The 57,671-nt window shown below is 44.2% G+C and carries 49 protein-coding genes and 1 rRNA gene (1 of these 50 running past the window's edge); 35 read left to right on the forward strand and 15 right to left on the reverse strand.

All coding sequences use genetic code 11. The features are described from left to right. From rrf to tsaD, 5 genes are all read left to right on the forward strand, one after another. Positions 1 to 101: ribosomal RNA gene (rrf, locus tag ACFOJ8_RS12040) — 5S ribosomal RNA — on the forward strand; the annotation flags it as partial. Positions 102 to 207: 106 nt separating this feature from the next. Then, positions 208 to 675 carry a tRNA (adenosine(37)-N6)-threonylcarbamoyltransferase complex ATPase subunit type 1 TsaE gene (gene tsaE, locus ACFOJ8_RS12045; protein WP_380652182.1) on the forward strand — a complete coding sequence of 156 codons (468 nt, stop codon included), beginning with the start codon at positions 208 to 210 and terminating at the stop codon, positions 673 to 675. Next, positions 656 to 1,312, forward strand: a complete 657-nt coding sequence (gene tsaB / locus ACFOJ8_RS12050) for a tRNA (adenosine(37)-N6)-threonylcarbamoyltransferase complex dimerization subunit type 1 TsaB (RefSeq protein WP_380652185.1) — start codon at positions 656 to 658, stop codon at positions 1,310 to 1,312. Before tsaE ends, tsaB begins: the two co-directional genes overlap by 20 nt. A gap of 5 nt (positions 1,313 to 1,317) precedes the next feature. Further along, positions 1,318 to 1,743 (forward strand): ribosomal protein S18-alanine N-acetyltransferase, encoded by a 426-nt coding sequence (rimI, locus tag ACFOJ8_RS12055; protein WP_380652188.1) that lies wholly within the window; start codon positions 1,318 to 1,320, stop codon positions 1,741 to 1,743. Continuing rightward, on the forward strand, positions 1,736 to 2,758 hold the full coding sequence (tsaD, locus tag ACFOJ8_RS12060; RefSeq protein WP_380652191.1) for a tRNA (adenosine(37)-N6)-threonylcarbamoyltransferase complex transferase subunit TsaD: 1,023 nt from the start codon (positions 1,736 to 1,738) through the stop codon (positions 2,756 to 2,758). The genes rimI and tsaD overlap by 8 nt, the downstream gene beginning before the upstream one ends. A gap of 260 nt (positions 2,759 to 3,018) precedes the next feature. Here the strand turns inward: tsaD and ACFOJ8_RS12065 are convergent, their stop codons facing one another. Beyond that, positions 3,019 to 4,932: an ABC transporter ATP-binding protein gene (locus tag ACFOJ8_RS12065; protein WP_380652195.1), complete on the reverse strand. Its 1,914-nt coding sequence runs from the start codon at positions 4,930 to 4,932 to the stop codon at positions 3,019 to 3,021. 137 nt (positions 4,933 to 5,069) lie between these two features. Here ACFOJ8_RS12065 and ACFOJ8_RS12070 point away from each other — a divergent pair, with 137 nt between their 5' ends. The 6 genes from ACFOJ8_RS12070 to ACFOJ8_RS12095 all read left to right on the forward strand — a co-directional run bounded on the left by ACFOJ8_RS12070 (position 5,070) and on the right by ACFOJ8_RS12095 (position 10,476). After that, positions 5,070 to 5,702 carry a redox-sensing transcriptional repressor Rex gene (locus ACFOJ8_RS12070; protein ID WP_380652198.1) on the forward strand — a complete coding sequence of 211 codons (633 nt, stop codon included), beginning with the start codon at positions 5,070 to 5,072 and terminating at the stop codon, positions 5,700 to 5,702. A 10-nt stretch (positions 5,703 to 5,712) separates the two neighbouring features. Further along, positions 5,713 to 5,979 (forward strand): twin-arginine translocase TatA/TatE family subunit, encoded by a 267-nt coding sequence (locus ACFOJ8_RS12075; RefSeq protein WP_449329072.1) that lies wholly within the window; start codon positions 5,713 to 5,715, stop codon positions 5,977 to 5,979. A 54-nt stretch (positions 5,980 to 6,033) separates the two neighbouring features. Beyond that, positions 6,034 to 6,795, forward strand: coding sequence for a twin-arginine translocase subunit TatC (gene tatC, locus ACFOJ8_RS12080; RefSeq protein ID WP_380652201.1), 762 nt, complete (start codon positions 6,034 to 6,036; stop codon positions 6,793 to 6,795). Positions 6,796 to 6,806: 11 nt separating this feature from the next. Further along, complete coding sequence (locus ACFOJ8_RS12085) at positions 6,807 to 8,276, forward strand: glycoside hydrolase family 32 protein (protein ID WP_380652204.1); 1,470 nt, start codon at positions 6,807 to 6,809, stop codon at positions 8,274 to 8,276. A 112-nt stretch (positions 8,277 to 8,388) separates the two neighbouring features. Then, complete coding sequence (locus ACFOJ8_RS12090; RefSeq protein WP_380652207.1) at positions 8,389 to 9,225, forward strand: MurR/RpiR family transcriptional regulator; 837 nt, start codon at positions 8,389 to 8,391, stop codon at positions 9,223 to 9,225. Between the two features lie 165 nt (positions 9,226 to 9,390). Continuing rightward, positions 9,391 to 10,476, forward strand: a complete 1,086-nt coding sequence (locus ACFOJ8_RS12095; RefSeq protein WP_380659936.1) for an LPXTG cell wall anchor domain-containing protein — start codon at positions 9,391 to 9,393, stop codon at positions 10,474 to 10,476. A gap of 36 nt (positions 10,477 to 10,512) precedes the next feature. Here the strand turns inward: ACFOJ8_RS12095 and ACFOJ8_RS12100 are convergent, their stop codons facing one another. After that, a complete protein-coding gene (locus ACFOJ8_RS12100; RefSeq protein ID WP_380652213.1) occupies positions 10,513 to 12,213 on the reverse strand; it encodes a M3 family oligoendopeptidase in 1,701 nt (566 codons plus the stop codon). A 135-nt stretch (positions 12,214 to 12,348) separates the two neighbouring features. Here ACFOJ8_RS12100 and ACFOJ8_RS12105 point away from each other — a divergent pair, with 135 nt between their 5' ends. Further along, a complete protein-coding gene (locus ACFOJ8_RS12105) occupies positions 12,349 to 13,779 on the forward strand; it encodes a phosphate--AMP phosphotransferase (RefSeq protein ID WP_380656988.1) in 1,431 nt (476 codons plus the stop codon). 252 nt (positions 13,780 to 14,031) lie between these two features. Then, positions 14,032 to 17,673, forward strand: a complete 3,642-nt coding sequence (locus ACFOJ8_RS12110; protein WP_380652216.1) for a S8 family serine peptidase — start codon at positions 14,032 to 14,034, stop codon at positions 17,671 to 17,673. Positions 17,674 to 17,722: 49 nt separating this feature from the next. Here ACFOJ8_RS12110 and ACFOJ8_RS12115 read toward each other — a convergent pair whose 3' ends face one another. Continuing rightward, the gene (locus ACFOJ8_RS12115; protein WP_380652219.1) at positions 17,723 to 18,475 is read right to left on the reverse strand and encodes a CPBP family intramembrane glutamic endopeptidase; all 753 of its coding nucleotides are present in this window, start codon (positions 18,473 to 18,475) and stop codon (positions 17,723 to 17,725) included. A gap of 173 nt (positions 18,476 to 18,648) precedes the next feature. On the opposite strand from ACFOJ8_RS12115, the gene groES reads away from it, so the two are divergent. From groES to ACFOJ8_RS12130, 3 genes are all read left to right on the forward strand, one after another. Further along, positions 18,649 to 18,933, forward strand: coding sequence for a co-chaperone GroES (gene groES / locus ACFOJ8_RS12120; RefSeq protein ID WP_380652222.1), 285 nt, complete (start codon positions 18,649 to 18,651; stop codon positions 18,931 to 18,933). Between the two features lie 64 nt (positions 18,934 to 18,997). After that, positions 18,998 to 20,626, forward strand: coding sequence for a chaperonin GroEL (gene groL / locus ACFOJ8_RS12125; RefSeq protein ID WP_380652224.1), 1,629 nt, complete (start codon positions 18,998 to 19,000; stop codon positions 20,624 to 20,626). Between the two features lie 404 nt (positions 20,627 to 21,030). Next, positions 21,031 to 21,996 carry a formylglycine-generating enzyme family protein gene (locus ACFOJ8_RS12130; protein ID WP_380652227.1) on the forward strand — a complete coding sequence of 322 codons (966 nt, stop codon included), beginning with the start codon at positions 21,031 to 21,033 and terminating at the stop codon, positions 21,994 to 21,996. A gap of 131 nt (positions 21,997 to 22,127) precedes the next feature. Here ACFOJ8_RS12130 and ACFOJ8_RS12135 read toward each other — a convergent pair whose 3' ends face one another. Continuing rightward, positions 22,128 to 23,270, reverse strand: coding sequence for a helix-turn-helix domain-containing protein (locus ACFOJ8_RS12135; RefSeq protein WP_380652230.1), 1,143 nt, complete (start codon positions 23,268 to 23,270; stop codon positions 22,128 to 22,130). 265 nt (positions 23,271 to 23,535) lie between these two features. Here ACFOJ8_RS12135 and ACFOJ8_RS12140 point away from each other — a divergent pair, with 265 nt between their 5' ends. The 3 genes from ACFOJ8_RS12140 to ACFOJ8_RS12150 all read left to right on the forward strand — a co-directional run bounded on the left by ACFOJ8_RS12140 (position 23,536) and on the right by ACFOJ8_RS12150 (position 28,856). Continuing rightward, entirely contained in the window at positions 23,536 to 24,900 is a 1,365-nt protein-coding gene (locus ACFOJ8_RS12140) for a glycoside-pentoside-hexuronide (GPH):cation symporter (RefSeq protein ID WP_380652233.1), read from the forward strand. Positions 24,901 to 24,972: 72 nt separating this feature from the next. Then, a complete protein-coding gene (locus ACFOJ8_RS12145; RefSeq protein ID WP_380652236.1) occupies positions 24,973 to 26,517 on the forward strand; it encodes a sulfatase family protein in 1,545 nt (514 codons plus the stop codon). A 59-nt stretch (positions 26,518 to 26,576) separates the two neighbouring features. Then, entirely contained in the window at positions 26,577 to 28,856 is a 2,280-nt protein-coding gene (locus ACFOJ8_RS12150) for a glycoside hydrolase family 3 C-terminal domain-containing protein (RefSeq protein ID WP_380652238.1), read from the forward strand. A gap of 526 nt (positions 28,857 to 29,382) precedes the next feature. Here ACFOJ8_RS12150 and ACFOJ8_RS12155 read toward each other — a convergent pair. Next, positions 29,383 to 29,622 carry an indolepyruvate ferredoxin oxidoreductase subunit alpha gene (locus ACFOJ8_RS12155; protein ID WP_380652241.1) on the reverse strand — a complete coding sequence of 80 codons (240 nt, stop codon included), beginning with the start codon at positions 29,620 to 29,622 and terminating at the stop codon, positions 29,383 to 29,385. A 175-nt stretch (positions 29,623 to 29,797) separates the two neighbouring features. Then, positions 29,798 to 30,565 carry an NRDE family protein gene (locus ACFOJ8_RS12160; RefSeq protein WP_380652244.1) on the reverse strand — a complete coding sequence of 256 codons (768 nt, stop codon included), beginning with the start codon at positions 30,563 to 30,565 and terminating at the stop codon, positions 29,798 to 29,800. A gap of 162 nt (positions 30,566 to 30,727) precedes the next feature. On the opposite strand from ACFOJ8_RS12160, the gene ACFOJ8_RS12165 reads away from it, so the two are divergent. The 3 genes from ACFOJ8_RS12165 (at position 30,728) to ACFOJ8_RS12175 (ending at position 35,002) form a co-directional block, all read left to right on the forward strand. Further along, on the forward strand, positions 30,728 to 32,728 hold the full coding sequence (locus ACFOJ8_RS12165; RefSeq protein ID WP_380652247.1) for a penicillin-binding transpeptidase domain-containing protein: 2,001 nt from the start codon (positions 30,728 to 30,730) through the stop codon (positions 32,726 to 32,728). Positions 32,729 to 32,894: 166 nt separating this feature from the next. Next, a complete protein-coding gene (gene proB, locus ACFOJ8_RS12170; protein WP_380652250.1) occupies positions 32,895 to 33,731 on the forward strand; it encodes a glutamate 5-kinase in 837 nt (278 codons plus the stop codon). Further along, positions 33,731 to 35,002, forward strand: coding sequence for a glutamate-5-semialdehyde dehydrogenase (locus ACFOJ8_RS12175; protein WP_380652253.1), 1,272 nt, complete (start codon positions 33,731 to 33,733; stop codon positions 35,000 to 35,002). The genes proB and ACFOJ8_RS12175 overlap by 1 nt, the downstream gene beginning before the upstream one ends. A 71-nt stretch (positions 35,003 to 35,073) precedes the next feature. Here the strand turns inward: ACFOJ8_RS12175 and ACFOJ8_RS12180 are convergent, their stop codons facing one another. Continuing rightward, a complete protein-coding gene (locus tag ACFOJ8_RS12180; protein WP_145288934.1) occupies positions 35,074 to 35,274 on the reverse strand; it encodes a cold-shock protein in 201 nt (66 codons plus the stop codon). 241 nt (positions 35,275 to 35,515) lie between these two features. After that, positions 35,516 to 36,406 carry a fructose bisphosphate aldolase gene (locus ACFOJ8_RS12185; RefSeq protein WP_380652256.1) on the reverse strand — a complete coding sequence of 297 codons (891 nt, stop codon included), beginning with the start codon at positions 36,404 to 36,406 and terminating at the stop codon, positions 35,516 to 35,518. A gap of 261 nt (positions 36,407 to 36,667) precedes the next feature. Here ACFOJ8_RS12185 and ACFOJ8_RS12190 point away from each other — a divergent pair, with 261 nt between their 5' ends. From ACFOJ8_RS12190 to ACFOJ8_RS12210, 5 genes are all read left to right on the forward strand, one after another. After that, positions 36,668 to 37,783, forward strand: a complete 1,116-nt coding sequence (locus ACFOJ8_RS12190; RefSeq protein WP_380652259.1) for an ABC transporter ATP-binding protein — start codon at positions 36,668 to 36,670, stop codon at positions 37,781 to 37,783. Between the two features lie 53 nt (positions 37,784 to 37,836). Then, on the forward strand, positions 37,837 to 38,724 hold the full coding sequence (locus tag ACFOJ8_RS12195) for a carbohydrate ABC transporter permease (RefSeq protein ID WP_380656991.1): 888 nt from the start codon (positions 37,837 to 37,839) through the stop codon (positions 38,722 to 38,724). Beyond that, positions 38,721 to 39,536, forward strand: coding sequence for a carbohydrate ABC transporter permease (locus ACFOJ8_RS12200; protein WP_380652262.1), 816 nt, complete (start codon positions 38,721 to 38,723; stop codon positions 39,534 to 39,536). The genes ACFOJ8_RS12195 and ACFOJ8_RS12200 overlap by 4 nt, the downstream gene beginning before the upstream one ends. Positions 39,537 to 39,590: 54 nt before the next feature. Further along, entirely contained in the window at positions 39,591 to 40,976 is a 1,386-nt protein-coding gene (locus tag ACFOJ8_RS12205) for an ABC transporter substrate-binding protein (protein WP_380652264.1), read from the forward strand. 288 nt (positions 40,977 to 41,264) lie between these two features. Continuing rightward, positions 41,265 to 42,032: a glycerophosphodiester phosphodiesterase gene (locus tag ACFOJ8_RS12210; RefSeq protein ID WP_380652266.1), complete on the forward strand. Its 768-nt coding sequence runs from the start codon at positions 41,265 to 41,267 to the stop codon at positions 42,030 to 42,032. 7 nt (positions 42,033 to 42,039) lie between these two features. On the opposite strand, the gene ACFOJ8_RS12215 is transcribed toward ACFOJ8_RS12210, so the two are convergent. Continuing rightward, positions 42,040 to 42,390, reverse strand: coding sequence for a DoxX family protein (locus tag ACFOJ8_RS12215; RefSeq protein WP_380652268.1), 351 nt, complete (start codon positions 42,388 to 42,390; stop codon positions 42,040 to 42,042). A 451-nt stretch (positions 42,391 to 42,841) separates the two neighbouring features. Continuing rightward, a complete protein-coding gene (locus ACFOJ8_RS12220) occupies positions 42,842 to 43,762 on the reverse strand; it encodes a DMT family transporter (RefSeq protein ID WP_380652269.1) in 921 nt (306 codons plus the stop codon). A 118-nt stretch (positions 43,763 to 43,880) separates the two neighbouring features. On the opposite strand from ACFOJ8_RS12220, the gene ACFOJ8_RS12225 reads away from it, so the two are divergent. The 3 genes from ACFOJ8_RS12225 (at position 43,881) to ACFOJ8_RS12235 (ending at position 47,878) form a co-directional block, all read left to right on the forward strand. Continuing rightward, on the forward strand, positions 43,881 to 44,459 hold the full coding sequence (locus ACFOJ8_RS12225) for a nitroreductase family protein (protein WP_380652271.1): 579 nt from the start codon (positions 43,881 to 43,883) through the stop codon (positions 44,457 to 44,459). A gap of 186 nt (positions 44,460 to 44,645) precedes the next feature. Next, on the forward strand, positions 44,646 to 44,801 hold the full coding sequence (locus ACFOJ8_RS12230; RefSeq protein WP_380652273.1) for a hypothetical protein: 156 nt from the start codon (positions 44,646 to 44,648) through the stop codon (positions 44,799 to 44,801). Positions 44,802 to 44,869: 68 nt separating this feature from the next. Further along, the gene (locus tag ACFOJ8_RS12235; protein ID WP_380652274.1) at positions 44,870 to 47,878 is read left to right on the forward strand and encodes an efflux RND transporter permease subunit; all 3,009 of its coding nucleotides are present in this window, start codon (positions 44,870 to 44,872) and stop codon (positions 47,876 to 47,878) included. Positions 47,879 to 47,916: 38 nt separating this feature from the next. Here ACFOJ8_RS12235 and ACFOJ8_RS12240 read toward each other — a convergent pair whose 3' ends face one another. Both ACFOJ8_RS12240 and ACFOJ8_RS12245 read right to left on the reverse strand, forming a co-directional pair. Continuing rightward, complete coding sequence (locus ACFOJ8_RS12240; RefSeq protein ID WP_380652276.1) at positions 47,917 to 48,810, reverse strand: cation diffusion facilitator family transporter; 894 nt, start codon at positions 48,808 to 48,810, stop codon at positions 47,917 to 47,919. 59 nt (positions 48,811 to 48,869) lie between these two features. Further along, positions 48,870 to 49,721 carry a prephenate dehydratase gene (locus tag ACFOJ8_RS12245; protein WP_380652278.1) on the reverse strand — a complete coding sequence of 284 codons (852 nt, stop codon included), beginning with the start codon at positions 49,719 to 49,721 and terminating at the stop codon, positions 48,870 to 48,872. A gap of 443 nt (positions 49,722 to 50,164) precedes the next feature. On the opposite strand from ACFOJ8_RS12245, the gene ddlA reads away from it, so the two are divergent. After that, the gene (gene ddlA, locus ACFOJ8_RS12250; protein WP_380652280.1) at positions 50,165 to 51,226 is read left to right on the forward strand and encodes a D-alanine--D-alanine ligase; all 1,062 of its coding nucleotides are present in this window, start codon (positions 50,165 to 50,167) and stop codon (positions 51,224 to 51,226) included. Positions 51,227 to 51,249: 23 nt separating this feature from the next. After that, on the forward strand, positions 51,250 to 51,759 hold the full coding sequence (locus ACFOJ8_RS12255; protein WP_380652282.1) for a GNAT family N-acetyltransferase: 510 nt from the start codon (positions 51,250 to 51,252) through the stop codon (positions 51,757 to 51,759). Positions 51,760 to 51,792: 33 nt separating this feature from the next. Here ACFOJ8_RS12255 and ACFOJ8_RS12260 read toward each other — a convergent pair whose 3' ends face one another. Next, positions 51,793 to 52,839 carry an LLM class flavin-dependent oxidoreductase gene (locus ACFOJ8_RS12260; protein WP_380652284.1) on the reverse strand — a complete coding sequence of 349 codons (1,047 nt, stop codon included), beginning with the start codon at positions 52,837 to 52,839 and terminating at the stop codon, positions 51,793 to 51,795. 113 nt (positions 52,840 to 52,952) lie between these two features. Here ACFOJ8_RS12260 and pepT point away from each other — a divergent pair, with 113 nt between their 5' ends. Both pepT and ACFOJ8_RS12270 read left to right on the forward strand, forming a co-directional pair. Beyond that, complete coding sequence (gene pepT / locus ACFOJ8_RS12265) at positions 52,953 to 54,173, forward strand: peptidase T (RefSeq protein WP_380652287.1); 1,221 nt, start codon at positions 52,953 to 52,955, stop codon at positions 54,171 to 54,173. 95 nt (positions 54,174 to 54,268) lie between these two features. After that, complete coding sequence (locus ACFOJ8_RS12270; RefSeq protein WP_380652290.1) at positions 54,269 to 55,666, forward strand: MDR family MFS transporter; 1,398 nt, start codon at positions 54,269 to 54,271, stop codon at positions 55,664 to 55,666. 46 nt (positions 55,667 to 55,712) lie between these two features. Here the strand turns inward: ACFOJ8_RS12270 and ACFOJ8_RS12275 are convergent, their stop codons facing one another. Together ACFOJ8_RS12275 and ACFOJ8_RS12280 are read right to left on the reverse strand one after the other, a co-directional pair. After that, complete coding sequence (locus ACFOJ8_RS12275) at positions 55,713 to 57,179, reverse strand: DHA2 family efflux MFS transporter permease subunit (RefSeq protein ID WP_380652293.1); 1,467 nt, start codon at positions 57,177 to 57,179, stop codon at positions 55,713 to 55,715. 77 nt (positions 57,180 to 57,256) lie between these two features. Then, complete coding sequence (locus tag ACFOJ8_RS12280) at positions 57,257 to 57,430, reverse strand: hypothetical protein (protein ID WP_380652296.1); 174 nt, start codon at positions 57,428 to 57,430, stop codon at positions 57,257 to 57,259. A gap of 147 nt (positions 57,431 to 57,577) precedes the next feature. Here ACFOJ8_RS12280 and ACFOJ8_RS12285 point away from each other — a divergent pair, with 147 nt between their 5' ends. Beyond that, positions 57,578 to 57,671, forward strand: partial view of a DinB family protein gene (locus tag ACFOJ8_RS12285; RefSeq protein WP_380652299.1) — the 5' end (the start) only. It continues 368 nt past the right edge of the window; 94 of the gene's 462 nt are visible here — the first part of the coding sequence; the start codon lies at positions 57,578 to 57,580; its stop codon lies beyond the right edge, outside the window.

Consider the following 57,671-nt stretch of genomic DNA (forward strand, 5'->3'; position numbering starts at 1 on the left):
CGGAGAGGCCCCACCTGTTCCCATGCCGAACACAGCAGTTAAGCTCTCCAGCGCCGATGGTAGTTGGACTGACGTCCCGTGAGAGTAGGACGCCGCCGGGCAGTACTTATACATAATTAAATTATGGATGCGATGAGCCGCATTGAGACCTTTACAGGTCTCTTTTTTTGTATAATCGGATTATATGACAGACGAGGGGGCATAAATATGGAGTGTAGTATTCAAATAAATAATATTGAAGAAACCGAAAGGCTTGCCGATACAATAGCCCAAAATATAATGCCGGGCAGTATAATTCTTCTATCCGGTGATCTGGGTGCTGGCAAGACAACATTCACACAATTTCTTGGTAGTTCTCTCGGAGTTAAAAGAAGAATGAGCTCTCCGACCTTTAATATTATCAAAACTTATCAGGGTAAATATACGATTCATCATATGGACTGTTACAGACTTGAGGATAGTGAAGAAGATTTGGGATTCGATGAATACTTCAATGATGATGATGTATCCATTGTAGAATGGCCTCAGTTTATTCAAGAATTTCTACCTGAGCAACGTTTGGAAATTCATATCGCTGTTGTTGAGCAAGTGAGACGCGTCTTTACCCTCTCTTCATTAGGTCCGGGATATACTAAAATAATGGAGGCATTAGCAAATGATTTCCCTTCTAATTGATACTTCCAACAGACCGTTATCTGTAGCTCTTAATAAGAACTGTATTTGTCTAGCGGAAATAAACACGACAGTAAAGAAGACACACTCGGCCACAGTGATGGTCTATATCAACCAATTGTTTAAGATGACAGGTTATAATAAAAAAAATATTGACCGAATTATAGTAGCCAGGGGGCCAGGATCATATACTGGTGTCCGCATCGGTGTTACTGTGGCAAAGACACTGGCATATGCCCTTCGTGTTCCTCTCTACTCGGTATCTTCATTGGCTGTCATCGCATCTTCAAGCAATAGAACAGGCATACTGGTTCCCATGTTTGATGGGAGAAGAGGAAATGTTTACAGTGCAGCTTATCAAGTGGATCAGTCTGAGATGAGCATACGAGTTACGGAAGGGTATAGGTCTCTTGATGCATTGAGTGAAAAACTTGAAGAATATCCAAAGCAACAATCTCTTTTGGATGGTGATGAGAAATTCAGTGAAAAAATTGAATCATATCTCCACACAGTCCCACGTATTAGCACGATTGAGAGGTACGTTACCATGATACGCGAGGAGGATGTTCACAGTATGGTTCCGGAATATCTAAAACTATCGGAGGCTGAGAAGAATTGGATGGAGCGTACACAGAAATAAGAAAAATGACAATCGAGGATCTGAAATCAGTATACGATATTGAATGTGCTTCTTTTCCTCACACTTCCTGGAATATGGAATCATTTTTAAGAGAGTTGACCGCTAACCAGTTTGCATACTATTTTGTGATAGAAAAGGAAGGCAATATCGTTGGCTATTGTGGTATGTGGCTGGTCATCGATCAGAGCCAGATAACAACCATAGCCGTCAGTGGTAAAGAGCAGGGCCAAGGCTACGGTCGGCAATTGATGCAGCATGCTAAAGCTTATGCATCAAATTCTGCTGATATACTATCATTAGAAGTAAGTATCGACAACGAAAAAGCAATAAAGTTATATGAAAAAGAAGGGTTCCTCTATGGGGGAATTCGTAAAGATTACTATGGACCTGGAAAGGATGCACATGTGATGTGGATGAAGCTCAATGAATGAAGATGTCGTTATACTAAGTATCGAGACGAGTTGTGATGAAACAGCATGTAGTATTGTTAGAAATGGAAATGATATTCTAGCCAATGTTGTAGTCAGTCAGATCGAAAGCCACAAACGTTTTGGCGGTGTCGTGCCAGAAGTAGCTTCAAGACATCATGTTGAGACGATAACAGTGGTTATTGAACAAGCACTTGAGACTTCGGGATTGATGCCAGAGAATCTATCTGCGGTAGCAGTGACGGAAGGGCCGGGTCTGATTGGTGCACTACTAGTCGGTATAAATGCAGCCAAAGCTTTTAGTTTTGCTCATGATCTGCCATTGATTCCGGTCCACCATATTGCAGGACACATATACGCCAATCAGTTGGAAGAGGAGATCAATTTTCCACTCATCTCCCTCATTGTTTCAGGCGGACATACAGAATTAATCTATATGAAGGATCATTTATCTTTTGAAGTTATCGGAGAGACAAGGGACGATGCGGTGGGTGAAGCTTACGATAAGGTCGCCAGAGTTATCGGACTGCCGTATCCGGGTGGTCCTCATATTGATCGCCTCAGCACAGAAGGTAAGGACAGTTTTAATTTTCCAAGAGCTTATCTTGAGCCTGGAAGTTATGATTTTAGTTTCAGTGGTTTAAAGTCGGCAGTCATTAACACATTGCACAACCATAGACAGAAAGATCTCGAAGTGAAAGATGAAGATGTAGCGAGGAGCTTTCAGGAGAGTGTCATTGATGTACTGACGAAAAAAACCATGCAAGCCGTAACGGAATACGACGTTGAAAACTTGATCATCGCTGGTGGTGTCGCAGCAAACAGAGGCCTCCGCACACGATTTGAAACACTTTGTCAGGATCAGAATATAAAATTGAGTGTTCCTGCTTTAAAATACTGCACAGACAACGCTGCAATGATTGGTGCGGTAGCTTATCATCTCTATAAACATAAAGCATTTGGTGATTTAGATCTTAACGGCAGAAACTATATTGATATTGAAGAATACAGTATATAAAAGGGCGGTCCTGTAACTCAGGACCGCCCTTTTATATAGAGTACAAAGTTTTATTTCCTAGCATCTGTGGATAAATTGTCGATAAAAAATAAAAATTTGAGGAAAGCCGACGATAACTGGGGATATATATGTGTACAAATCTGTGGATAAAAGGTGGACAATGTGGACCAATCGCAATGATCCCTGAGGTGAAAGGTTCGGTGCTGTGTATAACATCAGACAACTGATCCATCACTTTAAAAGAAGGGTATTTTCAGAGTTTATACTTCTTCAATCTGTGCCTCTGTTTCTTCCCACTCGAGCATCTTAGATTCCAATGCTTGTTGCTTCTCGATCAACTGCTGATTGTATTCCGATGCTTTCTCGTAGTCACCATATACTTCAGGCTCGGCTAGTTTCTCTTCTATACTCGAAATTTCTTCTTCCAGTTGGAGAATATTTTCTTCAATTCTCGAAGCAGCACGTTTCAGTTTCTGCATTTCATTACGCTTTTGCTTCTGCTGCTGATAATCGGAACCACTCTGCTCATCAGATCGGTTACTTTCTTCTTGGATGGCGAGCGAAGCCTGCTCATCCTTCTTGTGACGGTAATAGCTATAATCTCCATTGTAGATCTTTACATGCTGCTGATCCATTTCCACAATCTTGGTTGCAATGCGGTCAATGAAGTATCGGTCGTGAGAAACGAATAGGATTGTTCCGGGGAAGTTCTGAAGGGCTTTCTCAAGGACTTCCTTACTGTCGATATCCAAGTGGTTGGTTGGTTCATCGAGTATGAGTAGATTATTTTTTTCTAGCATCAACCGGGCCAACTGTATACGTGCTTTCTCGCCACCGCTTAAATCGTTGACACTTTTTAGTACTTCTTCCTGAGTAAAAAGGAAGCGGCCAAGGACTTTGCGAACATCGCTTTCATTCATTTCTGGATACTCGTGCCATAGTTCCTCTAATACGTTTCTGTTAGAGGTGAATTCTGCCTGTTTCTGATCATAATACCCGATGGAAACATTCGTCCCATATATGATCTCTCCCTCATGCCGCGGCAGCTCTTTGGCAATCGTCTTTACAAGAGTAGATTTGCCTATACCATTTGGACCGATGATGGCCAGCCGGTCGCCTTTATCGACATTCAGAGTGATGCCACTGTTTAGTGTCTGCTCATATCCAATGGAGAGGGAGTTGATTCTGAGAACATCGTTCCCGCTTTCCCTTCTTATATCAAAAGAAAAACGTGCACTTTTGCGGTCGATCATCGGTGTATCCATCCGATCCATCTGTTCCAGTTTCTTACGTCTGCTTTTGGCCATATTACTCGTCGATGCTCGCGCTATGTTTTTTTCAACGAATGTTTGGAGCTGTTTGATCTCCTTCTGCTGATGTTCATACGCCTTTACCTGCAGACTGAAGTTTTTTTCTTTCTCTTTCACATACTTCGTATAATTGCTGTGGTAGAGTGTTCCTCGATGCATCTCGACTTCGAATATCTTGTCTACGGTACGATCAAGGAAATAGCGATCGTGACTGATAATCGCAATTGCCCCGGTGAAGCTGTTCAGGTACTGTTCAAGCCATGTTACAGTCCCCATATCGAGATGATTGGTTGGCTCGTCGAGCAGTAGCAGATCGGGTTTTGACAAAAGCATCTGGCCGAGTGCAAGGCGTGTCTTCTGACCACCTGAGAAAGCATCGACATTACGATCAAGATCATCGTTCGAAAAGTTCAGGCCGATAAGGACTGTCTTAATCTGGGCATCAATTGTATAGCCGCCACTAGATTCGAAGATGTTCTGCAGTCTGTCGTATTTCTCCATCTGTTCACTATAGGAGGGATGCTGGTAATCGTGTTCTGCTAGCCATCTGGTTGTGGCGTTCATTTCCTCTTGGGTATACAGTAGATCGGCGAAGGGTCGCATCATTTCATCCCTTACAGTCTGAGTGGATTCAAGTGTCATCTGCTGGGTAAGGTATCCAATTGCAATACCCTTCGGAGTTGTGATTCTGCCTTCTTCAATACCGAGTTCCCCGGCCATCATCTTCATTAATGTCGTCTTGCCGGCACCGTTTTTGCCGACGATACCGACTGTTTCACCTTTTTTTATTTCAAGGTTTATATTTGAGAAAATCTGGTCTGTACCGAAAGACTTTCCTACATTTCCTAATTGCATTACTATCATATTAATTCCCCCACTCCATTCAATTTTACAATAAATGAGTCAAAAAAACGATGAAATTAAATGACAATGACTACACTATGAAAATGGAGATATGCTATAATATACCAACAGAGTGCAATAGAAGAGGTGTGGGACATTTGAATAGTAAAAAGAAAATCCCAAACGCAACAATGAAACGTCTTCCTTTATACTATAGATTTTTCAAGAACGCCGAAAAATCCAGTGTAGATAGAGTTTCCTCAAGAGAGATCAGCGAAGCACTGGATATTGATTCAGCCACAATTAGGAGAGATTTCTCCTACTTTGGTGAGCTCGGCAGGAAAGGTTACGGCTACAATGTCAAGAGCCTGCTGAATTTCTTCATGGAGCATATCCAGGGTAACGAAGTGAGGAACGTAGCGATCATTGGTGCAGGGAATTTGGGCAGTGCATTATTAAACTACAAATTCAACAACATAAATGATAGAATGAATGTGGTAGCTGCTTTTGATAGTAATGCTCAGATCGTCGGGACATCCATCAATGGCACGGCAGTATATCATTCGGATGAGCTTGAAGATCTGGTCAGTCAGCACGGCATAGACGTCGCGATACTCACCCTGCCAGCTGAAGTCAGTCAAAATATGGCTGAGCGTCTGGTGGAAGCGGGTATCAAAGGCATACTCAACTTCACGCCGATCAGATTGAACGTAAGTGATGAAATCTATGTCCATAATATAGATTTGAGCGTTGAATTACAGGCACTATTCTTTTATATGAAACATATCTAGGAGGGATACTATGCTCGAAACATTAATGCCGGTGACGCTGATGGCAGTAGGCCCGACAAGTATGATCGTGATTGCTGTTGTAGCATTGATCATATTCGGACCTAAAAAATTGCCTCAATTCGGACGCGCAATGGGTTCAACTTTAAGAGAATTTAAAGATGCAACCAAAGGTCTCGCCACTGATGATGATGACGATGACGACGAACGCGATAAGAAACAACAACCAAAGAAGATCGAAACAGTCGAAGTTGAAAAGGTTGAAGAAACTAAAGTATAAAGATCCAAAGGGGTGGCGAAAGCCGCCTTTTTTTTGAAGAGGTGAAAACGAATTATGAACGACTCGGAAAAAAGGGAGATTACCGAGCATCTGGATGAATTGAGAAAGCGGCTACTGATTGTCATGTACTTTTTCGTAGGTGCATTGATCATCGGTTTTTTCCTGTCTAAGCCATTGATTTATCATATGCAGAATGCTCCATGGACACAAGCAATACAGATGCATGCATTCCAGGTAACGGATCCATTGAAAATTTATTTAATGATTATCGTTGTCATCGGTTTCGTTATTGTGCTGCCAGTAATTCTCTATCAACTCTGGGCATTTGTTTCTCCGGGGTTATACAGTAATGAGCAGAAGCTGACTTTGAGTTATATACCGATTGTCATGATCCTGATGCTACTCGGTATGGCTTTTGGTTATTTCGTTCTTGTGCCCTATATCATCCAGTTCACGTTCGAATTATCCGAGGACATGGGTATCGAAACGACGATTGGAATCAACCAGTATTTTGGCTTCCTTTTCAGGACGGTGTTGCCATTCGGAATCATATTCCAGATGCCGATTCTAGTCTTGTTCTTAACCCAGCTAGGACTATTGACGCCATCCTTTTTGAAGCAGAACAGAAAATATGCCTACTTCATTTTGTTGGTGGTCGCAGCGCTTATTGCACCACCGGATGTGATGACGCATGTCATGATTACTATACCGATGATTATTCTTTATGAAATTAGCATCTACATTTCCAAAATCGGCTATCGTAGATATCTGAAAGCAGAGCAAAAAGCACTAGAGGAATCGTTGGATTCCGAATAGGGGGGTTCCAGGTGAAATTCAATTGGGATGAAGAAGCACCTCAGGTGCTTGATGGCAGTGATGAAAAATGGATGCACCAGCTTGGAAGGGCGCAAGAAGATCCATGGCGGCAGAAATATCATATCCAACCGCCTGCAGGCAGTATGAATTCATTGGACGGTTTCGTTTATCATGAGGGCAGGTATCATATCTTATACCAGTGGGCTCCCTTCTACTCACAAGGTAAAAAGTATCTATATCACGTCACATCGGAAAATCTTGCTGTCTATCACGATATGGGAATAGCAAGCACACTACCGCAAGGTGCATGTTCAGGTTCTGCTTCTACAATGGACGATCTGCATACGTACCATACAGTAATCGATGGAGATATATCACATCAGGAACATACGGTGTGGATTTCAGGAACAGGGGTGCTTCGTCCATCCCACACAGAGATCATTATGAAAGGATCGCCAAAAGGATATGGTGCAACTCTCAAAGATCCGAAGGTGTGGGAGGAAAGTGAAAGATATTTCATGATGCTCGGAGCGATGACACAAGATGAGTTCGGGCGTGTGCTCTGCTTCAGAGGCACAAACCTTGAAACTCTCGACTATCTGGGTGAACTGAAAACCGATCTTGACCAATTTGGTTTTATGTGGGAATCGCCTGAGCTGTTTGAATTGGATGGTGGTGATGTCCTCATGTTCTGCCCACAAGGGCTCGACAAGTATCAACATAGCTACTGGAACATCTACCAGTCTGGATATATTCTCGGCAGTGTTGATAGAGAGTCGATGACAATGGTGCATGGCGAATTCAGTGAACTAGATCAAGGTTTTGATTTCTATGCGCCGAAGACGACCTGTGACGCTTTTGGAAGACGGTTTATGATCGGATGGATGGGAATGAAGGAAACGATTTATCCTACAGATGGCACGTGGTCACATTGTCTGACGCTGCCAAGGGAGTTGTCTATTGAAGAGGGGATACTGAGGCAGCGACCCGTGGCTGCGTTATCAACTCTAAGAATGGATGAACTGACAGCGGAAGGATACTTTGATCATCGTCCGAAAAAGATGAAAGATTTCTATGGTGATAATTACGAGCTTACAATGGATATCCTCGAGAATAATGCGACGCAGATATATATCAATTTGAGAATGAGCAGAAGAGAACAGACGAGTCTAATATATGATGCCGAGGCCCATACGCTTACACTCGATACGACTTTCAGTGGCCAGATGCCTGAGAATGTCGATGGCACAACACGTACAGCGAAGCTTGACGGTCCTCTTTTAAAACTCCGCATATTTGTAGATATTTCAAGTATTGAAATTTTTATCAATGATGGGGAGGCGGTCATGACAGCCCGCATCTTTCCATCGGAAAAAGCAGAAGGGGTGGAACTGTCCACCGAACTTGGCAACTGCTATGTCAAATTGTCCAAATACAAATTAAAGCCCCTTTATGTGCATCCGGACGTTCAGACGGAATAGGGACAACGGATTTCAATGTCTGTACACAATATTATTTCAATTCTGCTTATAATCGATTGAGTATTCTGTTATTATAAACTTACATACAGTGAGGGTGAGAGGAGAAGTGGATATGTTTTCGGTACTGAGTCAGATTCGCAAACGTTATGAGTACATGACACCTGTAGAGCAGCGGATTGCAGATTTTATGCTGGCCAATCCTGCCAAAGTCATCAACATGCCTGTTAAGGACATCGCAAGAAACAGTAATACGAGCGATGCGGCTATCGTCAGATTTTCAAAGAGGATCGGTCTTGCCGGCATAAAAGAATTAAAAGTTGAGCTTGCAAAGGAGCTCCATACACTTGAGAAAGAGAACATATCAAGGGTCATCGATCTTGAAAACGATACTCATAAAGATATCTTCGACAAAGTGTTCAAAAATACGATACAAGCCCTCTACAATACAGAAAAGATTGTCGATCGTGATACGATGAAGCAGGCTGCCGAACTCTTCGCCAAATCGGACAATACATTTATATTTGGCCTTGGGGATTCCTCCAATATCGGAAATGAACTGGAACAGAAGCTACATAGAGTCAATATCAATGCGTTCTTTACTTCAGATAAGTATCTCTGCATGACACGGTTGTCCAATGCTACTGATAATGATGTCTTGTTCCTCATCACCCTATCCGGTAAGACGAAGGAAGTAGTCGAAGTTGTAAAGCTCGCCAAGAAACTTGGCGTCAAGACCGTCATACTTACCCAAAATCATGCCTCTATCGCAAAACGCAATGCAGACATTGCCATAGAAATCACAGAAGAAGAGACAAATATACAGTATATGAACATGACCAGTCGTATAGCGCAGCTCGTCATCTGCGATGTTCTATTCTTCTACATCTGTCGGGAGCTTGGATCCTCGGCATATGAAACCATTATTAAGACCTATGACGTTACACACTGATCTCCTTTCGTGCCGAAGGGAGATTTTTTTATTTATGGAGATAAGAATAATATACAGTTACTTTTTTGAAATATTTCTGAAATATTCCACGTTAATAAGACACCATTATTAAGGTTATGTAACAACTCTGATATTGGGTAGATACCCCCACGCTATTCTAATATAATGATGATTATTGAAAGAGACTATCACGAGTATAGTCTAATGGGGGAAGTCGCATTGAAGAATAAAATAATGAAGAGTGGTATTGCATGCCTATTGGTTTCATCCACTATTTTCATATCCAATATAGACACAGTCGTCGAAGCGGAAGAATCAGAAGCAGAAATGTCTGTCGAAGAATCTGTGACAAATGAAGCGGCCCAGCCAGAAAGCCTCGAAGAATCAACAGAAGAAGTAGAGGTCGAGACTACAGAGGAACGTACTACAGAACAATCTGCTGAGTCGACGACACAATCGCCAGTTGAAAGAGAAACTGTGAAAGAAGACGTACTCGTCGGTGCAATGCCCGATGATTCTCCGGAAAACGAGATTCGTCAACGCACAATAACAGCGCATGAAGCGAATGAGGAAAGTCAAGAAAGTACCCCATATGCCGAACCGTCGTCAGAGCAACCATCCCAACTCCCTTCTAATGAAACGAGCGGGAATGATATTGTACCGGAGCCTACCGCTGAACCGGTAACAGAGGAAGCGCCAACAACAGAAACTGAGACAGAAACACCCGTCCCTGAGGGAACGGGGCAGTTGCCAGCAGACGAAATCCCTGTAGAGGAAAATGAAATTCCAACTATGGAGCCAGTGGAACCGTCAGCTGAAGCACCGTCAACAGGTTCTGGAACCGAAGAATTCTCTAGCCCATATCCTGAAGTAGACAATAACAGCCTCCAGTCCGAATCGACGGAAGTGCCAGCGCAAGGAGTAAAGCGGTATTTCCGTTATGATCATGGTAATATACTAGAAGGCATCACACTTGAGCCCGGCGGACCGGAAGCAGACTTTGAACTACTGGATAAGCGTGTCAATCGCTTGCTGTCTGCAAGGATCATGGAAGAATCCGAAGTGGATGATACAGTGATATATGATATTGAGGCACAAGTCAAAAGTGAAGAGGAAGTAGCTACTGGAACATCACGTGAAGTGCTTCCGAACACGGGAGAGACGAACTATACTTTCATTTATGGTACAGTGCTGTTGATTTGTGGACTCACTTTGCTCTTCATCATGAGAAAACCGAAAAGCGATAAATAGAAAGAGTGCCCCATCCATCGGATGGGGCACTCTTTCTTATAGTACTTTATCGTCGATTGAATTCAAGTAATCTTTGACTTCCCCGACAACAGATACAAGACATCCATCTTCAAACGGAGAGGTCAGGTTGGCAGACTCGACAAGTGCATTGAACGGCAGTGAGCCACCTAGTTTACACAGTTTGATATAATCCGCCCACGCTGCATCGAAGTCTTCATTTGCACGTTTCCAGAACTGGAGTGCGCAGACCTGTGCCAGTGTATAGTCGATGTAATAGAATGGCACTCCGAATACATGCCCTTGTCTATGCCAGAACGCTCCGCTTGAGAGTGGTTCAATGCTGTCATAGTCACGATGCGGCAAATACTTATCTTCGAGCTTCTTCCATTCCTGGCGACGCTCGAGCGGTGTGAGTTCCGGATTTTCATAGACGATGTGCTGAAATTCATCAATCGCCACACCATAGGGTAGGAAGGAGATGTTGTCAGCCATATGGGTAAACTTGAATTTGTCCGTGTCTGTCTTAAAGAACAAGTCCATCCAAGGATAAGTAAAGTATTCCATACTCATGGAATGGATCTCTGCAGCCTCGAGTGTTGGGAATTGATATTCCGGTACTTCGAATCCTCTCGACATGTAGCTTTGGAATGCGTGTCCCGCCTCATGTGTCAGTACCGTCACATCATCAAGCGTGCCATTGAAGTTCGAGAAGATGAACGGAGAGGCGTAGTTCGGAATGAATGTGCAATATCCGCCGCCTTCCTTACCCTTTTTGGCTTCTACATCAAACAGTTCGCGCTCTCTCATGAATGTATAGAATTCATCAGTTTCAGAGGATAGCTCGCTGTACATCTTGGCACCGTTCTGAAGAATCTCTTCGGCATTTCCTTTAGGTGTTGCGTTGCCAGTTACGAAGTCGAAGGATTCGTCGTACGACTTCAACTCGGAGAGTCCGATTCTCTTACGTTGGCGTTCTTTCAATTCTGTCACAAGTGGAACGACATGCTCGGCTACCTGGCGTCTGAAGTTCTCTACCATATCCCGGTCATAGTCGATACGATTCATGCGGATGTAGCCAAGTTCGACGAAATCTTTATAGCCCAGTTCTTGTGCAATCTGATGGCGTGTTTTGACTAGTTCATCGAAGATTTGGTCGATTTTATCTAGTTGTTCCCCCATGAAGCCTTGTACGGCTTTTGTTGCGTCTCTTCTCATAGCACGATCCTGATGCTCAGCGTAAGGGCCGAATTCTGATAGATTAAGGACTTTACCATCGAATTCGATTTCAGCAGAAGCCATAAGTTTAGAGTACTCGGAATCGAGTTTGTTTTCTTTCTGGAGTAGCGCCTTTACTTTCGGATCGAATCCCTTAATGGCGTTCTCCGATAGGGCAAACAACTGCTTGCCGTATCTTTCTTCAAGTGCATCTCTATATGGGCTCTCGGATATTGCCTGATAGTATTTATGGTTGATCTCCTGGATCATTGGACCGTATTCATCAAAAAACGTTCTTTCCTGGTCGTAGAACTCATCTTTTGTATCAATGGAAGCACGTATGTAGGTCAGCGTACTCATTGTGGAAAGATAATTGAAATGAACATTCAGTTGGTCGATGACCCCACCCTGTTCCTCTGCTGATTGTTTCTTTTTGAATTCTTCAAGCAATGCATCTACTTTGGATGAAATTTGCTCGAGATTCGGTCTTTCGTATTCGTAATCTTTAAAAGTACGTACCATGTTTATCCCCCTAAAAGTTAAGTACACCTATCATATTATCATATTCATCTGGAATGCACCTTAAGTTTACAATATGTTCAGATTATTCGACTTATGGGTAAGAAAGTAGAGAAAGCGATCAAAGGGAGAGATGACATGGTAGAGACAGATGAACTGCTCGAAAATAGAGTTGGAGAAATGACGAGAAAGACAAATGAGATGGGGATTCCACTCATGATTGTAATTGAGGGTCCCCCGGCATCGGGTAAATCTCGACTGTCCAATGCATTGTATATGGCACTCGATGCTAAATATACAGATTTCATGGCCACCCGTCCGCCAAGAGATATCGATCTTAGATATCCATTCTTGCAGCGCTACTGGAACCACCTGCCGAAGAATGGTGATATCAATATCCATTTCAGAAGCTGGTATGCCCAGTACATCGAGTACAAGACAAACACCGTGCTTGATAACGTCAGGGTAGATTATGAAGAGATTAAACAGGATATGGATCGTTTTGAACAGACATTGATAGACAACGGATATGAAATCATCAAGTTCTATGTCCATACGACCGAAGCGGTGAGGGACAAGCATATCGAGAAGCTCAGAGCAAACCCAGTTCTAAAATGGAAGGCCGAGGAATTCGCAGAGCGTCTCGATAAGATAGATTACGAAAATGAAATGGAGCAATTTTTAAAGGCACCGACCGGCTGCCCTTGGACAGTAATCGATTTCGAAGAAAAAGGGGGCGCGATTAATACGCTGTACCGCACAATTATAGAACGGCTTGAGAAGCGGGTTGAAGCGGAAGAGAGCGCAGAAGCTTCTAAGATTGATGGTGCCTTTACTAACAGCTATGAATCGGAATTTTTCAATTTTGATTTCGAGAAGGAGAAGATTAAGAAAAAGGAATATAAGGAGATACTCCCTGACTTGCAGTCGAGAATGCGAGAAATCCAGTTTCAGCTCTATGAGAAGAAAATCCCCCTTGTCATTGTGTATGAAGGCATGGACGCGGCTGGCAAAGGAGGGAATATCAAGCGTATTCGGGAGAGCTTGGATCCAACCGGTTATACAGTCAATGCGACTGGAGCACCGACCGATATCGAGTTGGCACACCATTACCTATGGCGGTTCGCCATTAATACACCGAGAAGTGGTCATATTGGTTTTTTCGACCGCAGCTGGTATGGCAGAGTACTTGTGGAACGTATCGAGGGATTCGCCTCCAAAAAAGAATGGACCCAGGCCTATGATGAGATCAATGATTTTGAAAAATCGCTGTATAATTCCGGCGCCATTATCGTGAAATTTTTCTTGTCACTTGATAAGGATGAGCAACTCGAACGGTTCACCGACCGCCAGGAAGATGAGGATAAACAATGGAAACTGACGGATGAAGATTGGAGAAACAGGGAGAAATGGGATCTTTACGTCGAAGCTTCGGAAGATATGGTGCGTGAAACGAGTACTGCACGTGCACCGTGGCATATTATCGCTGGAAACGACAAACGGTATGCGCGGATTACAGCACTCAGAAAAGTAATAGAAGCATGCGAAGCTCGTCTTGGAAATAGCTAGAGATCACTTAACAGAAGAAAAGTCCCGGGAGGTTATGTGATAAGCCAATCCCGGGGTTTTTTTGAAAAATAAGGCATGACGGTCCTACCATCATAATTCTATCTCTTAGGCTTTCGCGCCTTCTCTTATTGGAATCTGCAGGGCAAACATACTCAGATGGCTATTGCATCCGCTTTAAAAAATGTATATCCTATAAAAGAACTATTAATTTTGAAAATTTTAATAGTTCATAATAAGTAGGGGGAATGATAGATGCAGTCGTTTAAACGGATTTTTCTTTTATTCACAGCACTGCTTCTGATATTTAGTGCGTTCGGTACCAATGTATCAGCAAATGAACTGGGCAAACCGGAACATTCGCCATCATTGGACGACACACACTTTGATCAGTATCAGAACATGCAAAGCCAGCTGGATATTCTTACGGGTGAGGCCCAGCTTGGTGAGAGTCTCGAGAATAGGGAAGGCAATGTAAATGTCATCGTACACTACAGGGAACCTTCTGTTGGACTCCAAAAGGGGATTGTACAATCTAAAGGGAAAAAATGGTCTGGACTTGATGCAGACAAAGTCAGACAAAAAATAGAGAAACAGCAGAATCAAGCGGAACACAGTATGCGGAATAAGAATATCAATTTTTCCAAAGGTAATACATACTCTACTGTGCTGAATGCTGAATCGATGACTGTTGCGGCAGAAGATCTTGGAAAACTGCTGGAAGTTGAAGAAGTGGCACTGGTCGAGGAGGACTATTTCGTCCAACTCGATCCTGAAGTCAGAACAACACATAACGAAGCTATCGAAGGTGTATCGGACGTATCAGACGAAGATATCGAACCGAACTACATTACGGGCATCACACATCTTGATATCCCGAAAGTATGGGAACTTGGCAATCGCGGCCAGGGTATCAAAGTGGGTGTCATCGATACCGGCATAGACTATAACCATCCCGATCTCGCTGATGTATACCGGGGTGGTAGAAACTATGTGAATGGCGCGGATTATCTCGTCCAGAGACCGGCAGATGATCCTTACGAAACAAAACCGGAAGAACGTCCGGATAATCTACCTGAATTTGATGATCGTGGAAACTCCTATTGGACGACACACGGTACACATGTCGCTGGAACTATCGCAGCACAAGGCAATAATGACTTCGGCATGATTGGTGTTGCACCAAATGTCGACCTTTATGCTTATCGTGTACTCGGTGCGTACGGTAGTGGGTACACATCTTGGATTGTCGGTGGAGTAGAGGGCGCAGTCGAGGATGGCATGGATGTCATCAATCTCTCCCTTGGGAATACTCTAAGTGACGAAAGTCAGGCAAATTCCTTTGCACTGAATAATGCGATGCTACTTGGCACGACAGCTTTCGCAGCAACCGGCAACTCTGGTCCGGGCCGCTCTACAGTCGGTGGACCGGCAACGAGCACGATGGCAATCAGTGTCGGCAATACAACATTACCTGAAGAAAGAGTGGCATCTAATGTCACATTGGAAGCAGGAGACTTCTCAGAAACAGTGGATGCGAATTTCATGGCCTTCATGATTGGCACGTCTCCAGAAGAAAGTCTTGAAGACTCTATGGAAGTTGTCAATGTACCTGGTGTCGGTATCGCTTCCGACTTCGAAGGTGTTGATGTTGAGAATAAAGTGGCGCTCATACAGCGCGGTGAAATTGCATTTGTAGACAAAATTGCGAATGCACGTGATAACGGCGCCGAAGGTGTTATCATCTACAACTCGGCGAACGGATCCAATGCACCTGGACCAGTCGGAATCTTCCTCGGTACAGCATTTGATTTCGTACCAACACTGGATATTTCGCATACACTTGGCGCTGAGTTTGCAGCTGCAATCGATGGTGCGGATACCGGCACTGTTACTTTCAATAGCTTTGAAGCATCTATGACAGCAGGTGACGCAGTAAATGATTCCTCTTCAAGGGGACCATCTACACCGAACTTCGATATCAAACCGGATGTCTCAGCACCAGGTACGAACATACTGTCAACAGTTCCTGAATTTGCTGCTTCCGGAGATTATTCTAGAGCATATGAACAGTACACAGGAACATCTATGGCGACTCCGCACGCAGCAGGTATCGGGGCACTGCTTCTCGAATTGCATCCAGAATGGACACCATTCGATGTAAAGTCAGCAATGAGCAACACAGCTAAAGTACTCGATACAAGCCTCTATGATGTATTCGATCAAGGCGCTGGACTCGTCCAGCCATATGCGGCAGCAACGACCAATACACTCATCAAAGTGCCACATGAATCTACAATGGATGGAGAAACACATAGCCATACACGCGGTACGATGGCCTTCGGATTCGTAAGTCCAGATGCTTCCCCGCAAACAGTAACAAAAGATTTGATCATTGAAAGTAATTCCGGAGATACCTACAGCTTTGAAGTCGTTACAGTCAAGGCACCAACAGGATCCATGTCCGGTGCAACATTGACCCCAAGCACGCAGTCAGTAACAGTAAACGGCAGCCAGACAGTTCAGTTTAATCTGAACGTGCCAGCAGGTGCTGAAGAGCCGGGTAATGAATTCCTAGGTTATATCAACGTTACAAGTGGATCTGGTACGTACTCTGTACCATTTGCCGTCGGTTTTGCACCGACGACTCAGCAAGGCTTTGCAGATCTCTACCTCAATGACTATCATATTTCGCCTAATGGAGATGGCGTACAAGACGAAACGTCTGTATATGCTGCTTTCCATAATCCCCAGCAGATGACAGCATTCAGCTGGTATGACCTGCTCAATCCAACCGCAGGACCAGAGGGCGACGGGTATATAGGAGACTTTGCCTTTATCGAGGGGATACAGTCTTCAGTGACAGTACCTGTGGATGGTACAATGTATAGCATTGAAAATGGGCAGTACGTATACTCCGACGTACCGGATGGTGTATACACGATAGATGCTATTTCGCTTCATGAAGGTGGCATTGATCTCCAGTATGATGGACCATTATTCGTTAAACGCAGTGCAACACAAGTTGTAGATCCGGCAGTTTCTGATGGTGCCATCACAGCTGGTGTTGAAGACCTATATATCGAAGTGCTTCCGGCGCTTCAGGAAATGTACGGCATATCCTATAATCCGAGCACGTTCATCAGCGGAAACTATCAGCTGACAAATAATGCGGGAACAGAGGAAGGTGCGGTGGCGATTGATACTGATGGTACATTGTCACTTGATTTCCAAGGTTACACAGGTGTATACAATCTGACACTCGATTTCACTGATGTGGCAGGCAACAGCGCTACTTATGGCTATGCCGTGAACTTTGATGAAGGTACTATCACAGAAGGTGAAGCAGACCTGCCTGATGGAGAACTACCTGAAGAAGAACCGGAAAGTAACGCATACGAGCTGACAGAAGCAGATATCGGTGATGGTATCACAAGAAACAACATCAAAGATATTCAAGTAAATGTACCTGAAGAAAACATTCAAGATGGATCTGCTTCAATCAGAATCTCGAACGATCTGATTGCGCAGTTTGCGCAGATGCGAAATAACAAGACAGTGGTACTAAATGTCGGTAGTTCAGCAGTCCAACTGACGGTTCAGAACTTCCAGCAATTTAGTGCATATGATGCTGTAGAAGTCGACTTGCAACGTACACCAAGTACAGAAGCACACCACGTTAGTGACATATACGAAGTCTTGCTCAGAGGCATCACAGGAGATCAGACAGAGACGATCACACAACTGAACTCAGCAATGAGCGTCATGATTGAATCTCCCGGTAGACACTTTGATGTATACGATATTGCGGCAGATACAATCATCAAATCTAAATACAACAAGAAACAGCAAGTCGTTCAAACCACAGTGCCATCTTCATATGTTGTCATTCAATAATAAAAATGCATCTGGGAGTCTCTCCCAGATGCATTTTGTCGTTATATATTTAGAACATCAAGTGCAATATCGCACCTGCAGTATTGCGTATTTGTTCAAGCTGATCGATATAATCTCTGAACATTACCTGAAGTAGAACAACAAGTCCATTCATGAGCATATGGACAAGTATCGGAACGATTAAACGACCACTCATGACGTATAGGAAGCTGAAAGTGTAAGCCATGGCGACATAGATGAGAATATGTGTAAGATCCCAGTGGGCCAAGGCGAAAATAAGTCCACTGATCAGTCCGGCAACGAGAAAGGCGATAGTTTTCGCTCCAGGAATGATTTCATATATTTCAGCAAATATAGCCCGGCGGAATACGTATTCTTCGAGTATCGGTCCGAGAAGTGCCACGACGAGAATCATAAACGGAGCAGATTCAATCATTTCGATGATACCGCTCGTATTCTCACTTTCCATCGGATTGCCGAGTACATAAACATTTATGAGTCCTGCTACTACCTGTGAACCATAGGCTAAAACGACACCGCCGACCACCCAGGCGATTGTTACAGGTATGTCGGACTGCGGTCCACGTTCTATACGGTTTTTATTCTTGTGCAATCGACCGATGATGATGACAATGATGACGCCAATCGCAAAAGCAGCAGCCTGGTACGGCATGACCTGATTCAGTAGTTCCGCTTCAGTAATCGAAGGGTTGGTGAAGGCCAAGACAATTGAAACGGGCAGTACAGCAAGCTGAACTGCGATGAATACGACGATGATTAAAGCGCTGTATAACTTTCTCAAAGTAAACCCTCCATTTTCCAATACAGTTATTCTACCCTAAAAATTAATGTGATTAAAGCAAATAGATATCACTTGCAATATTGACCAACTTTGATTATTATTTAATTGTTAGCACTTCGAATGTATGAGTGCTAAATCTAATGATATTTGTACTATTAAAGGAGGGTTTTCACGTGTTGAAACCATTAGGCAACAGAGTCGTCATCGATCTGACTCAAAAGGAAGAAACGACAAAGAGCGGTATCATCCTGACTGAATCCGCAAAGGAAAAACCGCAGGAAGGTACTGTAGTGGCAGTCGGCTCAGGAAAAGTATTGGAGAATGGCAATCGCGCTGAAGTTGAAGTAAAAGAAGGCGATCGTGTCGTCTATTCCAAATTTGCTGGTACTGAAATCAGACATGATGATCAGGACTATTTGATTCTTGCAGATTCCGACATTCTGGCAGTAATCGAATAACCGCATCCAATAAAAATACGCACAATGCATTAGATTTAGATTTGTATAGGAGGAATGATTGTAAATGGCTAAAGAACTGAAATTTTCTGAAGACGCACGCCAGTCCATGCTTGCTGGTGTCGATAAATTGGCAAACGCCGTAAAAGTGACACTTGGACCCAAAGGACGTAATGTTGTTCTCGATAAGTCCTTCACTTCACCACTGATCACAAACGATGGTGTGACAATCGCAAAAGAGATTGAACTTGAAGACCCATATGAAAACATGGGTGCCAAGCTGGTTGCCGAAGTGGCAAACCAAACGAACGAAATTGCTGGTGACGGTACAACAACAGCGACAGTACTCGCACAGGCAATGATTCAAGAAGGTCTTAAAAACGTAACAAGCGGTGCCAATCCCGTAGGTATCAGATCCGGTATTTCAAAAGCTGTGGAAGTTGCGGTAGAAGAACTGCAGAACATCTCCCGTCCAGTACAGGATAAGGAATCCATTGCACAAGTTGGTGCAATTTCAGCAGCCGATCCGGAAGTTGGCGATTACATTTCCGAAGCAATGGAAAAAGTCGGTAACGATGGTGTCATCACAATCGAAGAGTCTCGTGGTTTCAAAACGGAACTTGAAGTCGTTGAAGGTATGCAGTTCGACCGGGGTTATACGTCTCCTTACATGGTGACAGATTCCGAGAAGATGGTCGCAGACCTAGATAACCCTTATATCCTCATTACAGATAAGAAAATCTCAAATTTCCAGGATATTCTGCCACTGCTCGAGCAGATCGTTCAACAGTCCCGTCCAGTACTCATCATTGCAGACGATGTTGAGGGCGATGCGATGGCGAACCTCGTACTGAATAAACTGCGTGGTACATTCACTGCAATCGCAGTCAAAGCACCAGGTTTCGGTGATCGCCGCAAAGCGATGCTCGAAGATATCGCAGTACTCACTGGTGGACAGGTCATCACAGAAGATCTTGGACTTGATCTGAAAGAAGCGACAGTTGATATGCTCGGTACAGCATCCAAAGTCAACGTAACAAAAGATCACACAACTGTGGTTGAGGGTGCTGGAGAGAAAACAAACATCGAAGCACGTATCGGTCAGATTAGATCCCAAATCGAAGAGACAGCCTCAACGTTCGATAAGGAAAAACTACAAGAACGCCTTGCAAAACTTTCTGGTGGTGTCGCAGTCATCAAAGTTGGTGCTGCAACTGAAACGGAAATGAAAGAGCGTAAACTCCGCATAGAGGATGCTTTGAACTCCACACGTGCCGCTGTTGAAGAAGGCATCGTAGCTGGCGGGGGAACGGCACTCGTTAACATCTACAACAAAGTAGCAGAAATCGAAGCAACAGGCGATGTGAAGACAGGTGTCAATATCGTACTAAAAGCACTCGAAGCACCACTCCGTCAGATTGTTGAAAATGCTGGACTTGAAGGTTCTGTTATTGTGGAACGTCTCAAGACACAAGAAGCGGGCATCGGATTCAATGCAGCCACTGACGAATGGGTAAACATGATCGACGAAGGTATCGTGGATCCTACAAAAGTGACCCGTTCCGCACTGCAGAATGCAGGTTCCGTTGCAGCCATGTTCCTCACGACTGAAGCAGTCGTTGCTGACATTCCAAGTGAGAGTGGTGGCGGAGACATGGGTGCCGGCATGGGCGGCGGCATGCCAGGCATGATGTAGAAACCTTCCAAAGTGTTGAATTGACAAGGGTTATTGCTCTTTTTTACACTTCAGCGAGGATATTCTATAGAGGACTCCGACAAGGTTGTAAACCTTGTGGGAGTCTTTTTTATGTACTTCCTTGTAAAATAATAATTATTTCCAATCAGCTGAGGCCCCACTTTCAAAATAGGATAAAGATGGGAAATGTAAAAACGGTTGCCATAAAAAAATAATGAGAATAGTTTTTTATGAAGGGACACTAGATTTAGTGTCATACTGTTAATATCTATGGGGGTTTAATGTGAACAATTAATAAATAATTTGCGTATCGAAACTACATCTCATTTTTTCGTGTTAGAATCTAAAATAATTACATATGCATATCTGCGGATATAATCAATTTGGAGAGGAAGTCATGATATATGAAAAATCAGTCTTGTTGTTCAGGTAGCCGAGAGATGATCCAAAACAGTACAATAAAAAAAGCAGAGCAGGAGAAACAGAACGAGCCTCGGGGAGATGATGTTCGTTTCGAATCGAAGATGGTCCGTATCCCCGGGGGGAACTTCCTTATGGGGACCGAGGATGGAGAGGGATTCGCGTCTGATGGAGAAGGACCGATAAGAAACGTAGAAGTCTCCCCTTTTTATATAGATGCCCATACGGTGACGAATCGTGAATTTGCACAATTTGTTAAGGAAACTGGCTACCGAACAGAAGCAGAATCTTACGGGTGGTCTTTCATATTCTATAAGTTGCTTCCTGAAAAGTATGAACCGACAGTGCAACAGTTGCCAGGTATTCCTTGGTGGTATGCTGCGGAAGGCGTTTATTGGTATCAACCTGAAGGGCAGGGCTCTTCTATCAAAGAGCGTATGGAGCATCCGGTTATTCACGTCTCTTGGAATGATGCTGCAGAGTTCTGCAAATGGGCTGGAAAACGATTGCCGACAGAAGCAGAATGGGAAATGGCTGCCCGAGGGGGCCTAGAACAAAAGAAGTTCCCCTGGGGAGATGAACTTACTCCAGACGGAGTACACTACTGTAATATATGGCAAGGAGATTTTCCAAGAGAGAATACGCTAGAGGACGGATTTATGAGCACTGCACCTGCTGAGTCATTTCCACCAAATGGTTATGGTCTATACAACGTGGCGGGGAACGTATGGGAGTGGTGCTCGGACTGGTTTGCGAAAAGTAATCAGCACCGTTCCGGAGTCGATCCGACTGGCCCTATGGAGGGAAAAGCAAAAGTAATGCGTGGCGGTTCCTATCTTTGCCACCATTCATACTGTAACCGCTACAGGGTAGCCGCGAGAAGTTCTAATACTATGGACAGTTCTGCTGGCAACATTGGATTTCGTTGTGTAGTTTCAGCAATCGACTAGTGAGGCTTCCATTTTGAATTAGTAAAAATGGAATATAATAAAAAACGTATCCCTGAAGAAATTAGGTTACCTCCTGCTTTCTTCAGGGATATTTACATACTTTATTACTGTATAAATTACTGTCACTCAAATTATAGAATAGAGTAGGCATTGCGAAACTTTTTAGGAGTCAATCCGGTATGTTTCTTGAATACTCTTGTAAAATAGCTTTGATCGTGGAAATTGAGCAACGTTGAAATCTCCAATAGAGAGTAGTCTGAGGAAGTGATCAGCAGTTTTGATTCTTCTACTTTTGCTTCCTGAATATAATCTTTTAAATTCATACCGGTTTCTTTTTTAAATAATGCAGACAAATAATTTGGGTGTACATTCACTGTCTCTGCTAGTCTGCCAAGTGTAAGATCATCATATAGATTTTTAAAGACATAGCTCACACATTGGTTGATAATGACCGAATATTGAAGCCTTGTTTTCTTTGCGACTTGAGACGTGAAATCGATGATGGCTGTCTCCAATGCATGATCGACCTCTTCTTGTGAATCCAACTCCTCCAAATTCTGTATATGGAGATCACTCAACGTATAAGCAACTTCATTATGCACACCGTTTTTCATAACTTCTCGTGTCATCAGGGCGATGATGACAATTCCCAAGTTCTTTCTACCACGTAACAGATTCCTCTTTGATAGGACCCCAGTCTTACCTGAATCGGGTGTTGACCGAAATTCCTTTATTGCAGTCTGAGCATCCCCTTTTTGTACAGCCTGAAGAAACTTTCTCTCATAAAGTTGAGTATGATGGAGGGAAAATTCTCTTCTACCTTTGGAAATTGCCATATCAGGTGCTTGCAGTTCTTCTATCTTGATATGATTCTTGTTGTGGATAATATCATTCAATTCAATCTGTTCATTATGAATCATGTAGTACAGCTGCATAAGAATATAGAAATCTTTAGTCCCATCCAGTCTTGCAAGAGATGTTAGATAGTTTTCGATTTCACTATTTTGCCTGTTACTTGAGAGCTTTCTCATAATACTCTCTTTTTTGGTATCACTATCCAGATAGGGCCCAATAATGAATATCCCTTCTGCTGTATCGCCACTAATGTAAGGTAGTGTTATGAACTTCTCCATATAAACAGTACTTTGGATGGAGGGGCCGTCGATTTTGGTTTGTTCATAGATTTTCTTCAACATCTTGGATTTAGAGGGATAGAAAGGATTTTTATCATAGTTGAAAGAGAATTCAACAATTATCTCTTGATCAAAGTTCATGAAGAAGACTGGAATCCGATGGATCTCAAAGAACACTCTGCTAATGTATTCAAGTTTATCTGCGTTTTGTTCTATTTTAATCCCTCCTATGTTTATATGTTATCAATTAATATACAGCTCATAAAAATTTTTAATATTTTCATTACTTAATATTAATATATTACTAAAAATATTGATAGATAGACACATAAATTGAGTAAAACCCTTTATATTTTAGAAAGCGCTTACGAAAACGCTTTATGAATATAATGTCAGGTGGAATTCTATGTTTAAGGTAGATCAGGTTCCTTGGAAGGAACGAATCAGTTATGGGTTGGCGGATACAGCTTCCAACTTAATTTTTGTTATGGTATCCACTTATTTACTTTACTTTTATACTGATGTCTTCGGCATCGGTGCGGGTGTCGTGGGCACACTGTTTCTTATTGTAAGGTTTCTTGATGCAGGTACCGATCTTTTGGCTGGGTATGTCATCGACCGCACAAATACGAAATGGGGTAAATTCAGACCGTACTTCTTATGGATGTGTTTGCCTTTCGCCATTTTAGGTGTCATCGCATTTCTTACACCAGATTTAAGTGCGGAAGGTAAGATATGGTATGCGTATTCAACATACATACTTCTAGGGCTTGCATATACATTCATCAATATTCCTCTATCTGCAATGCTACCAAGTATGTCGAATAACCCTCAAGAAAGACATGAAGTTACTTCAATACGATTGATTTTTGCGCAGATTGGTGGATTTATAGTTTCTGTCTTCACATTGCCGTTAGTTTCTTTCTTTGGAGATGGCAATGAAGCAAGAGGGTTCGCACTTACGATGACTCTTTTTGGAATCATTGCGATACCAATGTTCATCAATGCTTTCAAGAATACGACTGAGAGACAATATTACAAGACTCAAGAAGTGGTCCCGCTTAAAGAAGGTATGAAAGCTTTCAATCTACCATGGTTGATCATTTTCATTTCGAAGATGGCATTCTTTTTCATCTTCATTATAAGAAATCAATCCACCGTTTATTTCGTCCAATACAATTTTGGAAGGCAAGATATTGTCCCAATTGTAATGGGGTTGAACTATTTAACGGTTGTTGCACTTCTGCTCATTCCCTTCTTTACAAAACGATTTGGTGGAAAAGGAACAATGCAGTTGGGTATCATCATAGGTATTATTGGTTCTCTAATTATATATGTTGCTACATTTACTTCGTCTATCCCGCTGCTTTATGTGGGTGTGGGTGTCGGAAGTATCGGACTCGGTCTAATTCCAAGTCTCTTGTTCTCCCTCATTGCCGATACTATTGATTATGGTGAATGGAAATCTGGAGTAAGAGCCAATGGTCTCCTATACTCTGGTTCTACTTTCGCAGCAAAGTTTGGTATGGGTATTGGTGGAGCGGCAGGTGCATGGATGCTTGCATTCGGTAATTACGTCCCTAATGCTGAATCCCAGTCTGCTTCCGCATTAAGCGCCATCGAGTTTAGTTATATCTGGTTTCCTGTTATCAGTTTCAGTCTAGTGCTGATTCTACTTCAATTCTATAAACTGGATAAAATGCATCCTCAAATTGTAGCTGAGTTGAGAGAGAGAAATGGAGAAGTTGAGGAAGTAACGACAAAGAATTAAAGAGTGTCTTATTAGAGATTTTAAAGATGCAAACGATAAGAAACATAATTTGAAATACAAGGAGCGATATACGTGAAAGTTTTATTTCTAGATTTAGACTCTGTCAGTCCACGCCACTTAGGGTGTTACGGTTACGAACGAGATACTTCTCCGAATATTGATCAGATTGCTGAGAGAGGTGTCCAGTTCAATAACTACTATACTTCTGATGCCCCTTGTGCTCCTTCCAGAACAGCGCTGATGTCTGGACAATTCGGTCTAAGAAACGGACTTGTGAATCACGGAGGTACTGCAGGTGACATGAGACACCAAGGAGAGAGCAGAAACCTATTTTCAGATCTATCCGTCGGTGGTTCACTCCCCTCATTCCTGCAGCTTGGTGCACGGTTGAATACAGCCTTGATCAGTCCATTTCCGCAAAGACATGGAACGTACAACTTCTATGCGGGTTTCAATGAGATTTTCAACACAGGTGGGTTCGGAATGGAATCTGCTGAGCAGGTGACACCTGTAGCCAAAGATTGGTTGGACAAGAATGGTAAAGACGACGATTGGTTCCTTTACATTAACTATTGGGATGCACATACGCCTTACCGGGCACCTGAGAGTTTCGGAAATCCATTCGAAAATACTGAATTACCATCATGGGCCAACGAAGAAACCCTTGAAAAGCATCAACAGGCAGTGGGACCACATAGTGTACACGAGCTTGAAATCGATCATAATAATATGACTTATACCAACGAGATGAGCGATAAGTTCCCAAGAAGCCCAGGCGAGATAAAGACGATGGCTGATTTGAGAAAGATGATTGATGGATATGATACGGGGATCCGTTACGTAGATGAACACGTAGGGATGCTGGTTGATCATCTTGAGCAACTGGGTGTGTTGGAAGACACTGTCATCATCATTTCTGCAGATCACGGGGAAAACATGGGACAGCTTGGCATTTACGGAGAACACGCGACTGCAGATGATGGGACATGTCGGATACCGATGATCATCAAATGGCCAGGCATGCAAGAAGGTATTGTGGACGAAGGTCTCCACTATCATCTGGACTTACCGCTTACATTGGCGGAAATGTTTGATCTGCCAGCTTCTCCAAATTGGGACGGTCGCAGCTTTGCTGATTCCTTGAAAACCGGCGCAGATACCGGAAGGGACTATCTGGTAATTTCACAATGTGCCCATGTTGCGCAGCGCAGTGTCAGATTCGGTGATTGGCTCTATATGAAAACATACCATGACGGTTACCATCTATTCGATGATGAGATGCTGTTCAATTTGAAGGATGATCCGAGAGAAGAAAATAATGTTGCTGAAGCACACAGAGAAGTATGTATGGAAGGCGCCTACTATTTGAACCAGTGGCGTGATACGACGATGATAAGAGCAGGTCTTGATGTCGATCCGCTTTGGACAGTCATGAAAGAGGGCGGACCTTTCCATGCCAAAGGGTTCCTTAAGAATTATGGTCAGAGATTAGTTGAAACTGGACGCGAAGAACAGTTCGAAAAATTGAAAGCAAAGCATCCCCAGGAGTTTCCGGAAGAAAGAAGAGATGAAAAAGGCGAGTTCACTCGAAAAATGATGTCCAGTTTATTTGAATAATAGTAAATAGAGCATGGATGACAAGTTAATTGAACATAAAATCAGAGGAGGCATTCATTATGTCCGACAAAATCAAAGAAATACTGAGTCAAATGACTCTCGAAGAGAAGGTTGAAATGTGTTCAGGTGCTGATTTCTGGAATCTGAAAGGAATAGAGCGTCTTGGTGTTCCTTCAATACTGGTAACTGATGGTCCTCATGGCGTTAGAAAACAAGCGGAAGGCGCCGACCATTTGGGATTGACCGACAGTCTCCCTGCAACGTGCTTCCCTTCAGCAGCAGGTCTCGCAAGTACATGGGATCGTGATCTGCTTACAAAAGTGGGGCAGACACTTGGAACAGAAGCGTTATCGGAAAAAGTGGGCGTACTGCTTGGCCCGGGTGCCAATATTAAACGTTCCCCACTATGTGGCCGGAATTTTGAATATTTTTCAGAAGATCCATATCTATCCAGTGAACTTGCTGCGAGCCATATCAATGGTTTGCAGAGCCAAGGTGTAGGTGGATCGTTGAAACACTTCGCTGTCAACAACCAAGAACACAGACGTATGTCTACAAACGCTGTAGTAGACGAGCGGACGTTGCGCGAAATATACCTCGCAAGCTTCGAAGGAGCTGTAAAAAAGGCTCAGCCTTGGACAGTGATGAGTGCATACAATAAAGTGAATGGTGAATTCGCTTCAGAGAACCACCGTCTCCTCACAGAAATCCTTAGAGAAGAATGGGGATTCGATGGGATTGTAGTATCCGACTGGGGGGCAGTAAATGAGAGAGTAGCAAGCTTGAAAGCTGGGCTTGAACTTGAAATGCCAGGCAGTTATGGCATTGGCAAGAAGAAACTGCTTGAAGCCATTGATTCAGGTGCACTGGAGACTGATCAATTGGATGAGTCCGTAGAAGGACTACTTGAATTGATTCTCAAAGTTGCAGAAAACCAAAAGAACGATGTATCTTTTGATAAGAAAACGCATCATAATTTCGCAAGTGAAGTGGCGTCTGAGAGTATGGTACTCCTGAGAAATGAAGACCAAATCCTCCCGATTTCCAAAGAAAAAGATGTCGCAATCATTGGTGCATTGGCAAGAAAACCGCGTTACCAAGGTGGGGGCAGTTCAAACATCAATCCAACAGAGCTTGACGATATCTATAACGAGCTGTGCAAAGACAATACGTCAGACGTAAGTTACTCCGAGGGATATACGCTTGACGGAGACCAAGTAGATGACTCGCTTATACAAGAAGCCCAAAAACATGCTGCCGAAGCAGAAATAGCAGTGCTATTCCTTGGTCTTCCGGATGCATATGAATCTGAAGGTTATGACCGCACACATCTGTCCTTACCTGAAAATCAGCTACAACTGATTGAAGCAATCAGCGAAGTCCAATCCAATATTGTCGTTGTATTAAGTAATGGTGCACCTATAGAGATGCCTTGGCTATCTAAGGTTAAAGCGGTACTTGAAGGATATCTTGGAGGACAGGCCCTAGGTAGCGCAATTGCCAAACTACTGTATGGTGATGTAAACCCGAGTGGTAGATTGGCTGAAACCTTCCCGATTAGACTGGAAGATAATCCTTCATATCTCAACTTCCCAGGCGACGGTGATGAAGTAGAGTATAAAGAAGGTATCTATGTCGGCTATCGCTACTATGACAAAAAGAATGTGGAACCCCTGTTCCCATTTGGCTATGGATTGAGTTATACAACATTCGAATTCGGTAATCTTGAAGTGGAAGAAGCTCAAAATGGAGATTATAATGTAAAGGTTTCTGTAGACATTAGTAACACAGGCGATCGCGCAGGCAAGGAAGTCGGACAACTTTACGTAAAAGATGTTGAGGCTACCATTTCACGTCCTGAGAAGGAATTAAAAGGGTTCGAGAAAGTTTATCTGGATCCAGGCGAAACCAAAAGAGTCACCTTCGAGCTCGATATGCGTTCCTTTGCTTTTTATGATGTTGATCTAGAGGACTGGCGCGTAGAAGGTGGAGAGTTTGAGATTGCGGTGGGTTCATCTTCAAGGAATCTAAAACTTTCTCAGACAGTCACTGTAAAAGATAGTCATACTAAGACGGAGAAAGTCGGTCGCAACACGACGATAGGTGATTTGATGAAGAACCCTGAGCAAGCGAAAATTGTCGAAAATATGCTTGCAAGTGTTGAGACACCACTTACTCAGCATATGGATGAAAATAGTGGCATGAGTGATATGATGGAAGCCATGACGAATTATCTGCCACTCCGTGCATTATCCAACTTTAGTGAAGGTAAATTCACAGAAGAAGATATGCAAAAGTATATTGATGAATTGAATCAAGTAAGTACGTCTACTGTTTAATCAATTTCTATGGAAAGAGAAGTAAAAACCCCACTTTAAAGTGGGGTTTTATTTGGTTGGATACTGATACAACTTACTTAAGACGTTTAATATTTAAACTGCAATTAGGGTTGAAATGAGGAACATTAAATCTATTTAAACTCAGAGCAATCAACATGTTAAAAGGAATCAGATTTCGCTCTTTTGGCAAGGGAAGTATTTAGCAATTTAGATATGGTACCATCAAATTAATTGGATTATAGACTTCGGAGCGTTTGCTTTAGTGTATCCAGCATATGATTTCGCGGAAATACTCTAACTACGGCAAAGCGTTTTAGACATATGTATCGACCTGTATCCTAACGGTGAACAACTATCCGAGGGATTGTCTTTTTATAAAGAAACATTTGCTCTACAGGAAGTATTGCATGGCATTGGAAATAATGCTGGTAAAGCATTCGAGAATGGTATCAAAAATTACAGGTGGATGATTTACTCTGCAAATAGAAAACCTTGTTTGAGGAAAGTCCTCAAACAAGGTTTTTGCTTACTTAGTGGCGAAAAACTTCTCAGCTTTAGCCAGGAATGGCTCATCTTCCGGTGTCATTTCGTATTCTTCTACGATCGCATCTACCGGGCAGACTGCGACGCACGCGCCACAGTCGATACAGATATCAGGATCGATATAGAACTGGTCTGGTCCTTCTTCGATACAATCGACAGGACAGACTTCTACGCAATCTCCGGACTTCTCAGCCATACACGGTTGCAGGATAACATATGCCATGGTACGACCTCCTCACTTTTATGAATATTTCTTTCATTGGTTGGGGCTGGTACTCGTAATCTTATGTGTAGACTTGAAATATGCCTCATTCTTCTGCTGTATGCTTTTCATCAGGCAAATCATCTATATATCAATCATAAGGCATATGCGTAATCAGGTCAATTTAGCGAATGGATTAATAAGAATCGATTTTAAATTCGTAACGATTTTCACCGGTCTGTCCGTCTTCTGAGAAAGTCCGTTCGACAAATGTTGCATTGTCGTCATGGTCGACGAGAACGACTGTGGATGACCGTGTGCCGTAGTCTGGTATATTGATGAAGGCTGACGATAGTTGGCGTTCAAGTGATTCAGGTAATCCCGTCTCTGGAAGTACGCCTGAGGTTTGTTCAGAATCATACAGGATATCAAAAATTATATCGATATCTATCGTATCTGCAGTCTGCAGATAATCATCCAACCGAGTTTTGCCTTTGACGACTTTCGGCCATGGTGTATCGAGATGGTGATTGCTTAGGCCATGTGCACCGTCAGTAACAACATCGGCACTGTTCCCATCATTGTTCAGGTAGAAAAGTTCGTTCTGGTTACCCACAAGCAGATTGAATCCGGAATAATCACCTTTCGCTTTATCAAGGGCGTCAAGGTAGGTTTCTGGGTCTGACTGTCCAGTGAGATAATCGCTGACTAACGCGCCACGCGATTTCTTATCGGGATCCTCAAATCCCGGTTTCCTGATGTTTGTGACGGCTGCGAAACGTCCCTGCTTTGTCATTCCAAGCCATGTCCCGCCTTTACTCAAATCCTGTCCAGCAAGCATGTCGGGATATTCCTCCCAAAATTGTGCAGGTGCAGTCGGGCGCCCATAAAATTCATCCCGGTTGGCTGCAATGACCAGTTTGTAGCGGGGATGGTTGTTCTTTTGAAAAATAATCAAGCACATATAAATCCCTCGTTCTTCTATAAGTTATATACATATTATCATTGTGCGTGTGATGTAGCATGGCATCTGTTTATAGATGACTAAGAGGAAAATCTTGTGCTCTCTTTAAGCGCCTCCCCAACACTGGTATAATGATGGATATTAAAAATTGTGGAGGTAAAGATGAAGAAATTATTATGGTCGATACCAGTAATCGTTATCCTTCTGGCTGTAGGGCTTTATTTTCTGATGACATCCGATCTTTTTCAGAAATCGGAAGAGGAGACACTGAACGCATATACTGAAGCATACCAGAATGGAGAATATACAGATATATACCCGCTTCTTGATGCATCTTCCAAAGAGAATTATTCTGAAGCGGAAGTTGTAGAGCGGAACCAGCAACTATTCGATTCACTCGGAGTAGAGAGTGCAAGTCTCGAAAATATGGAAAAGGTGGAATCCGAGTCAGAAGATGACATGGAGTGGTCCTATACCGGCAATCTTATACTTGATACGCGCTATGGGGAACTGAATAGAGACTACCAGGTGGATTTCACCTACGATGAGGAAGAGAATGACTGGTTCGTTGAGTGGACGCCGGATATGATTATTCCGGGACTTGATGACAATGAATTGAGGATCGAAACCACTTCAGGCGCACGGGGGGACATATTGGACCGTAATGGAGAGCCGCTTGCATTCAATGGTACCAAGGAAACGGTAGGGTACATTGCCGGCCAGGTGAGTGAAGCGGAGCTTGTTGAAGCTGCTGAGGTGCTCAATGTGGGAGAAGAACGTCTAAAAAGTATCACGGAAGCCTCCTGGATAGAAGACGGCATGTTCGTACCGATAAAAGATGCACACCGGTTTACAGAGACCGAAAAGGCCGATTTCGAGGAGCAGGAACTCACTATCCAGTCCTCCAGTGAACGAGAGTACCCACTCGATGAAGCAGGCTACCATCTACTTGGATATATTGGACCGATTACCGCAGAGGAACTGGAAGAAAGGGAACAATACAGTTCAGATGATGTAATTGGCAAACAAGGCATCGAAAGACTTTACGAGGATAGGTTGAAACCAGAACAAGGGTTTACTGTACAGTTTGTTGATAAAGATGGCACTATAGAAGAAGAACTGTTCAGCGAAGCACCAAAGGACGGTGAGGATATCATTCTTACAATCGATCGTGAGACTCAGTCTACGATCTACGAAAATCTAAAATCGGACTCGGGCGCAGGTGTCGCCATGGATCCGAATAATGGAGAAATGCTCGCTACTGTCAGTTACCCGAGCCCGAGTCCGTATGACTTCATGTTCGGACTAACGCAGGAAGAGTATGACACACTTGAATCCGACGAAGGTAACCCATTGATGAATAAATTTAACCGAACGGCATCCCCAGGATCGACGCAGAAGATCCTGACCGCGATTGTGGCAATGAATACGGACGACTTCGACAAGGATGCAGAGATCGAAATTACAGGGAGAGGTTGGCAACAGGATGCATCATGGGGCGGCTATGAAGTGAACCGTTACCACGTAATGGATGAAGTATTTAATCTGAATAAAGCTCTGACTTATTCGGACAATATCTATTTTGCACGTACGGCGCTGGATCTTGGAGCAGAGACCTTTGTAGAAGGCATGACGGATCTTGGGATTGGTCAGGAATATGATACAGACTATCCGATCTACACAAGCCAAGTCTCTAATGCTGGCACAATAGACAGCGACATACTGCTCGCAGATACAGGCTACGGGCAAGGAGAGTTACTGATCTCTCCAATCCAGATCACTTCCATCTATGGCGCAGTCGTCAATGGTGGAGATATCTACGCCCCGCATATCATGCTTGAGACAGAAGAAGACGTATTGATTGAAGACATTGCCACTCAGGAGGATCTCGACTATCTCGAATCAGCGATGCGTGATGTTGTAAGGCTGAACCATCCGGATGACACCGAGCGTGACTACGCAGAATTTGCCGGCAAGACCGGAACGAGTGAAAACAAAACATCACAGGAATCGGGTGGAGAAGAAACAGGCTGGTTCATCGGCTATGATCAGAATACCAAAGATATGGTCATGAGCCTGTACGTAGAAAGAGTGGAAGATAGGGGGATGAGTGAATACACTGCCCAAAAGTTTGCTGAGATACACGATGATCTTAGAGAATAGAAAAATCCCGGAACCCCATGGTTCCGGGATTTTTTTGTATATAAAAGAAATACTTTGAATCTAAATAAAAAGAAAGAAGAAAAAACTAAAAATAAATGTGGATTTATATGCAATTTTATGTATAATTAATAGATATTATTAATTGACCTTCATGGGAGGGGTTTAGATGAATCGTGATTTTCTAAAAGATAGCAAACGTGTCGTCATTAAGATTGGTACAAATTCGATAATGAAGTCGCCCGGAGAAATTGACTACCGAAAAATTGATCGTTTGTCCTATGTCTGTTCCGTACTTCAGCAGCAAGGAAAAGAAGTCATACTCGTCAGTTCAGGAGCGGTCGGTGTTGGCGCCTGCACCTTGAAACTAAAAGAATATCCTGAGACAATCGCAGATTTCCAGGCACTCGCTTCCGTCGGCCAGTGTGCACTCATGAACCTCTATTGCCGCTTCTTCCAACACTATGACCAATACGTCGGACAGATTCTAATGACTCGCGATATCGTTGATTTTCCGATTTCATATGTCAACTGTCAGTCCGCGATCAACTCCCTTCTGGCAAGAAAGATTATCCCGGTCATCAACGAAAATGATGCCATCTCAACAGACGAGAAAACCTATAATAGAAAGTTCGGTGAAAACGATACGCTTGCTGCGGTTGTGACAGAACTGGTAGATGCAGATATCCTTATCATACTGAGTGATGTTGATGGCCTATATGATGCAAACCCACATACCACCAGCTATGCAAAACTGATACCAAGTGTAGGCAATGTGGACGAAGACATACTTGGTATGGCAGAAGGTGCCGGTTCGACATTTGCTACCGGTGGTATGGCGACAAAGCTTAAAGCAGCCAAGTATCTCATGGATAACAACAAGAGCATGATCATTACAAGTGCTGAAGATCCTTCTTTGGTATTCGACATATTCAAAGGCAATGAGATTGGGACATTATTTAAAAAAGACGTGCGAGAAAAAGCACTGCAAGGGGAGGAGAAATAATGGGACATGCACCTGTAGATAACGATACGGTACTTGAGAAGATGGGGGTAGCGGCAAAATCCGCAGCAAAAATACTGCGCAAACTGAGTGCTGCCGAGAAGAACGAAGCCCTTCATAAGATGGCAGAGGCGCTAGAATCACAGCAGGACTTCATTCTGGCTGAAAATACGAAGGATTTGATGCACAGTAAGGAAGCAGAGTATCCAGAATCAATGGTCGAACGTCTGACGTTGAACCAGGAACGCATCCAGGGCATGGCGAATGGGTTGAGACAGATTGCCACCTTGCCGGATCCGACTGGCGTATCAAAAGGTGAGTGGGTGAACGCCGATGGACTTAGAATTACCAGGCGAAGCGTACCACTCGGTGTTATCGGCATCATCTACGAATCACGTCCGAATGTGACGGTTGATGCCACTGCGCTATGTTTGAAAGCAGGTAACACCGTGATACTTAGAGGTGGTAAGGAAGCGATCAACAGCAACAAAGCTCTGATCCAGGTGCTGAAATCCGGGCTTGAAGGTTCCAATGTACCTATCGACAGTATTCAGCTGATTACAGACCCGTCTAGGGAACTGGCAGCAAAATTCATGAAATTCAATGCCGGCCTCGACTGTCTGATTCCTCGCGGGGGCGGCAACCTGATACAGACCGTACTTGATAACGCCACGGTGCCAGTCATTGAAACAGGGACGGGCAACTGCCATCTTTACGTGCATGAGCAGGCAGACCTAGCGATGGCAAAATCCATACTGGTCAATGGTAAAACGCATCGTCCGTCAGTCTGCAATGCCCTTGAGACATTGCTAATCGATGAGAGTATCGCGGATGCTGCATTGCCGACCTTAGCAGAAGCCCTGGCAGAAAAAGGGGTACTGATCCACGGGGACGACAAGGTGTGTGCCATCATCAAAGATGCAGTACCGGCGACTGACGCTGATTACCATACGGAATACCTTGCAAACGAGATCGCTGTGAAGATTGTTTCAGATTATGATGCTGCAGTTTCCCATATAGAAGCCTATTCATCCGGTCATTCAGATGCCATTGTCACAAGCAGTTATACGCATGCCCAGGATTTTCTTGTTGATATCGATTCGGCCGCGGTATATGTTAATGCTTCGACCCGCTTCACGGATGGTGAGATGTTCGGCTTCGGTGGGGAAATCGGCATCAGTACACAAAAACTCCACGCCAGGGGTCCGATGGGACTTGAAGCGTTGACGAGCTATAAGTACACTATTCTAGGATCAGGCCAAATCAAGGCATAAGAAAACCCCTCTCAATATTGAGAGGGGTTTTCTGCATTAACATGAAATACTAGTAATATCCTAAAATATTATTAAAGTTTTACGATGTTAACAGCTTGTGGTCCGCGCTGACCTTCTTCGATGCTGAATTCTACAGCTTGACCTTCGTCAAGTGTTTTGTAGCCTTCGCCTTCGATGTTGGAGAAGTGAGCGAATACGTCGTCTCCGCCTTCAACTTCGATGAAACCGAAACCTTTGTCTGCATTGAACCATTTAACTGTACCTTGTGTCATATAAATGACCTCCATAAATAAATTTAATAATATCTTAAGCGTATAAACATAAAAAAATTCACACGTTACAAAAAGTACCGGCCAAATCACGATTACTCTTTGTAACATGTGAATTAGATACTGCTATACTTAAAAATCTTATTACAGTTACTATACACCTTATAAAGTGGTATGTCCACCCTAAAAGGCGAATAAGTTAAAAAAGATGCTACCGCCATTGTTAATAGCGGTAGCAATTTTACTATTTCTTATTGACCGAAGCATCGTAAATGGTATCTACAGCCTCTTTTAACTTCTTATCAAATTCCTCATCGGACTGGTTGACGTTAAGTTCCGCTGCCAGCGCCCGGGAGAAGCTTGCGATCAATCCTTCATTCTCTCTGAGTTTTTCATTTGCCTCGTCTCTTGAGTAACCACCGGAGAGGGCAACTACCCTGAGTACTCTCGGATGCTCGATTAGGGATTTATATTCATTCGCATGCGTCGGGATAGATAGCTTCAGCATGACCTGCTCGTCGCCTGTCAACTGATCGAGATATTTCTCGATTTCTTCTCGGAGAATCTTTTCGGATTCCGCCTTGTTTTCACTGTAGACATTGACCTCAGGCTCGATGATCGGCATCAGGCCAGCGTCGAGAATCTGTCTGCCGACTTCGAACTGCTGATCAACCACCTCTTTAATACCTTGCTCGTTCGGTTCAAGAATGTTAGAGCGCATCTTCGTACCGAAAATACCTCTTTCTTTTGCACGCTCGAGCAACTGGTCGAGTTCCGGCATCGGCTTCATGAGCTGTACACCATCTTTTTCATCGGCAAGTCCCTTGTCCACTTTCAGGAAGGGCACAATACCTTTGTCTGCAAGGTACTCAGCAGTGTACTTACCGTCAATTTCCCGATCCATCGTCTGTTCAAATAGAATGGCACCGAGAATGCGGTCGGCATTAAATGACGGGGAGGTGATGATGCGGGTCCGCATCTCATGCACGAGTGTAAACATTTCGTCTTCGTTGGAGTAGGCGTCTTCCTGAACACCATATCCGAGAAGTGCTTTTGGAGTACTGCCACCACTCTGGTCGAGCGCCGCAATAAATCCTTTTCCATTTTTTACTTTGTCGAACTGCTGCTGATTCATGAATTCCACTCCTTTTTTCGATTATCCATACTGAGTATTCCCTAAAATCGAAGGATTATAACTTCCTGATCCTTATATTGTAATTTTCCATTATTACTACAGTTACGTCAAACCATAACGTCCCCAGGAGTCGGGTGGTTTGTAAATAAAGTTAAAAGCATAAGAGTTTGATGAATATAATGTGAATCATTTTAAAGGTTCTGTAAATTTTCTGATTCTGGAATCTTTATATGGTTAAATGCTGTTTGGAGGCGAGGAATTATGAAGACTATAGAAATGACCGACATAACTAAGTCATACGACAAACAGAAAAATGTCCTCAACGAAATCAATCTGACGATAGAAGAGGGCGAGTTTTTTGTACTTGTCGGACCTTCCGGATCAGGCAAGAGCACGTTGCTCAGAATGATTGCGGGACTTGAAGGCATAACTGACGGCATTATGAAGATTGACGGCAAGGCGGTCAATCATCTTCCACCGAAAGATCGCGACCTATCGATGGTCTTTCAGAACTATGCGCTCTATCCACACATGAGTGTCGAGCAGAACATCCTTTTTGGACTGCAGGCAAAAAAGGTCGGCAAAGAAGAACAGCGCAGAAGACTGATCGAGACCACAGATATGATGGGACTAAGCGATTATCTGAAAAGAAAACCGAGGGAACTATCCGGCGGGCAACGCCAACGTGTCGCCCTAGCACGGGCAGTGGTCAGTCAGGCGCCGATATGCCTGATGGATGAACCATTGTCGAACCTGGATGCCAAACTGCGGGCAAGTATGCGCATTGAAATCAGAAGATTGCAGAAGCGTCTCGGACTGACGATGATCTATGTGACGCACGATCAGGTCGAGGCGATGACGATGGGGGACCGGATCATGGTACTACACGATGGCAGCATCCAGCAGATTGGAGATCCGATTGAACTCTACAATGAGCCGTCCAACCTTTTCGTGGCCTCTTTCATCGGCTCACCCAAAATGAATCTTGGCAGAGCTGAACTGAATACGGCAGAAGAGAGGCTGCTTGTGGAAGACATGCTTGATATTAGGGCAACCCAGACGTTGATGTCTGAAATACCAGCGGGTACAGACATCACTGTCGGTATTCGTGCCGAACATCTTACATATGCAGAAAAGAATGAAGCCACGCACCATATGGAGGCAGTAAATGTAGAAAACCTCGGTAACGAAACAACCATCGCTTTTGAATTGAATAATGAAATATGGACGGCGAAATGGCCAGGACAGTGGGATATCACAGTCGGCGAAATGGTACCTGTGAAGATTTCCTGTGAAGACCTTGCCATTTTTGACACCGCCAGTGGCAGGCTGATCCGAGCAGCCCGACCGACCTCAAAAGGCATGGTGACGGTATGAGTACGATAACTCCGGCTACTCGTCCATACAATGAGATGCAACTCACGTTTGAAATGGAGCGGCGGAGGGTGAAGAACCGTAATTTCATCAAAGGTATTTTGTTTCTTCTGCCTTCTATCCTTCTTTTTAGCGTATTCCTGTTCTATCCAATGCTCAAGACAGTCTACCTGAGCTTCTTTCTGACAAATGCAAGTGGTGCGACCACTGTCTTCGTAGGTCTGCAAAATTACATACAGCTCTTCACCTCCCCAATATTTCTGAAGAGCTTCCAATCCACTTTTCTTTTTGTTCTGTACATCGTACCGACAACAATCGCCATCAGCCTTTTTCTTGCGGTTCTGGCGAATGAAAAACTTAAGGGCATCGGTATTTTCAGAACCATCTTCTCATCCACGATGGGGATATCTGTGGCAGCTGCGTCAGTCTTCTGGCTGTACCTGTTCAACCCAACAATGGGTCTGCTGAATGAAATACTCAGCCTTTTTGGCATAGCAGGCATCGGCTGGCTGACCGATCCGACATGGGCGCTCATCGCCATCTCAATTACGACGGTATGGATGAACATCGGTTTCACATTCCTGATTCTCCTCGGTGGGCTGCAGTCGATTGATTCGAGCCTTTACGAAAGTGCTGATATCGACGGTGCGGGCTACTTTTACAAACTGAGAAGAATCACTGTGCCCATGCTGTCTCCGACGCTGTTTTTTGTACTTACTGTAACAATCATAAACGCTTTCCAGACGTTTGGTCAGATTGATATTCTGACCCAGGGTGGGCCCCAGAACGAAACGAACCTGATTGTCTATTCAATATATCGCGAAGCATTTGTAAACTATCAGTTCGGCGCTGCAAGTGCACAGGCAGTCGTCCTCTTCATCCTGATTCTGGTGATGACCGCAATCCAGTTCAAATTCGGTGAAAAGAAGGTGCACTACCAATGACAATGCCACTCAGTCAGAAAATTATATTCTATTTGCTGCTGATTGTCTCTGCACTTTTGATATTCGCGCCAACACTGATGGCTTTTGTCATGAGTTTCATGTCAAATCAGGATATTCTCACCGGTAGCCTGCCCACATCTCTTACGCTAGATAACTATCGCCGGGCGTTCAGCACTTTTCCACTCATGGGTTATCTCGTCAACAGCGTCATCGTGTCGGTGCTGATCATGATTGGACAACTCATACTCTCAAGTCTTGCAGCCTATGCGTTCGTGTTCTTAGAATTCAAAGGCCGTGATGTGCTGTTCTATATTTTCATCGCAACCATGATGGTGCCGTTTGAAGCTTCGGTCATCCCGAACTTCCACATCATTAGGGACCTCGGCTGGATTGACAGTTACGCCGGATTGACCGTGCCATTCTTCGCCATGGCGTTCGGCACATTCCTGTTGCGGCAGAGCTTCAAGACAATTCCAAAAGAACTGCGGGAAGCGAGTTTGATTACCGGCATGGGAGATTTCAAATTCTATCTCACCGTCGTCCTCCCAGTCGCGAAGACGAGTCTTGTCACGCTTGGGGTGTATGGTTTCCTGACATCATGGAATATGTACCTGTGGCCACTGCTTGCGACGACGAACGATAGTGTACGCACAGTACAGATCGGGCTTAAACAGATGCAGACGCAAGAACAGCTCAACCAGTGGGGGGTCATTATGGCGGGAGCTGTCATCGTCATAATCCCGACGCTACTGCTGCTCTTCTTGGGACAGAAGAAACTCCAGAAAGGTTTGACGGAAGGTGCTTTGAAATAATTTGGGTGTTAAAGATTCACCATATAAATATTAATGGAATAGGGAGTGTTTCAATTGTTTAGAAAGAATCTCATGTTTTTGCTTGCTTTAGGAATTTTGTTCGTACTGGCTGCTTGCGGGTCAGGTGAGGAGGCTGAAAATACGGCTGAAGCAGACGAGTCTACAGAATCATCAACCGAAGGTAGCAGTGAAGAAGCACCAGGAGAAGTGCAGACAGTAACATTCTGGCACTCCATGGGAGGGGCTGGTCAGGAAGCGCTGAACAGTATTGTCGAAGACTACAATGCTTCCCAAGATGCAGTGCAAGTCGATGCTGAATACCAAGGTAGCTACGATGAGTCATTGACAAAATTCAATGCAGTGGCAGGCAGTGATAGTGCACCGACAATGATCCAGACGTTCGAAATTGGTACTATGTCCATGATCAACAGCGGACAAACTAAACCGATCCAGGATTTCATCGATGAAGATGGCTACGACATGAGTTCACTTGAAGATAACATCGTCAACTACTATTCATTGGACGATACATTCCACTCTATGCCATTCAACAGCTCTACACCTGTAATGTACTACAATAAGGATGCCTTTGAAGCAGCAGGTCTCGATCCGGAAGCACCACCAGAAACATTCGAAGCAGTCGAGGAAGCAAGTAAGGCAATCACGGAATCGAACACTGAAATGAAAGGTTTCGCCTTGCAGGCCTACGGATGGCTATGGGAGCAACTCCTTGCCAATCAGGGGGCACTGCTTCTAAACAATGACAATGGTCGCGGTGATACAGCAACAGAAATTGGCTGGACGGAAGAAGAAGGGAAATCCATCTTCAACTGGGTAGAGAACATGGTAGAGGATGGCACTTTCGCGAACTACGGTACAAATGGCGACAACATGATGGCCGGATTCCTGGCTGAAGATGTTTCGATGTTTGTCCAATCATCTGCAAGCTCAAGAGACGTCATCGACAATGCACCGTTTGAAGTCGGTATCGCATACCTTCCACATCCTGAAGACAAGGAACGTGAAGGTGTTGTCATCGGTGGTGCGAGTCTGTGGATGATCGATGGCAAGCCAGAAGCAGAACAAGATGCAGCATGGGAATTCATGAAGTACCTACAAACTCCTGAAGTTCAGGCAGAATGGCATGTGGGTACAGGATACTTCGCCATCAATCCTGAAGCCTATGATGAAGAAGTTGCAGTACAAGCGCATGAAGAAATGCCACAGCTACAAGTGACGGTAGACCAGCTTCAGGAAACAACATCTTCCTACGCGACACAAGGGGCGTTGATGGATATGCTGCCTGAAGGTAGAAAAGTGATGGAAACAGCACTTGAAGCAGTTTATAATGGCGCAGACGTGGATGCAGAATATGACAATGCTGTAGAACGCTATAACCAGGCCATCCAACAGGCCAACCAGGCACGCGGCAACGAGTAGAATTGGTGCTGAAGTAAAAATAGCTGTCACTCCGTGAGTGATAGCTATTTTTTTGATTCTAGTTCCGCTTGTTTGGGATCTGGCGTGCTGATTATCGTTCGTTACGGGAATGATAATTTCTTTAAGATTATGTAAATATACAATATGAAGGAAGCAGATATGATTAAATGGTATATATAGAAGAAAATAAATACTGCTGTCCTGGATCAGCATCATATTGTCTAGCGATTATAGCGACAGAACCATTGAGTATTGTTCTAAACAACGCACGGATTAGGAGGAAGTTCAATGCAAACGAAAATATATGGTCATAGAGGTGCCATGGGGGAGTACCCTGAAAATACGATGCTGGCATTTAAGAAGGCAATCGCAGCTGGCGTGGATGGTCTGGAAATCGATGTTCATCTGTCCCGTGATGGTGAAGTGGTGGTCATTCACGACGAATATGTCAATCGTACGACTGACGGTTATGGTGCAGTCAAAGATATGGATCTACGGGCACTGAAGTTGCTGAGTGCTGGCAGCGAGTTTGAAGCGTTGGATAATTATGATCCGACAACTTGGACCAGTGAACAGATTCCGACTTTGGACGAAGTGCTGAATCTCGTAGAGTACTATGGGATTGAATTGAACATAGAGCTGAAAACAAATGTATTCGAATATGAGGGGATAGAGCAGCGGGTGCACGAGATCGTGGCCGACCATAACTATCTCGACAAGGTCATCTACTCCTCTTTCCACATGCCAAGCATTCTCAGGATGAAGGCGATATATCCGGAGGCAAGAATTGCCTGGTTGACCGACAAAGTACCGTTATGGCCGATTGATCACATGGAGGAGCTTGCGCTTGAAGCACTGCATATCAGCTATAAGGCAATATTGAGGTACCCTGGTAGAATCTCTGGCATAGAGGACAGGATAAGGGTTTGGACGGTGAATGAAACGACGGATGCCAGGAAACTCATCGATCACGGTGTTGAAACGTTAATGACGAACTATCCTGAGAGAATGATGGCAATCTCAAGAACGCACCAAAAAAAGATAGAGCACATTTAAATGTGCTCTATCTTTTAATGTCTTCAAGCATGTCGGTCATTACTTTCTGTAGTGGCAGTCTGGCAAGTAGGCCCCATTTCGGAAGGTGGTCAAGACCAAGCTTTTCTTGGTGCGTATACATATAGATGTTGGCCGGGAAAACAGCCCATAAGAACTTCTGCATGCTTGAGAGCTGCCAGTTCTTTATTCTGCCGGTCAAAAGCAAAACGCCGAACACAAGTTCAAGGACGCCAGTAAAATAGGCGATGAATGTCTTGAACGGGATGAATGCGGGAGTGATCTTTGCGAATTTTTCAGGCTTTAGAAAGTGTGCGATGCCTGCGAAGGTAAAAACGGTACCCATTATCAATCTTTTCATCGTGATGCTCCTTATCAATAAATATGATTCCATTATATACCTCTTAAGGAGAGATTGTAAAAGCAGCTGCAAGTGGATGTCTTTTGTAATTTAGGGCATGCTTTAAAATGGCTCGAAATGATGTGTGATGTGCGTGTTAATCCACCTGTTTTAGCACTTTCATATTTGTACTAATACCCAGTAGCAGAGCCGATGGAAGAGGCAATTTACTACCCGTAAAAAAAACTTTTTATTTTGCTTATTTTTTTAGTGAAAACACTTACACCATGTGCTATACTTCGATTAATGTTTTTAGGAAAGGGGATACGTATGGAGGCGACTTTTGTAGATTTCCTGACACAGTTCTTTGTAATGGCGACAGTGGGTGGTTTCGGTTATTTGGTATTTAAAATACATAATGATGCGTCGGAAGAGGAAAAAGCGGAGTAGACACTCCGCTTTTTTTGTTGCCTCAAACCTGCAGTAATATGATGCCAGAGAGTATCATCAAAACACCGATGATGCGTCTTCTGTCGATCGGATGCCGATGAATGCCGAAGAGCCCGAAGTGATCGATAACGAGACCAATTAACATCTGTCCGAATATCACACTCATGAGCGTCAGAGTCGCACCTAGATGGGGTAGCAGAATGATGTTGGTAGTGACGTAGATTGCGCCGAGTGGGCCGCCCATCATGTGCCACCATTGAAGTTTCCCCGTACTCCTACTTGAAGTCTTAAAGCTGAGCCGTCGTGCTGTAGCAAAAGACAATACAAGCAGTGCCAGTGTCCCAATGACGAACGAGACTAAAGAAGCCAGAAAGAACGATGATACTTCATATCTTAATGCGCTATTGATTGCTGTTTGTATAGGCGGCAGTGCACCTGTGCATAGTCCGAGCAGTAGCCAGCCATTGGATTGGCTCTGTGCAGTCCGAGCACTTCTTTTTTTATAGTTCATAAATATGATGCCCGCAAGCATGATGCTGATACCGAGTATTCGGAAGAGACCAAGCGGTTGTACCGGTGCACCGAACCAACCGAAAGTATCCACCATAAGCCCGATAATCATCTGACCTGCCACGGTCATGATGACGGTTAGGGCAGCGCCTATTTTGGGCAACAGGATGATATTTCCGGTCAAGTAGATAACGCCAAGCAGGCCACCTGTAAACCATATGTATGAAAAATCATGGGAAAGTATGAAAGAGGGTGCGAGTTTTCCCGGGTTTACTACAAGGTTAATTATGATGAGCAGGATCGTCCCCGTTAAAAAAGAATAGAATGAAGCAAGCAGCAGTGACCGGGTGAAGCCAGCGAGGCGACTATTGACTGAAGTTTGTAATGGTACGAGCATCCCGACTGCTACGCCGAATATAAGCAGAAAAATCAAGCGTGTCCCTCCTTGTCATTGTAAGAATGATAATTATTATCGTTTGCTTTGTAAAAAGAAAACGAAGTTTGGTAATGTATAGTTAGTAATTATAATACAGAGTATAGGAGCAATGGAAATGAATGTTTTCGAAACAATAAAGAACAGGCGCAGTATTGCTAAGATGAAGGATGTTCCGGTTGAACGGGAGAAAGTTGAAAAGATTCTTGAAGCAGCGATCTGGGCACCAAACCATCGCCATACAGAGCCGTGGAAGTTCTTTGTTCTGAGCGGTGAGGGCAGACGACCGTTATCGAGGGTACTTAAGGAAGTAGCCTATGGTCGTGTGGATGAGCCGGAATCAGAGGCGGGCCAAAAGCGTATCGAGAAAATCAGCCAGAAACCTATGGCTGCGCCGACAGTCATTGTAGTGGCCCTGTCTCCAGACGATGACCCGAAAGCAATCTATATAGAAGATGTATGTGCTGTTGCAGCAGCAACACAGAATATGCTACTTGCAGCACACGAGATGGGCATTGCTTCCATATGGAGAAGTGGACCGATATTCGACACACCACCGGTCAGGGAATATTTTAATCTGGAAGAACGTGAAGAAATTTTAGGACTTATTTTCCTAGGCGAACCAGATATGGAAAAAGGCAATGTCAAACGTACGCCGTTTGAAGAAAAGACGACTTGGATTGAGTCGGACGACTAGTTCGTTTCTGTTTAATCTATTTCTCAATCTTAGTTTATAGTGGCACGCCACAATATACTTCGAAGGTATTATATCAAGTGATATTACTTATACAGTCGTGGACGTTCTAGTCGCGCCGACAGCTCCTTTATGTGTCGTCCAATGAAAGAGGGCTCGGCTTAAAATATTCACGCAGGAGGCATTAGAATGAAGTTTGTTGCAGGAGCGTGCTTTGCTGTAGGTCTGCTAATTATGATCGGTCTGCAGACAATATTACCGGATTCGTTTGCCGTAGTGGGGTATTTGGCCATGCTGATACTTTTTGCTGTGGGCCTATATTTCAGTTATGACAGCGAACTTTAAAATGAAACCTGCCATAGCGGTGGGTTTCATTTAATAATTGAATACACATATAGAGATGAGGAAACTGTATGAAACGTTTTTTCGAAGCTGTTATTAGTCGCAGCTTACTGTTTATCATTTTAGTTTTTACCATTGCGATTTTTGGTGTCTATACCTTCATCACCATTGATCAGCGGGAAATACCCGAAACAGAAGTCAACTTGATCAATGTGACGACAGCGTGGCCAGGTGCCGACAAGAGTGATGTGGAAACGAACATAACAGAAATAATGGAGGCTGAAGTTTTCGGTATCGATGGCGTCGATGGGGTATCTTCTGTGTCCCAAGATGGAGTTTCGGTACTGACGCTTGAACTTTCGGATTCTGCTGAACCGAAAGACGTACTCAATGCAGTTAACAATATGACTGGTGGACTCTCCGGTGACCTGCCGGAAAATGCTTCAGATCCACAAGTGGAATCCATCGGCAATGCATTTCCGTTACTGAGCTACCAGTTCCATACAGAGGAACGGGCGGCCCTCGATGAAATCAGGCCCGACTTAGAAGGACTCGAGCGGGAAGTCCTTCAGCTGTCTGGCATTGATGGGGTCACTGTCAAAGGCTACACTGCCGACTCCTACACCATTTCGCTAGATCGTGAAGCAATGGCAGAGGAGTCTCTGGACCCAAACCAGATTCTTGGGGAAATAGAAACTGCATTGGGTCCGGTCATTCTCGGAGAGGATGTTGATAATGGTGAAATCATCCGGCTGTCTTTCCAGGACGAAATGCCGCTATCGGTTCTTGAGCAAGTGCGAATTGGCCCTGAAAGCATAGCGCTTGATGACCTTGCAGAGATTGAAATGATATCTGGTGAGCCGGAAGATATTGTGGAATACGAAGGAGAGCCTGCCGTATCGTTTACCGTATTCTTGTCTCCTGGTGAAGACGTTCCTTCTGTTTCACAAGATGTCGAATCAATTGTGAACGATACAATTGACGGTTTACCAGAAGATATAACGGCTACGAATATTTCTTCTGAAAGAGAAAATGTAGAAGATATATTTACTGGACTATACATGTCTTTAGCTATTGCCTTGATTGCAGTCATTCTGAGTACCTCACTTGGTCTCTCGCTCGTCGGATCGGTTACGGTGATGACGACGGTCGTACTCTCTGTAGTCATCGGTCTCATTCCGGTCCCATGGTTCGGAGTTGATCTCAACCAGATTTCAGTCATCGGTCTGATTATTGCACTTGGTATACTGGTGGATGATTCAATTGTAGTCAACGACAATATAGAAAGAAGATTTACAATCGGGGATAACCGTGTGGATGGCGTCTTCAATGGATTGAAGGAGGTGGCTCCCTCAGTCATCTCGTCCACGCTTGCTATCGTCTTCACATTCTCTCCGCTTCTTTTACTGTCGGGTGCCAACGGTGATTTCATCAAAGCACTACCGAGTGTACTGATTACAACAATGATTGCGTCAACGGTACTTGCACTAACATTTGTCCCGGCTGCCAGGTATTTGCTTGGTCAGAGGAAAGCGCCTGACTATCCAGGACTGTTTGGACGACTGTTTGCACGAGGTGGCGATGTATATGCAGATAAGGTATTGCCAGTAATTATCAAACGTCCGCTTGTCACTTTCCTGACAGTGTTGGTTATTGGCACACTATCACTTGGACTGATCCGCTTTACACCGTTCGAGTTCTTCCCTGAAGCGGACCGCTCCGAAGTGACAATAGATCTGATTTTTGATGAATCCCAAACCATTGAGCAAACACATGAGGAGGCCAACGCGGTACTCGATCACATTTTGGATGAAATGCCACATGTAGAAGCAGCATCGCTATTTACCGGCTCAGGACTACCAAACCTATTCGGTGCATCACTCAGTCAGTCCGGTCCGAATACAGCTCAGATCGCGCTTGAAATCGATAAAACAGAACTCAGTGCATCTGAGACGATTGATCAGTACGAAGCACCACTTAGAGATGCTTTTCCAGAAACCACCATTTTCATGGAAACCATCGTACAGGGACCGCCTGAAGGCGCACCGATTACAGTTGAACTATATGAAACAGATCTAGAGCGGCTTAGTGAAGAAACTGATTCTCTCAAAAGTATGCTCGAAGCAGATGGTGCGCTTGTGACTACCAATCTGGGTGAAAGTGTACCGACCAATCAGTACACGATCAACCATGAGGCACTTGAAGAAAATAATATTTCCATATCTCAAATAAAAAATGAGCTGAATATGCTCTCTGCGGGCATTCCGGTACAGGGTATCGTAGTGGACGGCGAGACGCGCGAAACGACGCTCAAATATTCTGACGCATCGACACTCGATAACATTGATGTTGTCAGTACTTCAGGGGATCAGCCGCAAACCTATCCGTTATTAGACTTCGTAGAAGTAACAGAAATGGAGAGTCCCAAGTATATTCACCACGAAAATGGTGATAGGATGGTCGAGCTGGAAGTATACGCAGACGATGAAGCGGTGGCTAATGAAACCATCGAATCGTTCCGTGATACCTTGAGTGATTCTAGTAACATTGTCGTGGGTGGAGAAACCTCCGATCAGACAGATTTCTTCGTCGAAATTAGTATTCTATTTGGCATCATACTCATACTGGTGTACCTTGTCATTGCAGTTGAGTTTAACTCGATCATCATGCCGTTAATTATTGTCTTCAGCATCTTCCTTGCCATCAGTGGAGGGATCATCGGTTTGTTTGTGACTCAGACACCGATTAGTTTCCTTGGTATCATGGGTATGGTCTCACTATCGGGCATAGTCGTTAGAAACGCGATTGTCCTTCTCGACTTTATTGAAGCGAGAAGGAAGAGTGATCAATTCAATATCAATGAGGCGATCTACGAGAGTGGGCGTGCTCGTTTCAAACCGATTCTACTGACAACGATAACCAGCATCATTGCCCTGACACCAGTTGCATTCAGCGGTGACGCACTATTCGTGCCGCTGGCCGTTACAGTCATTGCAGGAATTGCATTCTCCACAATACTATCAATGATTGCAACACCAAGCCTCTACTACTTGTACTACCGGTTGAGGTACCGGAAATAATCCAAAAAATAGACGCAATGCCTGAAAAGGTATCGCGTCTATTTTTGTGACTCGTGTGTAAAAATGGCTGCAATCCATGGTTCAAAAGGCAAGTCGGTGAGGCGAGTTCTTAGTTGGCGGCGTATATCGTCCTGCACACTGATTCGTATGTCTGTATCCAAGGGGACAACGAAGTCGACTTCGATATAGAGTTTCGGTCCCATTTTTTGCATTCGTAGAGCATAGTCCTCAAAATCATGTTCGCGTGAAAGAAGTGCGACTTCAGTTTCTACTACATCGCTGATCTGGTGCCGTGGTGCCATTTCAAGTAGTTCCCGTAAGGCTGTGTACATTTCTAGGAGAGGAACTTTGATAAAGTAGACGGCGACTATAATGACCATCAAGGGATCTATGTAAGAGACAAATCGATCTAGGGGTGTGAAGCTCAGAATCCAGCCGATGACAAATCCCAAAAGCACACCACCGCTGAGCAATGCATCCATACGCCACTGATTCATCTCTGCGGAGACAATTTCATCCCTGGCGCCTTTTGACCGGAAGTAGAAGTAAGCTATAAAGCATCCGAGGGTTGAAATGAGTGCATAAGCAATCCCTGTAGTCATTGACATCTCGTTTCCACCGGAGAAGAGGGCACTAGCTGCCTGAACTAAGGAAATAAGTATAAGGACAAGAATACCGACGTATTTGATGGTGATAGTCAGTGGAATGAAACTCTCTTTGCCGAATGGGAAGCGCTCTTCATCCTCCTTTTCAATAAACCGTAAAGCGAGCATCGACAATATCGATAAGAGGACGCTGATGAAGGAATAGTAGCCATCAAACTGTATCATCTGACTGTCGGCTAAAATACCCCAGACAATTCCCAGTACTGCAAACGTAAGCCCGCCGATGATGGAAATCATGATGAGTTTTTGAACTCTGCTGTTATTCATAATGGGATCCTTTCTTGTTGCTTACAGTTAATTATACAAGGAACGTGGGACGACTGCTTCTATTCGTTTAGCATCACTTTTTCGTAAGAAGGGATCCGGCCCTTTTGGTAGGTACCTAAAATATTGATGAACCTGCTGACTTTACCGACATCATCCAAGGCACGGTCCAATATTTCGCCCAATCCCTCTTCGACATCAATAAAGAAGCCGTATGAAAAAGGCTTATGCTGGATTGGCCTTGAGGTCAGGTTAAGCAGATTGACATCATGATTCTTGAAAATATTAAGTATTTCGCTGAGCGATCCGGTGCTGTGGTCGCTTTCAATATACAATGAGGTCTTGCTCGCTTTTTCAAGGCGTGCCATAGCTCCTTTCCTAAAGAACAGGAAGCGTGTGGTATTGAAAGGATTGTCACTGATGTTCTCGCGTACAATGTTCATTCCATAGAGTTCGGCCGCATGGCTGCCAGCGATGGCGGCGATTGTCGGGTCATCAGCGTCTCGGACCATTCTGACAGCTTCAGCTGTATCGGAATATTCTTTGACTTCGATGTTATGGTAGCCGCTTAAATATGCATGACACTGCTCCAATGCTTCTGGGTGCGAATAGACCCGTGTCAGTTTACGTAGGTCTGTTGGGTGTCTACTGATCAGAGCATGATCGATTTTGACATACACCTCCTCCACAGCATCGACTTCGAGATATTTCATTAAGTCGATCGTACGTGTAATCGGACCACTCGTTGAGTTTTCGACGGGTAAGGCGATATAGTCGACTTCATTCTCTACGAGCGCATCCACTAGCGATTTGAACGTAGCATATCCCTTCATAACATGCGCACGGCCATCGGAAAATTTTTTACAGGCGACTTCACTATAAGATCCTTCTACACCTTGATATCCTATTAGCATTACCATCACTCCTATAGATAAAATAAAAAACCATCTGAATCACTCCTGGCAAAAGAGAAACCCAAATGGTCTAAAAAATAAAAATCCCAGCCACTTAGATTTCATAAATGGCCGGGAATGAAAATTCTCATTCAAATCAGCCATCGTGGATATAGAACGTCTATATTCACGATGGAACATAGACGCTATCTAAAATGGCTAAAGAAAAAAGTATTCAATTGAGCTATCGTGTCATGTGTATCCATATCAATCACTCAATTCGATTAAGATTGCCTATAATCCTACCAATAGATGTGTGAATTGTCAATATATTATCCATATTTCTACGCATTTTTCCTTCGAACGTATAAAATAGAGAAGTAATGATATCGCTATGATAGAATCAGAATAACATTCAATATCATAAGATGAATAGAAATAATCCCGACATAGGAGTGTACAATATGGAAAAGTTGAAAATAGGCATCATATACGGCGGACAGTCGACGGAGCATGAAGTCTCATTGCGTTCTGCTAAAAGCGTACTAGATGCGCTGGATAAGAGTCGCTACGCAGTTAGTCTAATTTACATATCGAAATCAGGAGAATGGCTGCTTGCTGATCAGTCCGATAAAATCGAAGTATTAAAAGATAAAGAGAATGGCATTAGCTTATCCATTTTACCTTCGCGTCAGTTCATTTCGGAGAAGGGCGAGCACGCACTGGATGCAGTGCTGCCAATTTTGCATGGTACTGCCGGTGAGGATGGTGTCGTCCAAGGGGTGCTTCAGATGATGAACCTCCCTTATGCAGGCTGCAACGTCAGAAGTTCAGCAGTATGCATGGATAAAGATATGACGAAACGTCTGCTGAAGATGGAAGGTATCAGTGTGGCAGAATGGGTGCTCTGCCGGCAGCACGAAAGAGATGCCGTCGATTATGATACGGTGAAGACAAAGCTCGGCTTGCCGATGTTCATCAAACCTGTCAATCAGGGTTCTTCTGTCGGTGTATCTAAAGTGACAGATGAGAAGACGTTCCAGAATGCGCTAGATCTCGCATTTGATTTCGATACTAAAGTGATGATCGAAAGTGCCGTAGAAGGACGTGAAATTGAAGTGTCCGTCCTCGGCAACACGGAACCTTTCGTATCGGTGCCTGGCGAAATCGTGGCAAATACCGACTTTTATTCCTATGAATCGAAGTATATCGATGAGAATGGCGCTGCGCTCGAGATCCCGGCAAAGCTTGATGATGAGGTACGTGAGCATATCCAAAAGACAGCAGTCGATGCCTACAGGATACTCGACTGCGAAGGCATGTCCCGTGTCGATGTCTTCTTGCAGGAAGACGGAGAGGTTATTGTAAACGAGATCAATACACTACCAGGCTTTACTAGCATCAGCATGTATCCGAAACTGCTTGAAGCTTCCGGCATCAGCTATAGCGAGTTGTTGGACCGACTGATTTCACTATCATTGGAACGCCATGCACTAAACAGCAGTTTAAAAACCGATCTATCGTAGAGAACTCAATAGGGGGATGGGAAATGAAACTCAGAAAAGCAAATGAGGCAGACGTAAAAGCCATAGCGAAAGTGCAGGTCGACAGCTGGCGCACCACTTACAGGAACATCGTCGAACAGTCTTACTTGGATAATATGCGCTACGCAGACCGGGAGAAGATCTGGGTGGAGGTGGTGAAGCAGAATCCGATATTTGTCCTCACAGATGAAACAGATGAAGTTGTCGGCTTCGCTGTCGGTGGCGCGGAACGCAGTGGGGACTTCGAAGGATATGATGGAGAGCTTTACGCCATCTACCTGTATGAGTCGATACAAGGTCAGGGAGGAGGCAGACGTCTAGTGGAAGCTGTCGCTGCTGATCTTGATGCGCGTGGGTTCAGTAAGATGGTCATTGCTGTGCTGGCGGAGAATCCAGCTTGCGGATTCTATGAAAAGATGGGTGGGCACAAAATAGGTGAAGAAGAAATAGAGATGGCCCAAGTGAAACACACGGAACTGATATACGGTTTTGATAACTTGAAGGCGATGATATAAAAATATCCCCCTCAGTAATGAGGGGGACTGGAATCATTTGCCTTCCCATCGTGCAATTTCTTCTCTAACGATCGGAGCGACCTTTTCTCCAAAGAGACGGATGGATTTCATAACTTGGTCATGTGGCATCGTGCCAAGTGGTGTGTGGAGCAGGAAGCGTTTGATACCGACATTTTTGCGTAGATCGATGATCTTTTCAGCGACCGTTTCAGGACTGCCACAGTAGAGCGCCCCTTTTTTGGAACGTGCGATATCGAAACTGCGCCGAGTATAACTGCCCCAGCCTCGCTCCGCCCCAATCTTATTCATACCCTGTTGTGTGGAAGGGAAGAAGAGGTCTGCGGCTTCATCATCAGTATCGCCGATGAAGCCATGGCTATGGGAGGCGATGCCAAGCGTCTCAACCTGATGTCCAGCTTGGGCCGCAGTCTGTTTATAAAGCTCGACCAAAGGAGCGAAATTCTGCGGACTGCCGCCGATGATAGCGAGCGCCAGAGGCAGGCCTAGTTGGCCGGCCCTGACTGTGGAGTCAGGTGTACCGCCACTGGCAATCCAGATTGGCATCTGATCCTGCTCAGGTTTTGGGAATACTTCAAGTGCGTTCATGGGTGCACGATGGTTACCGTGCCAGCTGATCAGTCCACCTTTTTGCAGTTTCAACAGCAGATCCAACTTTTCATCAAATAGCGCATCATAGTCGTTCAAATTGTATCCAAACAGCTGGAAAGATTCAATGAAGGAGCCTCTGCCAGCCATGATTTCGGCGCGGCCACCTGAAATCCCATCCAGCATGGCGAATCGTTCGTGAACTCTTACCGGGTCGTCTGAAGAGAGTACAGTGACTGCACTGGATAGCCGTATGTTTTCTGTGCGTGCAGCCCCGGCTGCAAGAACGATTTCCGGAGCAGAAGCGGCATAATCTTCCCGATGATGCTCCCCGACAGCGTAGACGTCAAGACCGACCTGGTCTGCAAGTTCAATCTCCCGGACAATCTCGCGTAGTCTTTGTGCATGAGTGATTGTTTCTCCTGTATGGGGGTCGGGCAATGTTTCTGCGAATGTACTGATTCCAAGTTCCATGTCATTCCTCCAAGGTTTTGATGGTTACATTTTAACACTGAATAGAGTCTTCGGCAGAATTAAAGTTTTGAGATTATGATAAAATACAGTAAAAAAGTATAGGAGATGGGAATATGCAAAGCAAATTGATTGAGAGACTTTCTAGATATGCGAAAATTGATACACAATCCGATGCTTCAGGGGAATCGGTACCTTCTACATATAAGCAATGGGATCTAATTAGACTGCTTGCTTCAGAATTGGAAGCAATCGGTATGGAAGAGGTGGAAGTGGACGACAACGGGTACCTTATGGCAACATTGCCGGCCAATATAGACAATGCACCGGTCATCGGATTCCTAGCTCATGTGGATACGGCAACGGACTTTACGGGTGCTGGTGTCAACCCGCAGATTGTGGACTATAAGGGTGGCCAAATCGTGTTGAATGAAGCACTTGATGTTGTTCTTTCACCAGATCAGTTCCCTGAACTGGAGAAGTACATCGGACACACGCTCATGACGACTGATGGGACGACACTGCTCGGTGCGGATAACAAAGCCGGCATCGCGGAAATAATGACTGCTATGGAATATCTGATCAATAACGAATCGGTGAAACACGGTAAAATAAGGGTTGCCTTTACACCGGATGAAGAGATTGGACGTGGACCGCATCATTTCGATGTGGATCGGTTTGGTGCAGATTTTGCTTATACAGTAGACGGCGGACCACTCGGCGAACTGCAGTATGAAAGTTTTAACGCTGCAGGAGTTAAAGTGACTTTCATCGGCAACAGTGTCCACCCTGGTACAGCAAAAAACAAGATGGTGAATGCGGGTAGAATGGCAGCGGATTTCATTACTATGTTCGACCCGGAAGATACGCCTGAGCACACTGAAGAATATGAAGGGTTCTTCCACATAGTGAATATTAGTGGAGATGTTGAAAAGACCGAAGTCACCTACATCATTCGTGATTTTGATAAAGATGCTTTTGAAGGTCGCAAGCAGAAGATGGAAGCATATGTTGAAGCAGTGAGGTCGCGCTACGGTGCCGATCGTGTCATTCTCGAAATGGCTGACCAGTACTACAATATGCGAGATAAGATCGAGCCACGCATGGAAATCGTGGAGTATGCTAAAAAAGCAATGGAGGCCCTGGATATCACGCCTGTCATTCAGCCGGTAAGGGGGGGTACCGACGGTTCCCAGCTTTCCTACAAAGGCCTGCCGACGCCGAACATCTTTACAGGCGGGGAGAACTTCCACGGTAAGTTCGAATATATTTCCGTAGATAATATGGAAAAGGCGGTTAACGTAATCGTTGGAATTAGTGAGAGTGCAACTGAGTAGAAAAGTTGATATTTTTTTCTGAATCAGGCAATATTGAATATTGTGGTTAAACAAACAAAGTTATATATTGCTTATTTAATGAAAGAAGGATATTTATGTCAACCAATGAACAGCAGTCTCAGCCGAGTTTCAATCGACTGCCGCTGATGGCTGTACTTGTTTCAGGCGCATTTGCTGCCATTTTGAACCAGACACTTCTATCTACAGCCATTCCGCCGATCATGCGTGATTTGGAAATCGACGCAGACGTTGCCCAGTGGCTTCAGTCGGTTTTCATGCTGGTAAATGGCATTATGATTCCGATTACCGCTTTTTTGATCGGCAAATTTTCAACCCGAGCCTTGTTCTTTACAGCGATGGGGCTTTTCGGGGCAGGCACACTAGTGTGTGGCGTTGCACCGAACTTCTCAGTTCTACTCGGCGGAAGGATTCTACAAGCTTCCGGTGCCGGCATCATCATGCCCTTGATGCAAACGATTATATTCTTAATATACCCAATTGAAAAACGTGGGACGGCAATGGGGATATTCGGTCTTGTCATCGGATTCGCACCAGCTATCGGGCCGACACTCTCAGGGTGGTTTGTTGAAAGCTATCCATGGCGCGGACTATTCTTTATCATCATTCCAATTGTAGTTATCGATCTAATTGTTGCTTACTTCATACTTAAGAACGTAACTGAAAAGACCAACCCAAAGCTCGATGTTCCTTCAATCATCCTTTCTACTTTCGGATTCGGCGGACTGTTGTATGGCTTTAGTGCTGCCGGTAGTAGTGGTTGGCTGAGTACACCAGTAATGGCATCACTCGTATTTGGTGCAGTAACGCTCTTCTTGTTCATCAGACGTCAGAGTAGATTGGAACAGCCAATTCTCGAGTTCAAGGTATTCAGAGATAAGATCTTTGCGATATCAACAGCGCTCGGTATGGTCGTATTTATGTCTATGATCGGTGGGGCAGTGATTCTCCCGATTCTCATGCAAGACATGATGGGCTTTAGTGCATTCGAATCAGGGCTTATGCTGCTGCCAGGTGCTCTAGTCATGGGATCGATGAGTCCAGTCACCGGCAAGCTGTTCGATAAGTTCGGGGCAAGGTGGCTTGCCATCATCGGATTGACTCTAGTAACAATTTCGACATTCTTGTTCACGAACCTCACTGTTGAGACTACCTTTGCCTACTTGGCGGTGGTCAATATATTCAGGATGCTCGGGGTGGCAATGGTGATGATGCCGGTAACAACGGCCGGTCTGAATCGACTATCGCCACAGATGGTGCCGCACGGTACCGCGATGAATAATACAATGCGCCAGATCGCCGGTGCGGTCGGTACTGCCTTACTCGTTTCGATCATGACTCACACCGGTAATCCTTCAGAAGGGCTTCAAGGTATGATAGAAGGGGTCAATACAGCATTCCTTGTGGCAGCGATCATTTCATTGGTCGGTTTACTGCTGTCGTTTGCGCTAAGAAATCCCTCGTCACAAAACTAAAAAGACAGCCACTTTGAAATTGAATTTTCAAAGTGGCTGTCTTTTTCTATTTTTCATCTGCATCAATCGGTCGCGTTTTGGTGACTGTATCCGTAGCAATGTCATCCGTCGATACACGTTTAAGGAAGAATGCAATGACAAGTGCGATCGCAAGTAGCATTGTGGCAATCAAGAAAGCCAAGTTAATACCATCAAGCATTGCCTGGTTGATGGTTGAAGGGTCTGTGGTCTCGGCATCAGCAAGAATCGTGTTCATCCTGTTCTGCATAATAGTGACTAGCAGTGCTGTACCGATTGCACCGGATACCTGATTGAGCATGCTGTTGATTGACGAACCGTGTGGCGTGAGATGCGGCGTGAGTTGGTTCATGCCGTTTGTCATGACTGGAGTCAGGACAAGGGTCAGACCGAATGCACGTATCGAGTAGAGCATGATCAGAAAACCGTAACCAGTATCGAAAGTAAGTTGGCTGAAGAAGAATGTTGTTGAAGCTGCCAGGAACAATCCAAAGATTGCGAGGCGTTTCGGACCAAACATGTCAAACAGCTTACCCGAGATTGGGCTCATCAGTCCCATAATCAGTGCTCCTGGCAGTAACAATAGTCCTGTATCGAGTGGCGATATGCCTTGGATATCCTGTAGATATATTGGCATCAGGATCATTCCGGAGAATAGTGCCATGTTGGTTACACCGATAAGGAGTGAGGAGAGTGTGAACATCGGGAACTTATAAACCGAGAAGTTGAGCATCGGATCATTCATGCGTGTCTGTTTTCTGATGTATAAGAATACACCGATGAATCCGACAATAAGTGCAATGATGACATCAGCTCTGAGCCAACCGTTATTTCCCGCAGCACTAAACCCGTATAGTATCCCTCCAAATCCAAATGTGGAGAGTACAACTGATGGAACATCCAGTTTCGTACTGTAATTCGTATCCGTCTCAGGGAGTTTAAACCACCCGATGCTCAGCACAACGAGAAGAACTGGGACCATCATGAAGAACAGGATATGCCAGGAGTAGTTCTGTACGACGAACCCTGACAAGGTTGGGCCAATTGCCGGGGCAAAGAACATCACCAGACTGAAAAGCCCCATAGCTGTTCCTCTTTGTGCAGGAGGGAAACTTGTAATCATGACGTTCATCAAAAGTGGCATGAGAATGGCTGAACCGGAAGCTTGTATCATTCGCCCGATAATCAGAACGATGAAAGTAGGAGAAAAACCGGCAACGAGCGACCCGGTCAGGAAAAGTAGCATCGCTAGAAGGAATAATCTTCTAGCACTGAAACGTTGCATCAGGAAAGCGGTTGTTGGAATGACAATACCGCTGACCAACATATAGGCTGTAGAAACCCATTGTACTGTAGACGTAGTTATGCCGAAATCATCCTTAATGGATGGCAGTGCCACATTCAGAAATGTATTCGACAACAAGGCAACAAAAGCGCCTGAGAGTAGTATAGCTATAAGACGATAATCGGGCTTTGAGTGTTCAATTTTTTCCATAAAATACCTCTATTTCTTTAAAATCAATATTTCTATTATATTCCGATTTTCGAAAGAAGCAAGGTTTTTGTTTATGGTCATCCAATCCGGTTGTCGATAGTGATGTAGATGAAAAAGCCCAAAGTGATGCCAAGTAGTAGGGAAAGCGGGATGGCAAATCCGGAGAGTGCAGGTATAAAGGTCATTATAAGCCAGTATATGGCGAGTGCGACAATACCCATCAATATAAGGTTCAATAGAAAACGTGTCATAGTAAGCCTCCACTATATTTTTGACAGATTCAGATCTGCATCTGACGTTATTAGATTATAGCACAATGGCTTAATATAATTTAATGAATGAAATTTATCATTAAGGGTAGAGAGATAATATACACCTATGAAAAAGGAGAATTATAAATGAGTAGAGATCTGTTGATATTTGAACTTGGCAAGGTAAGGGAATGGACACTCTCTGTATTCGAAGGATTAGAAACCGAAGACTTTCACGCAG

This window comes from Salinicoccus sesuvii (assembly GCF_042648145.1).
Taxonomy (GTDB): Bacteria; Bacillota; Bacilli; order Staphylococcales; family Salinicoccaceae; genus Salinicoccus; species Salinicoccus sesuvii.

What these genes read in the sequence shown, in the direction of transcription:
- ACFOJ8_RS12065 (WP_380652195.1), bottom strand. Translation starts at nt 4,932, where the DNA reads ATGATAGTAATGCAATTAGGAAATGTAGGAAAGTCTTTCGGTACAGAC.
- ACFOJ8_RS12280 (WP_380652296.1), bottom strand. Translation starts at nt 57,430, where the DNA reads ATGACACGTTTTCTATTGAACCTTATATTGATGGGTATTGTCGCACTC.
- ACFOJ8_RS12100 (WP_380652213.1), bottom strand. Translation starts at nt 12,213, where the DNA reads ATGGTACGTACTTTTAAAGATTACGAATACGAAAGACCGAATCTCGAG.
- ACFOJ8_RS12105 (WP_380656988.1), top strand. Translation starts at nt 12,349, where the DNA reads ATGGTAGAGACAGATGAACTGCTCGAAAATAGAGTTGGAGAAATGACG.
- ACFOJ8_RS12150 (WP_380652238.1), top strand. Translation starts at nt 26,577, where the DNA reads ATGTCCGACAAAATCAAAGAAATACTGAGTCAAATGACTCTCGAAGAG.
- ACFOJ8_RS12095 (WP_380659936.1), top strand. Translation starts at nt 9,391, where the DNA reads ATGATGATTATTGAAAGAGACTATCACGAGTATAGTCTAATGGGGGAA.
- tsaB (WP_380652185.1), top strand. Translation starts at nt 656, where the DNA reads ATGATTTCCCTTCTAATTGATACTTCCAACAGACCGTTATCTGTAGCT.
- ACFOJ8_RS12215 (WP_380652268.1), bottom strand. Translation starts at nt 42,390, where the DNA reads ATGAAAAGATTGATAATGGGTACCGTTTTTACCTTCGCAGGCATCGCA.
- tsaE (WP_380652182.1), top strand. Translation starts at nt 208, where the DNA reads ATGGAGTGTAGTATTCAAATAAATAATATTGAAGAAACCGAAAGGCTT.
- ACFOJ8_RS12140 (WP_380652233.1), top strand. Translation starts at nt 23,536, where the DNA reads ATGTTTAAGGTAGATCAGGTTCCTTGGAAGGAACGAATCAGTTATGGG.
- tsaD (WP_380652191.1), top strand. Translation starts at nt 1,736, where the DNA reads ATGAATGAAGATGTCGTTATACTAAGTATCGAGACGAGTTGTGATGAA.
- ACFOJ8_RS12155 (WP_380652241.1), bottom strand. Translation starts at nt 29,622, where the DNA reads ATGGCATATGTTATCCTGCAACCGTGTATGGCTGAGAAGTCCGGAGAT.
- pepT (WP_380652287.1), top strand. Translation starts at nt 52,953, where the DNA reads ATGCAAAGCAAATTGATTGAGAGACTTTCTAGATATGCGAAAATTGAT.
- ACFOJ8_RS12240 (WP_380652276.1), bottom strand. Translation starts at nt 48,810, where the DNA reads ATGAATAACAGCAGAGTTCAAAAACTCATCATGATTTCCATCATCGGC.
- ACFOJ8_RS12190 (WP_380652259.1), top strand. Translation starts at nt 36,668, where the DNA reads ATGAAGACTATAGAAATGACCGACATAACTAAGTCATACGACAAACAG.
- ACFOJ8_RS12160 (WP_380652244.1), bottom strand. Translation starts at nt 30,565, where the DNA reads ATGTGCTTGATTATTTTTCAAAAGAACAACCATCCCCGCTACAAACTG.
- ACFOJ8_RS12210 (WP_380652266.1), top strand. Translation starts at nt 41,265, where the DNA reads ATGCAAACGAAAATATATGGTCATAGAGGTGCCATGGGGGAGTACCCT.
- ACFOJ8_RS12255 (WP_380652282.1), top strand. Translation starts at nt 51,250, where the DNA reads ATGAAACTCAGAAAAGCAAATGAGGCAGACGTAAAAGCCATAGCGAAA.
- ACFOJ8_RS12275 (WP_380652293.1), bottom strand. Translation starts at nt 57,179, where the DNA reads ATGGAAAAAATTGAACACTCAAAGCCCGATTATCGTCTTATAGCTATA.
- ACFOJ8_RS12195 (WP_380656991.1), top strand. Translation starts at nt 37,837, where the DNA reads ATGGAGCGGCGGAGGGTGAAGAACCGTAATTTCATCAAAGGTATTTTG.
- ACFOJ8_RS12235 (WP_380652274.1), top strand. Translation starts at nt 44,870, where the DNA reads ATGAAACGTTTTTTCGAAGCTGTTATTAGTCGCAGCTTACTGTTTATC.
- ACFOJ8_RS12245 (WP_380652278.1), bottom strand. Translation starts at nt 49,721, where the DNA reads ATGCTAATAGGATATCAAGGTGTAGAAGGATCTTATAGTGAAGTCGCC.
- ddlA (WP_380652280.1), top strand. Translation starts at nt 50,165, where the DNA reads ATGGAAAAGTTGAAAATAGGCATCATATACGGCGGACAGTCGACGGAG.
- ACFOJ8_RS12225 (WP_380652271.1), top strand. Translation starts at nt 43,881, where the DNA reads ATGAATGTTTTCGAAACAATAAAGAACAGGCGCAGTATTGCTAAGATG.
- ACFOJ8_RS12135 (WP_380652230.1), bottom strand. Translation starts at nt 23,270, where the DNA reads ATGAACTTTGATCAAGAGATAATTGTTGAATTCTCTTTCAACTATGAT.
- ACFOJ8_RS12090 (WP_380652207.1), top strand. Translation starts at nt 8,389, where the DNA reads ATGTTTTCGGTACTGAGTCAGATTCGCAAACGTTATGAGTACATGACA.
- ACFOJ8_RS12230 (WP_380652273.1), top strand. Translation starts at nt 44,646, where the DNA reads ATGAAGTTTGTTGCAGGAGCGTGCTTTGCTGTAGGTCTGCTAATTATG.
- ACFOJ8_RS12075 (WP_449329072.1), top strand. Translation starts at nt 5,713, where the DNA reads ATGCTCGAAACATTAATGCCGGTGACGCTGATGGCAGTAGGCCCGACA.
- tatC (WP_380652201.1), top strand. Translation starts at nt 6,034, where the DNA reads ATGAACGACTCGGAAAAAAGGGAGATTACCGAGCATCTGGATGAATTG.
- rimI (WP_380652188.1), top strand. Translation starts at nt 1,318, where the DNA reads ATGACAATCGAGGATCTGAAATCAGTATACGATATTGAATGTGCTTCT.
- groL (WP_380652224.1), top strand. Translation starts at nt 18,998, where the DNA reads ATGGCTAAAGAACTGAAATTTTCTGAAGACGCACGCCAGTCCATGCTT.
- ACFOJ8_RS12165 (WP_380652247.1), top strand. Translation starts at nt 30,728, where the DNA reads ATGAAGAAATTATTATGGTCGATACCAGTAATCGTTATCCTTCTGGCT.
- ACFOJ8_RS12260 (WP_380652284.1), bottom strand. Translation starts at nt 52,839, where the DNA reads ATGGAACTTGGAATCAGTACATTCGCAGAAACATTGCCCGACCCCCAT.
- proB (WP_380652250.1), top strand. Translation starts at nt 32,895, where the DNA reads ATGAATCGTGATTTTCTAAAAGATAGCAAACGTGTCGTCATTAAGATT.
- ACFOJ8_RS12270 (WP_380652290.1), top strand. Translation starts at nt 54,269, where the DNA reads ATGTCAACCAATGAACAGCAGTCTCAGCCGAGTTTCAATCGACTGCCG.
- ACFOJ8_RS12175 (WP_380652253.1), top strand. Translation starts at nt 33,731, where the DNA reads ATGGGACATGCACCTGTAGATAACGATACGGTACTTGAGAAGATGGGG.
- ACFOJ8_RS12110 (WP_380652216.1), top strand. Translation starts at nt 14,032, where the DNA reads ATGCAGTCGTTTAAACGGATTTTTCTTTTATTCACAGCACTGCTTCTG.
- ACFOJ8_RS12185 (WP_380652256.1), bottom strand. Translation starts at nt 36,406, where the DNA reads ATGAATCAGCAGCAGTTCGACAAAGTAAAAAATGGAAAAGGATTTATT.
- ACFOJ8_RS12200 (WP_380652262.1), top strand. Translation starts at nt 38,721, where the DNA reads ATGACAATGCCACTCAGTCAGAAAATTATATTCTATTTGCTGCTGATT.
- ACFOJ8_RS12130 (WP_380652227.1), top strand. Translation starts at nt 21,031, where the DNA reads ATGAAAAATCAGTCTTGTTGTTCAGGTAGCCGAGAGATGATCCAAAAC.
- ACFOJ8_RS12180 (WP_145288934.1), bottom strand. Translation starts at nt 35,274, where the DNA reads ATGACACAAGGTACAGTTAAATGGTTCAATGCAGACAAAGGTTTCGGT.